At 60.7% G+C, this 56,819-nt stretch carries 55 protein-coding genes (1 of these 55 running past the window's edge); 29 read left to right on the top strand and 26 right to left on the bottom strand.

The features are described from left to right. Nucleotides 1-153 carry the 3' end of a hypothetical protein gene (locus HX814_RS02650; RefSeq protein WP_023659022.1) on the top strand. It extends 327 nt beyond the left edge of the window, so the window shows 153 of its 480 coding nt (coding positions 328-480); its start codon lies off the left edge, out of view; its stop codon occupies nt 151-153. A gap of 86 nt (nt 154-239) precedes the next feature. Here HX814_RS02650 and HX814_RS02645 read toward each other — a convergent pair whose 3' ends face one another. Then, nucleotides 240-881: a hypothetical protein gene (locus HX814_RS02645; RefSeq protein WP_256344133.1), complete on the bottom strand. Its 642-nt coding sequence runs from the start codon at nt 879-881 to the stop codon at nt 240-242. 612 nt (nt 882-1,493) lie between these two features. Between HX814_RS02645 and HX814_RS02640 the strand changes: the two genes are divergently transcribed. The 5 genes from HX814_RS02640 (at nt 1,494) to HX814_RS02620 (ending at nt 7,279) form a co-directional block, all read left to right on the top strand. Then, nucleotides 1,494-3,209, top strand: a complete 1,716-nt coding sequence (locus tag HX814_RS02640) for an ABC transporter ATP-binding protein (protein ID WP_177009657.1) — start codon at nt 1,494-1,496, stop codon at nt 3,207-3,209. Between the two features lie 133 nt (nt 3,210-3,342). Then, nucleotides 3,343-4,505, top strand: a protein-coding gene (locus tag HX814_RS02635; RefSeq protein WP_170041412.1) for an IS3 family transposase whose coding sequence is annotated in 2 segments (ribosomal slippage) — nt 3,343-3,595 and nt 3,595-4,505 — 1,164 coding nt in all. Because the reading frame shifts where the segments join, the coding sequence is not laid out codon by codon here. 262 nt (nt 4,506-4,767) lie between these two features. Beyond that, complete coding sequence (locus HX814_RS02630; protein ID WP_177009656.1) at nt 4,768-6,105, top strand: MFS transporter; 1,338 nt, start codon at nt 4,768-4,770, stop codon at nt 6,103-6,105. Between the two features lie 37 nt (nt 6,106-6,142). Further along, nucleotides 6,143-6,802 (top strand): aspartate/glutamate racemase family protein, encoded by a 660-nt coding sequence (locus HX814_RS02625; protein ID WP_177009655.1) that lies wholly within the window; start codon nt 6,143-6,145, stop codon nt 6,800-6,802. Between the two features lie 24 nt (nt 6,803-6,826). Further along, the gene (locus HX814_RS02620) at nt 6,827-7,279 is read left to right on the top strand and encodes a thiol-disulfide oxidoreductase DCC family protein (protein ID WP_177009654.1); all 453 of its coding nucleotides are present in this window, start codon (nt 6,827-6,829) and stop codon (nt 7,277-7,279) included. Between the two features lie 53 nt (nt 7,280-7,332). On the opposite strand, the gene HX814_RS02615 is transcribed toward HX814_RS02620, so the two are convergent. Both HX814_RS02615 and HX814_RS02610 read right to left on the bottom strand, forming a co-directional pair. After that, entirely contained in the window at nt 7,333-8,538 is a 1,206-nt protein-coding gene (locus tag HX814_RS02615; protein WP_102605065.1) for an MFS transporter, read from the bottom strand. Between the two features lie 77 nt (nt 8,539-8,615). Then, entirely contained in the window at nt 8,616-10,115 is a 1,500-nt protein-coding gene (locus HX814_RS02610; RefSeq protein WP_177009653.1) for a PLP-dependent aminotransferase family protein, read from the bottom strand. 77 nt (nt 10,116-10,192) lie between these two features. On the opposite strand from HX814_RS02610, the gene HX814_RS02605 reads away from it, so the two are divergent. Both HX814_RS02605 and HX814_RS02600 read left to right on the top strand, forming a co-directional pair. Next, on the top strand, nt 10,193-11,866 hold the full coding sequence (locus HX814_RS02605; RefSeq protein ID WP_177009652.1) for a M24 family metallopeptidase: 1,674 nt from the start codon (nt 10,193-10,195) through the stop codon (nt 11,864-11,866). 85 nt (nt 11,867-11,951) lie between these two features. Beyond that, nucleotides 11,952-12,170, top strand: a complete 219-nt coding sequence (locus tag HX814_RS02600; protein WP_003214516.1) for a DUF4287 domain-containing protein — start codon at nt 11,952-11,954, stop codon at nt 12,168-12,170. Between the two features lie 28 nt (nt 12,171-12,198). Here HX814_RS02600 and HX814_RS02595 read toward each other — a convergent pair whose 3' ends face one another. The 3 genes from HX814_RS02595 to HX814_RS02585 all read right to left on the bottom strand — a co-directional run bounded on the left by HX814_RS02595 (nt 12,199) and on the right by HX814_RS02585 (nt 14,626). Continuing rightward, the gene (locus HX814_RS02595) at nt 12,199-12,702 is read right to left on the bottom strand and encodes a DUF2867 domain-containing protein (protein ID WP_102368493.1); all 504 of its coding nucleotides are present in this window, start codon (nt 12,700-12,702) and stop codon (nt 12,199-12,201) included. Nucleotides 12,703-12,722: 20 nt separating this feature from the next. Beyond that, nucleotides 12,723-13,100, bottom strand: coding sequence for a glyoxalase/bleomycin resistance/extradiol dioxygenase family protein (locus HX814_RS02590; protein WP_008438853.1), 378 nt, complete (start codon nt 13,098-13,100; stop codon nt 12,723-12,725). Nucleotides 13,101-13,393: 293 nt separating this feature from the next. Next, nucleotides 13,394-14,626, bottom strand: a complete 1,233-nt coding sequence (locus HX814_RS02585; protein WP_177009651.1) for an MFS transporter — start codon at nt 14,624-14,626, stop codon at nt 13,394-13,396. A gap of 65 nt (nt 14,627-14,691) precedes the next feature. On the opposite strand from HX814_RS02585, the gene HX814_RS02580 reads away from it, so the two are divergent. Beyond that, nucleotides 14,692-15,681, top strand: a complete 990-nt coding sequence (locus tag HX814_RS02580) for an AraC family transcriptional regulator (protein WP_177009667.1) — start codon at nt 14,692-14,694, stop codon at nt 15,679-15,681. Nucleotides 15,682-15,685: 4 nt separating this feature from the next. Here HX814_RS02580 and HX814_RS02575 read toward each other — a convergent pair whose 3' ends face one another. Next, nucleotides 15,686-16,549 carry a LysR family transcriptional regulator gene (locus tag HX814_RS02575; RefSeq protein ID WP_177009650.1) on the bottom strand — a complete coding sequence of 288 codons (864 nt, stop codon included), beginning with the start codon at nt 16,547-16,549 and terminating at the stop codon, nt 15,686-15,688. 107 nt (nt 16,550-16,656) lie between these two features. Here HX814_RS02575 and HX814_RS02570 point away from each other — a divergent pair, with 107 nt between their 5' ends. The 7 genes from HX814_RS02570 (at nt 16,657) to HX814_RS02540 (ending at nt 21,729) form a co-directional block, all read left to right on the top strand. Further along, entirely contained in the window at nt 16,657-17,049 is a 393-nt protein-coding gene (locus tag HX814_RS02570) for a tautomerase family protein (RefSeq protein WP_003214522.1), read from the top strand. Nucleotides 17,050-17,324: 275 nt separating this feature from the next. Further along, nucleotides 17,325-17,774: a MarR family winged helix-turn-helix transcriptional regulator gene (locus HX814_RS02565; RefSeq protein ID WP_003214523.1), complete on the top strand. Its 450-nt coding sequence runs from the start codon at nt 17,325-17,327 to the stop codon at nt 17,772-17,774. Nucleotides 17,775-17,802: 28 nt separating this feature from the next. After that, complete coding sequence (locus HX814_RS02560; RefSeq protein WP_177009649.1) at nt 17,803-18,366, top strand: isochorismatase family protein; 564 nt, start codon at nt 17,803-17,805, stop codon at nt 18,364-18,366. Nucleotides 18,367-18,368: 2 nt separating this feature from the next. After that, nucleotides 18,369-18,698 carry a hypothetical protein gene (locus HX814_RS02555; protein ID WP_008438861.1) on the top strand — a complete coding sequence of 110 codons (330 nt, stop codon included), beginning with the start codon at nt 18,369-18,371 and terminating at the stop codon, nt 18,696-18,698. A gap of 5 nt (nt 18,699-18,703) precedes the next feature. Continuing rightward, on the top strand, nt 18,704-19,918 hold the full coding sequence (locus HX814_RS02550; protein ID WP_177009648.1) for an MFS transporter: 1,215 nt from the start codon (nt 18,704-18,706) through the stop codon (nt 19,916-19,918). 1,255 nt (nt 19,919-21,173) lie between these two features. Next, the gene (locus HX814_RS02545; RefSeq protein ID WP_003207940.1) at nt 21,174-21,545 is read left to right on the top strand and encodes a hypothetical protein; all 372 of its coding nucleotides are present in this window, start codon (nt 21,174-21,176) and stop codon (nt 21,543-21,545) included. Between the two features lie 4 nt (nt 21,546-21,549). After that, entirely contained in the window at nt 21,550-21,729 is a 180-nt protein-coding gene (locus tag HX814_RS02540) for a DUF1289 domain-containing protein (RefSeq protein ID WP_003207939.1), read from the top strand. Nucleotides 21,730-21,748: 19 nt separating this feature from the next. Here HX814_RS02540 and HX814_RS02535 read toward each other — a convergent pair whose 3' ends face one another. Both HX814_RS02535 and HX814_RS02530 read right to left on the bottom strand, forming a co-directional pair. Next, nucleotides 21,749-22,612 (bottom strand): DNA/RNA non-specific endonuclease, encoded by an 864-nt coding sequence (locus HX814_RS02535; RefSeq protein WP_008433300.1) that lies wholly within the window; start codon nt 22,610-22,612, stop codon nt 21,749-21,751. A 92-nt stretch (nt 22,613-22,704) separates the two neighbouring features. After that, nucleotides 22,705-23,337: a TetR/AcrR family transcriptional regulator gene (locus HX814_RS02530; protein ID WP_023659027.1), complete on the bottom strand. Its 633-nt coding sequence runs from the start codon at nt 23,335-23,337 to the stop codon at nt 22,705-22,707. Nucleotides 23,338-23,408: 71 nt separating this feature from the next. On the opposite strand from HX814_RS02530, the gene HX814_RS02525 reads away from it, so the two are divergent. After that, nucleotides 23,409-24,263, top strand: coding sequence for an aldo/keto reductase family oxidoreductase (locus tag HX814_RS02525; RefSeq protein ID WP_008433296.1), 855 nt, complete (start codon nt 23,409-23,411; stop codon nt 24,261-24,263). Nucleotides 24,264-24,266: 3 nt separating this feature from the next. Here HX814_RS02525 and HX814_RS02520 read toward each other — a convergent pair whose 3' ends face one another. Both HX814_RS02520 and HX814_RS02515 read right to left on the bottom strand, forming a co-directional pair. Continuing rightward, nucleotides 24,267-24,962, bottom strand: coding sequence for a tRNA (adenine(22)-N(1))-methyltransferase TrmK (locus HX814_RS02520; RefSeq protein WP_177009666.1), 696 nt, complete (start codon nt 24,960-24,962; stop codon nt 24,267-24,269). Nucleotides 24,963-25,040: 78 nt separating this feature from the next. Next, the gene (locus HX814_RS02515; RefSeq protein WP_177009647.1) at nt 25,041-25,949 is read right to left on the bottom strand and encodes a bifunctional oligoribonuclease/PAP phosphatase NrnA; all 909 of its coding nucleotides are present in this window, start codon (nt 25,947-25,949) and stop codon (nt 25,041-25,043) included. Between the two features lie 101 nt (nt 25,950-26,050). Between HX814_RS02515 and HX814_RS02510 the strand changes: the two genes are divergently transcribed. From HX814_RS02510 to HX814_RS02485, 6 genes are all read left to right on the top strand, one after another. Next, entirely contained in the window at nt 26,051-26,557 is a 507-nt protein-coding gene (locus HX814_RS02510) for a GNAT family N-acetyltransferase (RefSeq protein ID WP_177009646.1), read from the top strand. 86 nt (nt 26,558-26,643) lie between these two features. Continuing rightward, entirely contained in the window at nt 26,644-27,534 is an 891-nt protein-coding gene (locus HX814_RS02505) for a bestrophin family protein (protein ID WP_008433288.1), read from the top strand. A 128-nt stretch (nt 27,535-27,662) separates the two neighbouring features. Further along, nucleotides 27,663-29,165: a glycine betaine/L-proline transporter ProP gene (proP, locus tag HX814_RS02500; protein ID WP_003207926.1), complete on the top strand. Its 1,503-nt coding sequence runs from the start codon at nt 27,663-27,665 to the stop codon at nt 29,163-29,165. Between the two features lie 123 nt (nt 29,166-29,288). Beyond that, a complete protein-coding gene (locus HX814_RS02495; protein WP_063031866.1) occupies nt 29,289-29,717 on the top strand; it encodes a DUF2231 domain-containing protein in 429 nt (142 codons plus the stop codon). After that, complete coding sequence (locus tag HX814_RS02490) at nt 29,714-31,006, top strand: sorbosone dehydrogenase family protein (protein ID WP_177009645.1); 1,293 nt, start codon at nt 29,714-29,716, stop codon at nt 31,004-31,006. The genes HX814_RS02495 and HX814_RS02490 overlap by 4 nt, the downstream gene beginning before the upstream one ends. An 82-nt stretch (nt 31,007-31,088) precedes the next feature. After that, nucleotides 31,089-31,385, top strand: a complete 297-nt coding sequence (locus HX814_RS02485) for a DUF3144 domain-containing protein (protein ID WP_003207921.1) — start codon at nt 31,089-31,091, stop codon at nt 31,383-31,385. 44 nt (nt 31,386-31,429) lie between these two features. Here HX814_RS02485 and HX814_RS02480 read toward each other — a convergent pair whose 3' ends face one another. From HX814_RS02480 to HX814_RS02460, 5 genes are all read right to left on the bottom strand, one after another. After that, entirely contained in the window at nt 31,430-33,253 is a 1,824-nt protein-coding gene (locus tag HX814_RS02480; RefSeq protein ID WP_177009644.1) for an ABC transporter ATP-binding protein, read from the bottom strand. A gap of 11 nt (nt 33,254-33,264) precedes the next feature. Continuing rightward, a complete protein-coding gene (argH, locus tag HX814_RS02475; RefSeq protein ID WP_023659030.1) occupies nt 33,265-34,770 on the bottom strand; it encodes an argininosuccinate lyase in 1,506 nt (501 codons plus the stop codon). Between the two features lie 5 nt (nt 34,771-34,775). Next, entirely contained in the window at nt 34,776-36,356 is a 1,581-nt protein-coding gene (locus tag HX814_RS02470; RefSeq protein WP_003207917.1) for an ABC transporter substrate-binding protein, read from the bottom strand. A 62-nt stretch (nt 36,357-36,418) separates the two neighbouring features. Next, complete coding sequence (locus HX814_RS02465; protein WP_008433279.1) at nt 36,419-37,282, bottom strand: ABC transporter permease; 864 nt, start codon at nt 37,280-37,282, stop codon at nt 36,419-36,421. A 7-nt stretch (nt 37,283-37,289) separates the two neighbouring features. Then, nucleotides 37,290-38,210: an ABC transporter permease gene (locus HX814_RS02460; RefSeq protein WP_003207915.1), complete on the bottom strand. Its 921-nt coding sequence runs from the start codon at nt 38,208-38,210 to the stop codon at nt 37,290-37,292. Nucleotides 38,211-38,406: 196 nt separating this feature from the next. On the opposite strand from HX814_RS02460, the gene HX814_RS02455 reads away from it, so the two are divergent. Next, the gene (locus HX814_RS02455) at nt 38,407-39,330 is read left to right on the top strand and encodes a LysR substrate-binding domain-containing protein (protein WP_087692926.1); all 924 of its coding nucleotides are present in this window, start codon (nt 38,407-38,409) and stop codon (nt 39,328-39,330) included. Between the two features lie 7 nt (nt 39,331-39,337). Here the strand turns inward: HX814_RS02455 and HX814_RS02450 are convergent, their stop codons facing one another. From HX814_RS02450 to HX814_RS02435, 4 genes are all read right to left on the bottom strand, one after another. Continuing rightward, a complete protein-coding gene (locus HX814_RS02450; RefSeq protein WP_102368482.1) occupies nt 39,338-40,330 on the bottom strand; it encodes an MBL fold metallo-hydrolase in 993 nt (330 codons plus the stop codon). A 116-nt stretch (nt 40,331-40,446) separates the two neighbouring features. Further along, entirely contained in the window at nt 40,447-41,352 is a 906-nt protein-coding gene (locus HX814_RS02445; protein ID WP_003207910.1) for a LysR family transcriptional regulator, read from the bottom strand. 22 nt (nt 41,353-41,374) lie between these two features. Further along, entirely contained in the window at nt 41,375-41,755 is a 381-nt protein-coding gene (locus tag HX814_RS02440) for a type 1 fimbrial protein (protein WP_003207908.1), read from the bottom strand. 112 nt (nt 41,756-41,867) lie between these two features. Further along, a complete protein-coding gene (locus HX814_RS02435; RefSeq protein ID WP_177009643.1) occupies nt 41,868-43,091 on the bottom strand; it encodes an MFS transporter in 1,224 nt (407 codons plus the stop codon). Nucleotides 43,092-43,215: 124 nt separating this feature from the next. On the opposite strand from HX814_RS02435, the gene HX814_RS02430 reads away from it, so the two are divergent. Next, nucleotides 43,216-43,920 (top strand): TetR/AcrR family transcriptional regulator, encoded by a 705-nt coding sequence (locus tag HX814_RS02430; RefSeq protein WP_087692927.1) that lies wholly within the window; start codon nt 43,216-43,218, stop codon nt 43,918-43,920. Here the strand turns inward: HX814_RS02430 and HX814_RS02425 are convergent. After that, nucleotides 43,823-44,746: a LysR family transcriptional regulator gene (locus HX814_RS02425; protein WP_087692928.1), complete on the bottom strand. Its 924-nt coding sequence runs from the start codon at nt 44,744-44,746 to the stop codon at nt 43,823-43,825. The two genes, HX814_RS02430 and HX814_RS02425, sit on opposite strands and share 98 nt — an antisense overlap. A 50-nt stretch (nt 44,747-44,796) precedes the next feature. After that, the gene (locus HX814_RS02420; protein WP_008433274.1) at nt 44,797-45,693 is read right to left on the bottom strand and encodes a LysR family transcriptional regulator; all 897 of its coding nucleotides are present in this window, start codon (nt 45,691-45,693) and stop codon (nt 44,797-44,799) included. 117 nt (nt 45,694-45,810) lie between these two features. Here HX814_RS02420 and HX814_RS02415 point away from each other — a divergent pair, with 117 nt between their 5' ends. The 3 genes from HX814_RS02415 (at nt 45,811) to HX814_RS02405 (ending at nt 49,116) form a co-directional block, all read left to right on the top strand. Continuing rightward, nucleotides 45,811-46,476 (top strand): RraA family protein, encoded by a 666-nt coding sequence (locus HX814_RS02415; RefSeq protein ID WP_134326042.1) that lies wholly within the window; start codon nt 45,811-45,813, stop codon nt 46,474-46,476. Between the two features lie 11 nt (nt 46,477-46,487). Beyond that, on the top strand, nt 46,488-47,696 hold the full coding sequence (locus HX814_RS02410) for a pyridoxal phosphate-dependent aminotransferase (protein WP_177009642.1): 1,209 nt from the start codon (nt 46,488-46,490) through the stop codon (nt 47,694-47,696). Between the two features lie 91 nt (nt 47,697-47,787). After that, a complete protein-coding gene (locus tag HX814_RS02405) occupies nt 47,788-49,116 on the top strand; it encodes a cation:dicarboxylate symporter family transporter (protein ID WP_177009641.1) in 1,329 nt (442 codons plus the stop codon). Between the two features lie 71 nt (nt 49,117-49,187). Here the strand turns inward: HX814_RS02405 and yghU are convergent, their stop codons facing one another. The 4 genes from yghU to HX814_RS02385 form a co-directional block, all read right to left on the bottom strand. After that, nucleotides 49,188-50,030 carry a glutathione-dependent disulfide-bond oxidoreductase gene (gene yghU, locus HX814_RS02400; protein ID WP_177009640.1) on the bottom strand — a complete coding sequence of 281 codons (843 nt, stop codon included), beginning with the start codon at nt 50,028-50,030 and terminating at the stop codon, nt 49,188-49,190. A 133-nt stretch (nt 50,031-50,163) separates the two neighbouring features. Continuing rightward, nucleotides 50,164-51,591, bottom strand: a complete 1,428-nt coding sequence (locus tag HX814_RS02395; RefSeq protein ID WP_003207893.1) for an efflux transporter outer membrane subunit — start codon at nt 51,589-51,591, stop codon at nt 50,164-50,166. Next, nucleotides 51,584-52,765: an efflux RND transporter periplasmic adaptor subunit gene (locus tag HX814_RS02390; RefSeq protein ID WP_003207891.1), complete on the bottom strand. Its 1,182-nt coding sequence runs from the start codon at nt 52,763-52,765 to the stop codon at nt 51,584-51,586. The genes HX814_RS02395 and HX814_RS02390 overlap by 8 nt, the downstream gene beginning before the upstream one ends. 1 nt (nt 52,766) lies before the next feature. Further along, a complete protein-coding gene (locus HX814_RS02385; RefSeq protein WP_003207890.1) occupies nt 52,767-55,955 on the bottom strand; it encodes an efflux RND transporter permease subunit in 3,189 nt (1,062 codons plus the stop codon). Between the two features lie 309 nt (nt 55,956-56,264). On the opposite strand from HX814_RS02385, the gene HX814_RS02380 reads away from it, so the two are divergent. Beyond that, entirely contained in the window at nt 56,265-56,651 is a 387-nt protein-coding gene (locus tag HX814_RS02380; RefSeq protein WP_003207888.1) for a MarR family winged helix-turn-helix transcriptional regulator, read from the top strand. Nucleotides 56,652-56,819: the final 168 nt, after the last annotated feature.

Below are 56,819 nucleotides of genomic sequence, written 5' to 3'. Positions count from 1 at the left end.
CACTATGTCTTTACGTTTCAGGACTCTACCTTGGAATGCATCGTAATCGAGGGGGCGTTCTGGCATCCCAAAGTGCAAGTCTTTACCTCGGAGCAGGAGGCAAAGGATGGCTGGCGCACACTGGTGAATGACGTGGGTGCATTAACCCAATAGTCAGGAGCGGATGGCTGCGTTGGGTCGGAAGCGGTCGGTCATGAGCGGCCGCTTCTGGCCGATTCTGTTGAAAAAGTCGTACTCGCTTAGCCAAGGTGACCGCCTGCATCAATGAATAGCTTGCGGAGTTTTTTTCGAGCCGCCTCTGAAAGACGCTGTGAATAGCGTTGAAACTCTTCTTCGGCTGTATCGGGCTTGCCGTTCATGGCCAATACAAACGCGTATGCAAGAGGATGTTGTATGTAGTTGTAGAAACCCAGGCCACCCGTCGACAAATGCTGCTTGACCCGCTCGAAAGCACCAGGCAAGTCGGCTATCGAACGAGCCTCGTCCCAAAACGATTCAGCTTTTGGAATGGCAGCCCGGAGGATATTGGGTGCGCTGGTTGCTATGGCATCAGGTCCGTAGCTGCATGAGATATCAAACGCTCGATCGCGCACATCGAAAGTCAGATCAGGTCGTGCTGATTTTGACGTCCTGTGCCATTTGATTTCATTGCCGGAAAGATGGGGAACGAAGTCCAGTGACAGAGCCCATGACGGCGCTAGCGCGCCGCCTTTCCACTGCTCAAGGCGAAAGAGTTGGCGAATGGGAGCATCGACGCTACGAAGCCAGGACAGCGGGCCCTGAACTTCGAATCCTAACGGCTGTAAAAGTGACTCTATGGTTGGCGAAACAATTTCGTGGATTTGATCTATTCGCACTATCTCGAACGTTTTTCCCTGCATCGGCGGCCCCATGCTCAAAAGTAATCCCAGCTCGACAACTTCGGTCGTTGGTTCGACCTCAGATAATAGATGCAGAAATAGGGGTCAGACCACCATTATTGAAAACGTGGTCTGACCCCTATTCTTCTCTTGTGTCTGCGCCGTTTGGGTCTTGCAGCTGGCGATTAACGCGAGCTGCGAAAGCGTGGTGACGTGCCTGACGGGAGAACGGTGAAGGGCTGGTATCAACTGCGCAGTAGAAAATAGAGAACTGCGTCATGAAGTATTTTCTTGGCAAATAGTGGCCCGTGCCGGGAAAGTCACGACGTGACAACGCCATGCGGCAAGTTGATTGGAAAATCCTGAGAGTTCCTGAATTCACGCCCCATGAGGCACAACATGTGAAAATTTATAGAGTAGTCTCATAGAATATTTTTCTCTTTGGGTATGCATAAATAATAGCGAGGCTGGTATTGGAGGCTAGTGTGAACTGGGGTAGCCTGCGCCCAAATTTTTAAATAGGGGTCAGACCACCATTATTGAAAGCGGGGGCTGCCCCTACTCTTCTCTCTCGTGGTACCCAATAACGTTTTGCTTGAACACAATTAACGAGAGCAACTGAGGAGGCGGGTCATGCTTGAGGATTTTAAACACGCACTTTACCGTCATAAGAGGCTGTTCTGGCTAGTGATGGTTATTGTCATCCTATCCAAAGTGGCAACCATAATGCCGGCGATTATCATCGGGCGCGTAGTAGATACCTTTACCCAGCACACCTTGGATTCAGAGACGGCCTTGTATCTGTTGGGGTTTATCTGCGTCGGCGTTATTAACGTTATTCTTATCCCTATTCAGGGGTACTACTTGACCCGTTTTATTCAAAAAGGGCTCAGCGATGTTTCGATTCGATGGGTTCGCGAGATATTCACCAAGCACTTCGACCTGTTCTCATCGATCAATATCGGCAAGATGCTCAAATCGATTGAACGCGGCATACAAGCCAGCGAGCGAATTCTTAACTACGCGCTGATCACTATTTTGCCGCTTTGCATCGAGTTCATCGTGATTTCGGCGTGGCTGGTATGGATTGCGAATATTGTGTTCCTGGCGCTTGTGCTTGCACTTTCCGGCGTCTACCTGGCATTGACCCACTACTTGATCACGTGGCGCCGCGCTCATATCGATGCGGTCAATGACGCCGAAGATGAACAGGCGGGAGTATTTGCAAACACGATTCAGGCGGGTAAACAGATAAGGCTGGAGCGGGCCCAGGAATCGGGGCTGAAACCCCTGTTCGATACGTTTTACCAGTACGCGGATGCCGCCACAAAAGTCGGATATTCCGCTGCGGTACTAGGGGCGTCAAGGGCACTTTTCTTAACCCTGACCAGCAGCACAGTGATCGGGTACGGCATCTTTGTAAGACAGGCTTCGGCGTCCGAACTGACGGTCGGCGACTTTGTCGTCTTGTTTACCTTATCCACGATGTTTTTCAACACGGTGTTCAGCATCGGAGAGGTCTATCGTTTCGCCGATCAATTCTCTTCGGACTACGCCAAGTTTCGATCGATTCTGCGCGAGCAAAGCTTCAAGGGTAAGGCCGAGAGCTTGCCCTTGGATTCTGACAGCTTGATTTACCCCGCCTCCACTGCACTGATCGCCGAGGGAGTTTCATTAGTCATTCAACAGGCCATCGAAGTGCGCCCCGGTGAGCATCTTGCCGTCGTTGGGGCAAGTGGCTCCGGAAAATCAACCTTTGTGGAACTGCTCGTGGGCGTGAAGCAGCGTCCCGGGCTCACCGTCCGGATAGGACAGACCGCGCTAGAGTCAATCGCTGAAGAGGAACATTTTCGGCTCATTCGGTATTGCCCCCAAACTCCGAAGTTTTTATCAGGCAACCTGGCAGACGCTGTTTTTTTTCATGGCTCGTTCAACTCGACATTTAGCAGCGTCGCGGCGCAGCTTAATATCCAGCATCTGTTTGACGAATTGCCTGTTCGAACGATAAATCAAGACGCGACCAGTATTTCCGGTGGCGAAGCAAAAAAGCTTTCGCTTCTACGCGTGCTGCTAAGACCTGGGAATTTCAACATATTCGATGAGCCGACCTCATCCGTTGATCCCCAGGGCGCCTCGTTAATCTGGGATGCACTCTTCACCTGCTTTGCCGATAAAAGTCTGATCTGTGTAACCCACGATTTCACTGTGCTCAATCACTTTGATCGAGTCATCGTCTTCGACACGGGCAGAATCGTTGCAGATGGCAAGTGGCAAGACCTGGTGGCTCTGGAGTCGGTCTCCAACGTCATACGCAAAGTTCAGGAGGAAGAGCCGGTTTCAGGGCATTAAGTTACTGAAACGGCTTTGTACGCTAAGGATGAAATAGGGGTCAGACCCCTATTCCTCTCAGGTCGCGTATGTAGTGGTCTAATGAAATCGGACACCCATTTAGGCGAGAATGCTCGCCAGAACGAGGTGTCAGATGACCAAACAACGCCGTACCTTTTCCCCTGAATTCAAACGCGAGGCTGCCGACCTCGTTCTCAAGCAGGATTACAGCTTCATTGAGGCCAGCCGCTCGCTTGGTGTCGGGGAGTCGGCTTTGCGCCGATGGGTCGACCAGGTGCAGCAAGAACGCACGGGCGTCACCCCGCAGAGCAAAGCGCTGACCCCGGAGCAGCAGAAAATCCAAGAGCTGGAAGCCCGAATTACTCGCCTTGAGCGGGAAAAATCGATCTTAAAAAAGGCCACCGCGCTCTTGATGTCGGAAGATCTCGAGCGTTCGCGCTGATTGACCAGTTGAGCATCCACGAGCCGGTTGATTGGCTGTGCAAGGTGTTTGAAGTGACCCGCTCGTGCTACTACGCTCGGCGTCTCAGGCGCCGCACACCAGATGTAGAACGCCTTCGATTGCGCAGTCGGGTGAGCGAGTTGTTCACCCAAGGCCGCAGTGCTCCCGGTAGCCGTAGCATCATGGCCATGATGCAGGACGACGGCGAGCAGATCGGGCGATTCAAGGTACGCAGCCTGATGCGCGAGCTGGAGTTGGTCAGCAAACAACCGGGATCGCATGCTTACAAAAAGGCGACGGTCGAGCGGCCCGACATCCCTAATATTTTGAACCGAGAGTTTGATGTGCCCGCTCCTGACCACGTCTGGTGTGGCGATATCACTTACATCTGGGCTCAAGGGAAATGGCAGTATCTGGCGGTTGTGCTAGATCTTTTTGCCCGCCGTGTTGTGGGTTGGGCGTTGTCGGGAAAGCCGGATGCCGACTTGGTCATCAAGGCCTTGGACATGGCTTACGAGCAGCGAGGGAAGCCTCAGGGTTTGCTGTTCCACTCCGACCAGGGCTCGCAATATGGAAGCCGGAGTTTTCGCCAGCGCCTTTGGCGATATCGCATGCGTCAGAGCATGAGCCGGCGAGGAAATTGTTGGGATAATGCGCCGATGGAGCGGGTGTTCAGGAGCCTGAAAACCGAGTGGATACCGACCATGGGCTACGCGACGGTCCAACAAGCTCAGCGGGATATCAGCCATTTTTTGATGCACCGGTACAACTGGATTCGACCGCACCAATTTAATGGTGGGCTGCCACCGGCTCAGGCCGAGAAAAAACTTAACGTCGTGTCCGGGATTAGTTGACCACTACAGTAGGTCTCAATACGGGACGGAAAAGGGGGCATTTATTTTTGATCTAATAAATGCCCCCTTTTCCGTTGTGGTCCTTGCGTAGAAATCACCCACCCCTTCCCTGGATAGCTCCCCGCCTTACCTGGCCCAAATCCTGCCTGCATCACTCCCACCCAGTCGCTACTGACTACGCGGACGACTCTTTTGAGCCCCGCCGCCCAATCCCCGCCCCCGATAATCAAGCATCCCCTTACCACCGCCGAGGCCTTCCCCCATGACGAGCCCATCCACCGAACAGGTCAGCCCCCAAACCCTGCGCAGAGTGATCATCGCCGCCGGCATCGGTAATTTCGTGGAGTGGTTCGACTTCGCCGTCTACGGTTTTCTCGCCACCACCATCGCCCAGCAATTCTTCCCCAGCGGTGACGCCAGCGCGGCGTTGCTGAAGACCTTTGCGGTGTTCGCGGTGGCCTTCGCCTTCCGGCCCCTGGGCGGGATTTTCTTTGGCATGCTCGGCGACCGGATCGGGCGCAAACGCACGCTGGCCATGACGATTTTGCTGATGGCCGGCGCCACCACGCTGATCGGCCTGCTGCCCACCTACGCCGCCATCGGCGTGGCGGCGCCGATTCTGTTGTCGTTGATTCGCTGCGCCCAGGGCTTTTCCGCCGGGGGCGAATACGCCGGGGCCTGTGCCTATCTGATGGAGCATGCGCCCAGTGACAAGCGCGCCTGGTATGGCAGTTTTGTGCCGGTGTCGACGTTTTCTGCGTTCGCTGCGGCGGCCGTGGTGGCGTACGCCCTGGAGGCTTCGCTGTCCGCCGAGGCAATGGGCAGTTGGGGCTGGCGCTTGCCGTTCCTGATCGCGGCGCCGCTGGGGCTGGTGGGGCTTTACCTGCGCTGGAAGCTGGATGAGACGCCGGCCTTCCAGGCGGTGAAGCAGGAGCACGCGGTAGCGCACTCTCCCCTCAGGGAAACCTTGCGCAACCATGGTGCGGCGATCTGTTGCCTGGGCGCTTTTGTGTCGCTCACGGCGTTGTCGTTCTATATGTTCACCACCTACTTCGCGACGTATCTGCAGGTGGCGGGTGGCTTGAGTCGGGCGGTGGCGTTGCTGGTGTCGCTGATTGCGCTGATTTTCGCGGCGGCGATCTGCCCGCTGGCGGGGTTGTATTCGGATCGGGTGGGGCGTCGGGTCACGGTGATGACGGCGTGTGTGTTGTTGATTGTGGTGGTGTACCCGTCGTTCCTGATGGCCAGTTCCGGGTCGTTCGCGGCATCGGTGGTAGGGGTGATGTTGCTGGCGGTGGGCGCGGTGCTGTGTGGGGTGGTGACGGCGGCGTTGTTGTCGGAGACCTTTCCGACACGTACGCGGTATACGGCTTCGGCGATTACCTACAACATGGCGTACACGATCTTTGGCGGTACGGCGCCGTTGGTGGCGACGTGGTTGATCAGTACCACGGGCAGCAACCTGTCGCCGGCGTTTTATCTGATTGCGGTGGCGGTGCTGGCATTGGCGGGCGGGTTGGCGTTGCCGGAGACGTCACGGATCTCGCTGCATGAGGTGGGCGTGGAGGAAAAAGGCGCAGCGCCGGTGTTGTCGCGTTAAAGTCGGCGGGTGTTCAAAAGTGCCGGAGACCTGAGCGATGCGTATTACCTGCCTGCATACCGCCGAGAGCAACATTGCCGTGTTTGACGCTGCCGCAGCAGCGCTGGGGATCGGGTCACGGGTGTTGCACCATGCAGTCCGGGCCGATCTTCTGGCAGCGGTCGAACGCGCGGGTAAGCTGACCGCAGGCATAGCCGAGGAAACGCAGCTGGCGCTGGTTGCCCTGGCTCAGCACTGCGATGCAGTGGTGCTCACCTGTTCGACCCTGGGCCCGGTGGTTGAACTTGCCGGTACTCACACCCCGGTGCCGATTTTGCGGGCAGATGAAGCGCTGGCATTCGCGGCGGTTCAAGCTGGCGGGAAGGTGGTGGTGTTGTGCGCTGTCGAAACCACACTCGAGCCGACTGCTCGCTTGTTTTACCAGATGGCCCAGCACACCGGGGCGTCGGTGGAGGTGCAACTGGTTCCGGGGGCATGGGCGATGTTCAAGGCGGGCGACCTGCACGGCTATCTCGCGACCATCGCCAAGGCTGCGGACCGTGCCTATATGGACGGCGCGTCTATCGTGGCACTGGGGCAAGCGTCCATGAGCGAAGCCTCTTCGCTTGTAACGACGGGCCCTGCTCCACTCACCAGTGCATCGACGGGGCTGCGGGCAGCGCTGAGTCGTGCCGAACGCGGGTATGATCCAGGCTAACCCGGCCCGACTGGACCCACGCTGATGCCCGCCTCCCACACCCGGCCTACTCCCGCACCACTCCTCAAGCCCGGCGAAACCGTGGTGCTGTTCGACGGTGTGTGCAAGCTGTGCAACGGCTGGGCGAGGTTCCTGATTCGCCACGACCACGACCGACGTGTGCGGTTGGCGGCCGTTCAGTCGCCCGAAGGTCAGGCGCTATTGGCCTGGGCCGGGTTGCCGCTGGATCAGTTCGACACCCTCGCAGTGATCCGCGACCGGCATTACTGGGAGCGTTCGGAGGCGGTGTTCGAAATCATTGCGCAACTGCCTGCCCGCTGGCGCCCGTTGCTGGTGCTGCGCGCCATCCCGCGCTTCCTTCGGGATTGGGCTTATGATCGCATCGCGCGTAATCGCTATCGGCTCTTCGGGAAATACGACACCTGCCTGTTGCCGGATCCGGATCATGCGCGGCGTTTTTTGAAGGGGCCGCCATGAACACCTGAGTTTGGCTTACTCACCTGGGCAGGCGTGGAGGATAGGTAAAGCACTCACTCCCCGCGTCCAGTGTCGTAGCGTTTGGAATAGGAAGCCCCCATCAGATAGAAGCACCCACCCGCCACGATAAACGCCGCGAGCATATAGAACATGAAATGCGCCGACTGCGTTGCCAGGGCAAACCCGCACAGCACCGGCCCCAGCGCACCGCCGAGGCTGGACAGGTTTTGCGCGCCGTAATACATGCCGCGCAAGTGCTCCGGTGCAATGCGGTCGATAAACATGTACTCGGCCGGGAAGACGATGATTTCGCCCACGGTGAATATCGCCACGGCCAACGCCCAATGCAGCACGGTGGTGGACAGCGCAAAACCGACGACGCCCAGCAGAAACAGGCTGAAGCCCGCCGTCAGCCATTGATTCAGATGCTCGTTGGTAATGCGCTTGCCCACGATGTACTGCAGGCAGATCACCACGGTCGCATTGACCGCCACCACCGAGCTGATGACCCGGTAGGTAAATTCCGGCGTGCTCGTGGTCACCAGGTATTGCGAGATGTAGCCGGTGAACTGGCCGAACGCCACGGCGCTCAACGCGCCGCCCACCGTGAAGCAGACCAGGCGATAGTCCTTGAGCAGAATGCGCCCCACCGCGACGAACGACACCGGGGCATTGGCCGGGTCGGCGGAGCTGAGGCTCCTGTCGCCCCACACCATATAGGTCAGGAAGAAGCCCATGCCCAGGATCGCCGACACCAGGAACGGCAGTTTCATATCCATGTGCGCGAGCCCGGCGCCAATGAACGGCCCCACTGCGTAACCAATGTTGATCAGGGTGTAGCGCACCGAAAACACTTTGCCGCGTTCGGCTTCCGGCAGCAGTTTGCCAAACGCGGCCTTGACCACGATATCGATCACTGAATAGGCGAAGTTGAACGACACCAGAAACAGGAAAAACAGCCACAGGTGCGACGTGACGCACATGCCGATGAAGCCGACGGTGAAAAACCCCGTGAAGCTGAGGATCAATCGGTAGCTGGAGATTTTGTCAGTCAGGTAGCCGCCGTAAAGGCTCAGCAACGAACCGACGAGCATTGCACCGCCCACCACCAGACCGATTTCGCTGATGCCCAACGTGAAGTTGGATGACAGATAAATCACCATATACGGCAGGGTAATGGCGCGCCCCAGGGTCAGGAACAACGCAGACGACAGCAGCAGATTGACCGAAAACGGGTAGTGTCTGAAGGCAGCGAGCATCAGCGTCGGTTCCTGTTATTGGCAGTATCAAAGGCTAAGTAACATATCCTTACACATCCACCTTTGAGCCGGCTTAATTATTTAGCCGCGCCCCCAATCGCCCGTGAAGCCTCAGCCAAACGCTGCGTAGCGACGCGGATTTCCTCCGAATTGAGCGAGGCGAAGCCCAGGCGCAAGGCATTTTCAGGATGATCAAACGGTGAAAACAGGCGACCGCTGCGCACCACCAGGTCCAGCTCCAGTGCTTTTTCGGCCAGTCGGTCGACGTCGATTGAGTCGGCGAACTTTACCCACAGCGCCAGCCCGCCTTCGGGTTCCTGCACAGAGATCTGCTCGCCAAAAGCTTCCAGCAAACAACTGAGCAGGGTCTCCCGACGCCGACGGTATTCCCTGGAAACCCGCCGCAGGTGCTTCTTCAATTCGCCATCGTTGATCAGGTCCGCGAGCATCCGCTGCATCACGGCATCGCCCTGGCCCAGGCTCACCGCCGCCGTACGTTCGAGCACTTCGATGAGGTTCGACGGGGCAACGATATAGCTGCAACGGAAGGTGCTGCCCAGGGACTTGGACAGCGAGCCGATGTAGATCACATGACGCTGGGCGCTGTCACTGGCCAGGGGCAAATAGGGCCGTCCGGCAAAGTGGTATTCGTGGTCGTAGTCTTCCTCGATGATGCAGAAGTCATGCAGCCGGGCCAGTTCCAGGAGCTGCTGGCGACGTCCGGCACGCAGGCTGACGGTGGTAGGAAACTGGTGATGGGGGGTGACGTACATCATCCGTACGTCATGCAGGCGGCACAGCTCGGCGAGCTGGTCGACCCGGCAACCTTCGTCGTCCAGGTCCACGGTGACCAGTTGCGCACCCAACTGGCGGAAAATCTCCCAGGCCGGTGGGTAACTCAGGCGTTCGACCACCACCACATCACCGGGTTTGAGCAACGCGCTGGCGGTCAGGTACAGCGACATCTGCACGCCTTGAGTCAGGCAAATCTGCGGCGCGCCGACCGTCAGGCCGCGATTGTGGCGCAACATTTCGGCCAGGGCGTTGCGCAGGTACTGGCCGCTGCCTTCGCTGCCATGGCGCACGGTGTTGGTGGTAAAGCTGTTGCGCAAGGCATTGCGGTAATAGCGGTGCAGCACGGCTTGCGGCAGCAAGCGATGGTCACAGGCACCATTGTCAAAAAACAGCGCGCCGGGCCGGTGTTGCAGGGCTGTCACCTGTTCGCCTGGGGTGAAATAGGCCGCCGCAGGCGCCTCCCGCAATGCCGGGGCAAACGACTTCGGGGCGCGGGTGGCCGGCACCGCGCCTGTCGCCAGCTGCGAACTGACGAAGGTGCCGCGACGTTGAATGCTGACCAGCCAGCCCTTGGTCGCCGCCTCCTCGTAGGCAAGGATCACCGTCTTGCGGTTGACGTCCAGCAGTTGCGCCATCTCCCGCGTGCCGGGCAACAGCGCTCCGGGGCGCAGGCGGCCCTCGACAATCGCGCTCACCAGGCCCTCGACGATCTTTCTGTAGGACGCCTGCGGCTGCTCCCCATCGAGTTTGAGCAGCGGGCGCCATTTGCGAAGCTGGACCATATGAATTATCCAAAACTGGAGGTTCTCCTGGTCCTAGTCTACCGCAACAATCGAGCCTCAATTGCCCCGAGGTGTTTATGCAAAACCGCCATGTCGTTGAATTGTTGCCCTCGGGCAAATCCTTCGAAGCTGCCGATCAATTGCTGCTCGACGCCATGCTGGCCAGCGGTCTCGCCGTACCCTTTTCCTGCCGGCGCGGCGCCTGCGGGTCGTGCAAGGTCAAGGTGGTGTCGGGCCAGCACCGGGAAAAGCTGCGCACACCCGACACCCCTGCCCCTTCTTATCCGCTCGCGGCTGACGAGATGTTGCTGTGCCAGAGCCATGCCTGCAGCGACATGCGCCTGGAAATCCCCGGCTGGTCACTGGACACGCCCGCGCTGGAAGCCAGCGCACAGGTGATCAGCAAACGCGCGTTGAGCGCCGACATCGTCGAGCTGGTGTTGCTGACTGCCCAGCCACTCGAAGTCCGGGCCGGCCAGTACCTCAGGTTTCGCCTCGACGATGGCGACAGCCGCTGTTTCTCCGTGGCCAATCTGCCCGCGCAGGACCAAGGCCGGTTGGTGTTTCATATTCGCCAGGTCAGCGGCGGCCTGTTTTCCGAACGCATCCTGCCGACCTTGCAAGTGGGTGATGCGGTGAAACTCGAAGGCCCCGTGGGCGCCTGCACCTGGCAACACGACGATGAACGCCCTGTTGTGCTGTTCGCTACCGGGACCGGTTATGCCGGTATCAAGCCCTTGTTGCTGACGGCCCTGGCCCGCCAGGCCGAAGTCACCCTGTATTGGGGTAACTCGGCACCGGCGGACTTCTACGACGTCGAGTTTCTCGAACGGGCCAGCCAGGCCCATCCACGCTTTCTCTGGCATCGGGTTTTGTCGGCAGACGCACGCGTACAGCAGGTCGCGCTGACACAGCCCCATGACTGGGCCGAGAGCCAAATCTACGCCTGCGGCAATAGCACGATGATCAACCAGGCCCGCGAAGCCTGCCTGGCGGCGGGTGCGCAGGCGCATCGTTTTGTCGCCGAAGCCTTCGTCCCCAGCGGTGCATTGACGCCAGCGGAGTCGCTCAACACGCGGCACCCGGTGCTGGAAAAAGTCGGCCCGCGCTACTCGCTGGACGGCATGCTCGCCGCCCGCGAGCAAACGGTCAGGGCCCTGGCCGCCATCGCCGATCAATTGAAAGTCGGCATGACCACGGCGCAAGCCCTCGCAATGGCCAGTGAGACATTGCAGGCCATGGGCGCGTCTCACACCTGGCATCCCACCTATATCCGCTTTGGCGAAGACACCGTCCGCACACCCCGCCAAGGCATCGACCTGCTGCGCAAGCTGCGGCCCACCGATATCGCCGTGGTGGACCTTGGCCCGGTGTGGGATGGCTATGAAGGCGACTATGGCGACACCTTCGTATTCGGCGAGCACCCATTGCATGACGCTTGCACGAAGGCCCTGCATGAAGTGTTCGACGAGACCCGCGATGCCTGGCACCGCGGGCTGACCGGGCGCGAGCTGTACGACTTCGCTGAGGGTAGCGCCCTCTCCAAGGGCTGGCGCCTTGAGCGCAACCTGGCCGGACACCGCATCGCCGACTTCCCCCATGCCCTGTTCGGGCAGGACAAGCTGGCTGAAGTCGAGATCGTACCGAGCGAGATGGTCTGGGTGCTGGAGATACAGATCTGCCATCCCACACAACCGGTCGGGGCGTTCTTCGAGGATATTCTGATTGGCGAGGCCAACGGGGGCGTGTAGGGACGGGCCGTACGGTGGATCCGGTGAGTCCAGAGCGGTAACGTTATCCGGGCATTATCACCTCAGCAAAAAGGGAGTTTGCATCATGACCGACGACACAAAAACAAAAGGGCCAGCGTCGTACTTCCCCTCCATCGAAAAAAACTATGGGCAACCCATTAGCCACTGGCTGGATCTGCTCAAGGCCGCCAGTTCCAGGAAGCATATGGAGCTTGTGGCCTTGCTCAAGACTGAACACGGCATGGGCCATGGTCACGCCAATGCGTTGGTTGCGTACTTCTTGGCGGCTGAAAAAGGCAATTGATCCACCTCCCGGCGGGCGGTGAACGTGCCTACCCGCCGGGCGTTGCGGCTGTCTCTTGCAGCGTTCGTTCAAGTCGTCGTAGGTGAGCATTCACAATGAGTTTGTGCGCTGGCCCCACTGGCAGCATGTAGAGGCGCCCATAGGTGTTATGGGTGACAACCGACGAGGTGATCGTGAGTACACGGTCAGCGATTGAAAGGCAGATCATCACATCCAGGTGCCGGTCACGCTCGGTCAGCACCAGCATGTCGGGCGCGCTGCGTTCCACCAGGAAGAAGTCCAGCCGGTCGCCGACCTGCACAGCCTCGCGCAAGGTGCCGGAGAACCCACCGATGCGCTTCACACCAAACAACGAGGAAATGGCATCCCTGATTCGGAAAGCCACCTGCATCAACGGCCCCGGTTCGCCGGTCATGATGTTCCAGGCATCCAGCGCGGTGATTTCAGTAGGCAGCGGGGCTGACCGGGTGTCGTAGTAATCAAGCTCTGACGGTGCACGCAGCGTGTGAACAACATCGGTAGTCGTCAACATTATCTTCCCTGATTGCTCGGTTAGAGCGGCTGACCTACATCAATACGATTCCCGTCCGGGTCTTCGAACACAAACGCCCGCAACCCGTAATCCTGATCCTTGAGGCGCTTGATGATCCTCGCCCCATGCTGCACGCAAGCGGCGTGCAGCCTGTCGACATCGTCCACCATCAGGTGGGCAATCGTGAACGCGGCGGCTGGGTGGTTGGGTTGCAAGGTCAAATGCAGCTCGCCCTGGTCGCGCTGCAGAATCATGAAGCCGATCGGGTTTCCATTTTCGAAGGCTTTCGTAAACCCCAGGACCCTGGTGTAAAAATCATGGGCCCTGCCCATGTCCTTTACGGGAAGCGTTACTGCAATTCGTCCGAAACGGACGCCATGATCAACGACTGCGCTCATCGCAGAACCTCAACGTGCAAGCACCATGACACCTGCCAGGCGGTGCTGGTGAGTGTGAAGCGCCTTGCCAAACCTGAAGGAGCAGGACGGTGCCTGCGAGGCAGAGGTTATTTTGCGCAGCTACTGAAGTAAAGAGAGATACGAGGGTCGCTGCAGGTCAATGATCAGCAGGCGGTCGTTCAGCTACGATTGCTCGGAGTCGGAACTGAGCCCAAAACCAGCAGGATTGAACAAGCGGACTGAAGGGGGCGAAGCGCATGCGTTTATTCTCGCCCCCTGCCTCTAACACGGCTTCAGAGATGAAACGCCGGCCCCGCCTCTGCACCTTGTGGAGGCGCTTCAACCTTCACCTTCAGCGCAATCAACAGTGCCGCCAACAGCATCAAGATACCTGCCGCGACAAAGACCCCGCCGATACCACTGAAACTGAACATCGCGCCGCCTGCCGCCGCACCGGCGGCAATCGCCGACTGCACTGAAGCCACCACCATGCCCCCGGCGCTTTCGGCCTGGTCAGGCACTGCCCGCGCCACCCAGTTCGACCAGGCCACCGGCACCCCGCCAAACGCCAGGCCCCAGAGCATCAATAACCACACCTGCCCGGTCACGGTTGCCGGCAACAGCGCCAGAGCGAGCGCTGCAACACCCACCAGCGCGGGCATCAGCACCAATGTTCCACGCGGCAGACGCACCAGCAGCCAGCCGGCCAGCAGCGTGCCGGCAAAGTTCGCAACACCGAATCCCAGCAACATCAACGCCAGCCCCTCGGCATCGACGCCAGTGGTGCTTTCCAGGAATGGCCGGATATAGGTGAACAGCGCAAAGTGCCCGGTGTGCACCAGCACGCACCCCAACATGCCCACGGCAATGCCCGGACGCAGCAGCACTTCCAGCACCGTCCTCAAGCGGGCGGTCCTGCGGGGTGCGAGCGGCGGCAGGGTGAACAGCTGGAACACCAGGGTCACGCCGCCCACTGCGGCGGCGGCGAGAAACGCGCTGCGCCAGCCGTACAGCCCACCCAAAAAGCTGCCCAGCGGCACCGCCACGACAGTGCCCACCGCGATGCCGCTGAAGATGATCGACAAGGCACGCGGCAGCAGGGCCGCCGGTACAAGCCGCATCGCCACCGCCGCCGCCATGCTCCAGAAGCCACCCAGGGCGATGCCCAACAGGATACGCATCAGCAGCAACACCGTGAGGCTCGACGAGACCGCCACCAGCAGGTTGGAGCAGATCATCAGTGCGCTGAAGCACAACAGCACCACGCGCCGGTCGATCCCGCGGGTCAGGCCCGGTACCAGCAAACCGGCGAACAACGCCACCACCGCCGTGACTGTCACCGCCTGCCCTGCCAAGGCTTCCGAGACGCCGAGTTCGGCCGCCATCGGCGTCAACAAACTGGCCGGCAGGTACTCCGCCGTGAGTAATCCGAACACGCCCATCGCCAACGAAAACACCGCCATCCAGGCCGGTGTCGCGGGCGCTACATCTGCACCGGTTACGGCGTCACACACACAACTGCTCATCACTGGTCACCCTCCAAAAGTTATCGCGACCGCCAGTCTAGGTACGCAGGACAGGATGATCTATGATGCAAAATCTTGAATCCTTTACCGAAACCCCGAAAATGATGCCTCCAGAACCGTTCGACGTGTCCTCTGACCTCATCAACGAGCTGTTGCGCGGCATGCGCCTGCGGGGCGTCGAGTACCGCCGTATCCAGGCCGGGCCGGCGTTTGGCCTGGGCTTTGCGGCCAAACCCGGGCATGCGTACTTCCACCTTGTCGCCGCCGGCGGCGTCACCCTGCGTACCGAGGACGGCACGCAGTACGAACTGACGCCGGGCAACGCCGTGTTCATCTCCCACGGGGGCGCCCATCAGTTGCTCTCCAGCCCGGAGGTGCCGGTGCAGGACATCCACAGCTTCAACGCCGCAGCCCTCGGCGATGCGGTGTGTGCCGTGGATGCCCGCACCGATGCAGGCGTGGCTCAAAGCACCCTGCTCTTCAGCGGCTGCATGGAGTTTGAACTGGGGAGTTTGCACGGCCTTGGCCGCCTGATGCCGGACCTGATGCTGATCGACGCCAAGGGCCAACGTTATCCGGGGCTGATGCCGATCCTGGCGGCCATGGAGCGTGAAGTCAGCAGCGCCCGCATCGGCTTCGCCGGCATTCTGGCACGCCTGGCGGACGTGGTGGCGGCCATGGTTGTTCGGGGCTGGGTCGAATGTGCCTGCGGGAATGCGTCCGGCCTGGTGGCCGCGCTACGCGACCCGCGCCTGGCCAAGGCCCTGCTGGCGTTGCATCAACAGCCTGGGCGCGACTGGACGGTGGAAGAGCTGGCGGCGCAGTGTCATACCTCGCGCTCGGTGTTCGCCCAACACTTTCAAACCACGATCGGCACGCCACCGTTGCGCTACGCCACCGAACTGCGGATGCGCCTGGCCAGCCAGTGGCTGACGCTGGAGCGGCTGCCCATTGAAACCGTGGCGCAGCGCCTTGGCTATAACTCCCAGGCCGCGTTCAGCCGGGCATTCAAGCGCGTTACCGGGCAGCCGCCGGGGGCCAGCCGGCGATCTTGAGCCGCTAGGAAAAGTGCGTGATCAACATTTCTCGCACTGCACTGACCAGCGAAGCCTCGCCCGGACGCGGCGGTAACAGGCTGAACTCGACATCGGGCAGCGCCGGAAGCGTTTGAATCGACCGGCATGCCTCGGCCCCGGCAGGCACGGCCGAGCTGTTCAGGCACGCCACGCCCAGCCCCGCCAGCAGTGCCGATTGCAGGCCCGCCACCCCGGACGCGGAATGCGCAATGACATACGGCACCCCGCGCGCATCCAACAGGTCGATGGTGAACCGCTGCAAGCTGCAATCCTGGGGAAGTACCACCAACGGCAGCGGCGCCACGAGTTGGTGCTGTGCGTCGAACCCACTGAGTGCCACCCACCGCAGGGCCTCTCGTCGTACGGGAATGCCTTCGGGAAGGCTGCGACCATCGAGGATGCGCATCGACAGGCCAATGTCGAATTCGCCGCTGTTGGCGCCCTTTTCGATTTGCAGGCTCTTGCGCACCGAAACATGCAACCGAAGCTGCGGATATCGCGTGCGCAAACCCTTCAACATGCCCGCGATGGCGCTCGGCAAAAAATAGTCGGTGATGGCCAGGCGCAGTTCGCCGCTCAAGGTCACGCCGCGCATGTCCTCAAGCACGCAGTCACTCAGCGCGAGCAATTCACGCGCATGTGCCAGCAGGCGCTCTCCGGCAGGTGTGGGGCTCACGCCTTTTTTGCCGCGCTCCAGCAGCGTCACGCCGGTGAAGGTTTCCAGCTTGCGAAGTTGCTCACTGAGCGCGGACTGGGAACGGCACAGCTTGGGCGCGGCCGCCGAAAGGCTGCCGGATTCCAGGATGGTGACGAAGGAGCGCAGTTGCTCAAGGTCAAAGGGGCGCATGTCTAACCTGCGTTTTTTCCGATAGATATCATTATATCTTCCCGTTTTTCAGATCCGAATAATTTTCTTAATCTGGCACCTCACCCTACCCTTACGAGGAATTCGCCATGCCAGGCATCACCCTGAAAATCTCCGGAGAACGCAATCCCGAACTGGTCCGCCAGCTCGTCCCGCAGCTCACTGCACTGACCTGTGAAGTGCTCGAGAAACGCCCGGAGCAGACCTTGCTGATTCTCGATTTTGTGCCGCACGACCAGTGGTTCATTCATAACCGCTCGCTGGCCGAACACGGGCGCAACGCATTCCGCCTGGAAGTCACCGTGACCGATGAGACCAACACCAAGGCGCAAAAGGCGCGTTTTCATCGTGAGGCCTACACGCTGTTGGCGGAGTTGATCGGCAACCTGCACCCGCACTCCAATGTGCACATCATCGACTGCCGGGCCAGTGCCTACGGCTATGAAGGGGTGACTCAGGAGTACCGCTATCAACACACTTGATAGGCCGGGAAAAAGCCGCGCATGCATGTCGATCAGGTCAATGCGCGGCTCATCAAGTCCGTGAACAGTTGCAGAACCCGTTCATCATCCACGTCCAACAATCGGTCACCCACATAGCATTCGGTCTTGCACCATCCCGGTCCATGAACGACAGCACGCCCAGCCGCGACACCAGGTAACGCCCCGGCAAAAGGACCGTCGACGCGGGCTTTTATGACAAAAATTTCATACAGCTAAACTGTACAGTTTTTCTGCACGCATGCTAACGTCCGGGCATGAACAAACCTTCCATCACCTCCGAAACCCAATCCGCCGCCCTGGCTGCCGAGCTGCGCATCTCCCTGGGCAAGCTGATACGCCGGCTGCGGGAACAAACCCATCCGAACGATTTCACTTCCGCCCAGAAGTCGGTGCTGCTGCGCCTGGACCGAGACGGGCCCAGCACCGTCTCGGCCCTGGCCCGGGCGGAGAGCGTGCGGCCGCAGTCCATGCGCATCACCGTGGCCGGGCTGGAAACGATGAAAGCGATCAGGGGCAAACCCGACCCCAGCGATGGGCGCCAAACCCTGATCGAGCTGACTCCCGGCTTTCGTAAGCACCTGATCGCCAGCCGGGCAGCCAAGGACGATTGGCTGCTGCGGGCGCTGCAGGAGCAACTGTCTGCCGAAGAACAAGCTGAACTCGCGGCAGCGGTAAAGCTGCTGGAGCGCCTCGCCGACTTTTGAGCCACTTCTATCCGTTCGAGGACCTCCCATGGCCGTCACCTTGCTGGATCCCAACACCGCGCTGATCATCGTGGACTTGCAAAAAGGCATCGCCGAATACCCGTTCATCCACCCCATCGGCGCCGTGGTGGAACGCTCCCGTGCACTGCTCGACGCGTTCCGCGAGCGCGGCATGCCGGTGGTGCTGGTCAACGTCACAGGCTTCGCCCCCGGGCGTACCGAGCGGCCACGGCGCAGCGATGTATTTCCACCGGGATGGGCCGACCTGCTGCCCGAACTCGATCAGCAACCCGGCGACATTGGGGTGACCAAACGCACCTGGGGTGCCTTCGCCAGCACTGATCTTGAGGCGCAACTCAAAGCACTCGGCGTGACTCAACTAGTGATCACCGGCGTTGCTACCGGAACCGGCGTGGAGTCCACCGCGCGCCAGGCCTACGAGGCCGGCTTCAACGTGACCCTGGCCGTCGATGCCATGACCGACGCGAACGCCGAGGCCCATCACTACAGCCTGAACCAGATATTCCCGAAGCTGGGGGAAACCGGCACGGCGCAAGACATCATCGGCTTGCTTGAAACAAGGGGTGCGTGACGATGCAATGGCATGAGCTGGTGTCTTATTTCTTCGGCGGCGTATTGCTCGCCAACGCGCTGCCCCATTGCCTCAGTGGCTTGATGGGCCAGTCCTTCCAGACGCCGTTTGCCAAGCCGCGCGGCCAGGGGCGGTCCTCCTCGACGCTGAATGTGCTCTGGGGTTTTCTCAACCTGGTGATCGGCTACGTGCTGGTCTGCCGGGTTGGGGACTTCGACCTCAAAAACACCGCTGATGTGCTCGCCCTCGGGCTCGGGGCCTTGGCCCTGAGTGTTTTCCTGGCGCAGCATTTCGGGCGCTTCAACGGTGGTCATTCCTCAGGGCCGGTGTGAGTTCGATGGGCATTTTCCGCTCGCTGCGCAGCGTCAACTACCGCATTTGGGCCGCCGGCGCCCTGGTGTCGAATATCGGCACCTGGATGCAACGCACGGCCCAGGACTGGCTGGTGCTGACCCAGCTCACGCCGCATAACGCGTCGGCCGTCGGCATCGTCATGGCGTTGCAGTTCGGGCCGCAATTGCTGTTGCTGCCCTGGACCGGCTTCGCCGCCGATCACTACGACAAGCGCAAGCTGCTGATGGTCACCCAGGGCGTGATGGGCGTGCTGGCGCTGATGCTGGGGGTGTTTACCCTGACCGGCATCGTGCAGCTGTGGCACGTGTATGTGTTCGCGTTTTTGTCCGGCTGCGCCTCGGCCTTCGATGCACCGGTGCGGCAGATATTCGTGGCGGAGCTGGTGGGCGAAGCGGACCTGTCCAATGCCATCGCGCTCAATTCCACCTCGTTCAACATGGCGCGCATGATTGGCCCGGCGGTGGCCGGCGTGACCATCGCATCGGTGGGCACCGGCTGGGCGTTCCTGCTCAATGGCGCGAGCTTTTTCGCGGTGCTGGCCTCGCTGTTTCTGCTGCGGGTTTCCGGCCTGCACACCAGCCTGCGGGCGCTGCGCACCAAGGGCAGCCTGACTGAAGGCCTGCGCTATGTGTGGGCGCGGCCGGACCTGATGGCGATCCTGATCATGCTGTTCTTGATCGGCACCTTCGGCATGAATTTTCCGATCTTCATCTCGACCATGGCCGTCACCGTGTTCCACGCCGATGCCCGCGGCTATGGCCTGCTGACGTCGACCCTGGCCATCGGCACCGTTGCCGGGGCGCTGCTCGCAGCCGGTCGCGAGCGGCCACACTTCAAGGCGTTGTTGATCGGCGCGCTGGTGTTCGGGGTGGGCTGCACGCTGGCGGCGATTGCCCCGAACTATGGGTTGTTCGCCGGGGCGCTGGTGATCATCGGCGTGGGCGCGCTGACCTTCAGCAACACCACCAACAGCCTGATGCAACTCACCACCGAACCTTCCATGCGCGGGCGGGTAATCGCCCTGCGGGTGGGCGTGGCCCTGGGCGGCACACCGATTGGCGCACCGATTGTGGGCTGGGTGGCCGACCATCTTGGGCCGCGCTGGGCGTTGGCGGTCGGCGCGGCCTCGGGCATCCTGGCGGCCGGCGTGGCGGTGTACACCATGACGCGCAAGCTGGATCGGCCTAAAAATATGTGATGGGCAACACAGCTCCCACAGTTGATCTTCGCAGGCTCGCACAGTTGATCGTTCCCACGCTCTGCGTGGGAATACATCCTGTGACGCTCCGCGTCACCATTGCGCAGGACTTGAACCTTGCATCGTCAGCTGGACGCAGAGCGTCCGAGGCGGCATTCCCACGCAGAGCGTGGGAACGATCATCTCGATCCGACAAAATCCTGCGTAGGAGCTGTCGAGCTTCAGCGAGGCTGCGAAGAGGCCCTGTCAGGCAATAAAGATGTCGCCTGCCAGTCCGCCATCGCAGCCTCGCTAAAGCTCGACAGCTCCTACAGTTGATCTTCGCAGGCTCGCACAGTTGATCGTTCCCACGCTCTGCGTGGGAATACATCCTGTGACGCTCCGCGTCACCATTGCGCAGGACTTGAACCTTGCATCGTCAGCTGGACGCAGAGCGTCCGAGGCGGCGTTCCCACGCAGAGCGTGGGAACGATCAATATCTGAAGGGCAACACGAATCCAGTGTGGGAGCTGTCGAGCTTCAGCGAGGCTGCGAAGAGGCCCTTTCAGGCAATAAAGATGTCGCCTGCCAGTCCGCCATCGCAGCCTCGCCAAAGCTCGACAGCTCCCACAGTTGATCTTCGCAGGCTCGCACAGTTGATCGTTCCCACGCTTTGCGTGGGAATACATCCTGTGACGCTCCGCGTCACCATTGCGCAGGACTTGAACCTTGCATCGTCAGCTGGACGCAGAGCGTCCGAGGCGGCGTTCCCACGCAGAGCGTGGGAACGATCAATATCTGAAGGGCAACACGAATCCAGTGTGAGAGCTGTCGAGCTTCAGCGAGGCTGCGAAGAGGTCCTGTCAGGCAATAAAGATGTCGCCTGCCAGTCCGCCATCGCAGCCTCGCTAAAGCTCGACAGCTCCCTCAGTTGATCTTCGCAGGCTCGCACAGTTGATCGTTCCCACGCTCTGCGTGGGAATACATCCTGTGACGCTCCGCGTCACCATTGCGCAGGACTTGAACCTTGCATCGTCAGCTGGACGCAGAGCGTCCGATGCGGCATTCCCATGCAGAGCGTGGGAACGATCAATATCTGAAGGGCAACACGAATCCAGTGTGGGAGCTGTCGAGCTTTAGCGAGGCTGCGAAGAGGCCCTGTCAGGCAATAAAGATGTCGCCTGCCAGTCCGCCATCGCAGCCTCGCTAAAGCTCGACAGCTCCCACAGTAGATCTCTCGCGTATCATCACCCTCCTCGCTCCTCAAGGAATCCCCATGTCTTCAAGCAAACGCGACAGCGCGCGCATCGAACGTCGCCTGGTCGCGACCCTGACCGAAGCCTGTGAGATCGCGAAAGCCGAAATCACCGGCTTCGACTGGCTGACCCACGAAGTCGACTACCAGGCCTTTGCCCAAAGCCTGCTGGTCATCTGGGTATTCGATACCAGGGCGAACCGGGAACTGGCCCTTTCTACCGGACTGGACCTGCGCATGCGCGAACTGACGGCCACCGCGCTGGAGGATGCCGGGGTGGATCGCCCTTCTTCGCACCGCTACGTGCGCTTCGACTCCGAGGAAGAATGCCACCTGCAGCATGGCGGCAATTGGCGCCTGCGCCTGCTCAAACTGTATGCGGTAAAGGGGTAAAGCCTTGGCTAAAGATATCGAGAACCCGTGCGTCTCAACCTGCCAGCTCAGTGGTGAGCTGTGCGTGAGTTGTGGACGCACCAAGGACGATATTCGCAAATGGAAAAAGATGAAGCGGCCAGAGAAGATGGCCGCTGTGCAGCGCGCAACGTTGCGCTTGAAGACGTTGAAAAAGGGCAAGTGACGCACCCGGTTTCAGGCCGTCAAGTACGCCCGACTGACCCCGTCACCGGCAAATTCCCGAGCAACTTGAGCCCGGTGGTTTTCACAAACGTCGCGTAGTCCATCGGCTTCTCGATACGGGTTTCAGCGTTGGGCAGTACATACGCCCAGGCGCGCTTGGACGACACGTCGTAAACCAGCTTGAACAGGCGAGTCGGCACCCAGACCTTGTTGTCGCCAATGGTGCTGTAGCCCGGGTCAAACAATGGGCCGGTGAACACGAACACGTTGCCGTCGGCGCGCTTGGCAAACTTGCGCACGTCCGCCTCGACCTTGCTCCAGATCTTGCGGTTGTTGGTCGGGTCTTGCGGGACCATGTTCGACAGCGCAAAGGACTGGGCCATGGCGTTGGTGCTCGGCGCATCCGCCGCCGGGGATTGATGGCCACGGTCCACCGCCGGGTGTTGGCCACGGTAGTCGCTCAACTCGGCGCGCGCGCCTTTGGGAATACGCGGGTCGGGGTAGAACTGGTTGGTGCGTTCTTCGCCTTTGGCATCCTTCAACTGGCCGGCATTCAGGCGTTCGACCACCACCAGCGGGGTCTTGCTGGTTTGCGAGTACAGCACCGCGAAATTATCGGAACACAGCGCCAGGGGTTTCATGGTGGCCGGCACTGTGGCCGTGTTGATCGGTTGTGCGGCCGGGAACAGGTCGGCGCAACTGTCGAACGATGGCTTTTTCTGTTGGCTTGAATACAGATCCAGGGCCGCGCCCTGGCTGATGGAGCCCGAGCGGGAGGTATGGGATTGAGGTGGTGTGATGAGGTCCAGCAGGCCACGGGCTTGCGCCCCGGTGGAGAGCAAAACAAGGGCCGACAGCCCAACTGCAATTTTGCGTAGGTGCATGGGTTAAATCTTCAAAGTTCGATTGCGGGGCTTATGGACCCATGGATGTGACTTTAGTGCGAAGCAGCGCTGCAAAATACCCTGAACACGGTTTACGTAAGTGACTGATAGGTTTGAAGATAAGCTCGCAGCATGCGGGTCACCTGCTGTTCCAGGCCGGCTTCAAAGGCCGCAGATGCATTGCCTTCAAGCAACGCCCGAACCGGTCCCACCACCGCGCTGAGCGAGATGGCGGCGGTAAGGGATGGGTCTTCAAACCGGGCATCCGACGCCGTCGCCAACATCGCTGCAATCGCGGCCACCACCCGCTTGTTGATCCGCGCCACAAGCTCCGCACCGCCCCGCTCACCTGCGATGGCATACAGGGCTTTGGACGCCGTCGGGTCCATCAGCTTCACGGCGAGAAAAGCCGTGACAAACCCCGATGCCATTTCCGCCACCGTGGTGCCCTGGTGTTGATCGCACGCCTGCTCGACGGTCTCGGCCACCTGCACCAGATGCTTCTCCAATACCGCAGCAAGCAGTGCATCGCGGTTCGGATAGTACTGATAGAGACTGCCCACCGACATGCCCGCCCGCTCGGCCACGCGGGTCGTGGTGCAGCGGACCAGGCCCTGAGCGGTCAAAACCTGAAGGGTTGCCGTGTGCAGCGCTTCCACCGTCGCCGCCGACCGGGCCTGGACCGCTGATTTTCTTGGCTTTAACGACGCTTTGAGAGGGCTCATGGAATGCGAATTCTAAACCTGAAGGATCCTTCATATTATAGGCTTCCTCCCGTCAAGCAAGAGCTCCGACCATGACCACCAGCACATTCAATCTCGGCGATCGCACCGTCAACCGCATCGGCTACGGCGCCATGCAACTGGCCGGCCCAGGCGTGTTTGGCCCGCCCAAGGACCGTGATGCAGCGCTGGCCGTACTGCGCGAGGCCGTCGCTTGCGGCGTGAACCATATCGACACCAGCGACTTCTACGGGCCGCATGTCACCAATCAGATTATTCGTGAGGCACTGCACCCGTATAAAGACGATCTTACGATCGTCACCAAGGTAGGCGCCCGCCGTGGCGACGATGGCGCCTGGTTCAACGCTTCGTCGAAGGCCGAGCTGACCCAGGCCGTGCACGACAACCTGCGCAACCTGGGCCTGGACGTGCTGGACGTGGTGAATGTGCGGGCCATGCACGGCGTGATGGGCACTGCCGAAGGCTCGATCGAGGAACCCCTGAGTGCCATTGCCGAGCTGCAACAACAGGGCCTGATACGCCATATCGGCATCAGCAACGTTACCCCGACGCAGGTCGCCGAGGCGCGAAAAATCGTGCGCTTCGTGTGCGTCCAGAACCTGTACAACATCGCCCACCAACACGATAACGCGATGCTCGACGAATTGGCCCGGGACGGCATTGCCTATGTGCCATTCTTCCCGCTGGGCGGGTTCTCGCCAGTGCAGTCAGCGGTGTTGTCGAACGTCGCACAGCGCCTCGGCGTCACCCCGATGCAACTGGCCCTGGCATGGCTGCTGCGCCGTTCCCCCAATATCCTGCTGATCCCGGGAACGTCCTCGGTCACCCATCTACGGGAAAACATCGCGGTGGGCGAGCTGGATCTTTCGGATGAGGTACTCGCAGAGCTGAACACCCTCGCAGGCTGACCCTCACGCCAGCAGTTCTGCGATCCACCGCGCCTGCTGGGCGACCTCTTGCACCTTGTCCTCGGGCACCGCTTGCCGCGCCTGGGCGAAGTCGCTCAGGGTCTGCTGTTTGTGGCGCAGGATGCGCTGCCACTTGAGCAGGAATTCCGGGCTGCGGGCCTGCATTTGCAGCGGGCCGAAGTACAGTTCTTCGGCGGTGTAGGTCACAGGCCCGGCGCGCTCGGCAACGATGATTTCGTAGAAGAAGCGATTTTCCCGCAGCAGCTCTTCGCACACGATGCGGTAGCCGTTCTCCATCAACCACTGGCGCAACGGTTGCTCGCCGCCGTTGGGCTGCAGCACCAGGCGCTCCCGGCCGTTGAGGCGCGCCTTGTCGCTGTCGAGGATGTCGCGGATGGTCTCGCCGCCCATGCCGCAGATGCTGATCGCGGTGATCCCGTCTCCCGGCTCGATCGCCGCCAGGCCACTGGCCAGGCGTACGGTGATGTGTTGCTCCAGCTCGTTCTCGCGCACCGTGCGCTCGGCTGCGCGAAACGGCGTCAGGGCCACCTCGCCCGCCACCGCCGCCACGATGGCGCCGCGGCGCATCAATGCCACCGGCAGGTAGCCGTGGTCGGAGCCGATATCCGCCAGGCGCGCCCCGGCGGGGACGTGCGTCGCCACGCGCTCAAGGCGCATGGACAATGTGTGTTCGTTCAACTGCCGTTCCTTTTCGGTAATACCCTGGCCATTGTATTGCGGGTTCATCAAAGAGGAACGTCACTTTGGTGAGCGCCGTCAATCAGTGGCCGCCAGCCTTACCAGTTCCTTGCGCAACAGCGAACGATCCAGCACCGCCATCCCGGCCTGCCAGTCGATGGAAAGCAACTGGCTCAGTTTTTCCTGGCTGACCTTGGGCTCAGCCAGGAAATAGCTTCTGCACTCGCGGATACTGATGAGATTCACCAGCCAGTCCTCCCCCTGCGCCGCCAGCCAATCAGCGATGGTCGAGCGATGCTTTCGGATCAGCGCACCGGCATCCCACACCGTCATCTGCGCAAAAACCTGCGGCAGGTTGCTGTCGGCTTTCAGCCACTTCAGGTCACCCGCCAACGCGCCTGCAAGGTCTGACTCGATAGTGGCCTGGCACTCGGAGAAATACCGCTCAGGCCAGTCTGCCGCGAGTTTCGCCAGCAGCGCGAGGGTTTCATAAGCCCGAACATCCGCCGCGGATGTCAACTGCCCGGTAAAATTCAGGGTATTGTCCAGGATTGCCGTGGCCAGCAGCGCGGCACTGTGCTCACTGATCAGCGGCAACAAACCGGCCGCTTCCCAACGCAGGAAAACCTGCGTCGCTGCCGCGCCGATCAAACGGATGTCTGCGGCACTTCCCAGCCTCTGCGCCCAATAGGTTTCAAACCCCGGGTGATGGTCAATCACCTCCACCACCTGATCGAGCACGACCACCGGGTCGAAGTGGTGGAAGTCCGAGATATCCACCATCACAAACTCATCGCCGGGCCCAGGTCGGTAGTCATCCAATGATGATAGCCAGCCGAGCACGGTCCTGGAGATGCTGGCATTCAGTGGAGCACTGCTGACGGCACGCGCCTCGATTCCCTGACGATTCAACAACTCGGCATACGCAATGCAGCAGGCGTATGCATCGATGTCCAGATACGCCGAGCCGGAGGTGACTACCCTCATCGGAAAAACTCCATGATTTCATATTTTTGGCAGGCAAATTTCACACGCCTTTATGACGAAAACATGACTAAATGCACAGAACAACCCTGGAGATTCGAGCAATGACGTCATTTCGCGTTCGCGAGCTGAGCAGTACGGACACTGAAGCATTGCTGGCCTTCGAAGCCCGTAACCGTGACTGGTTCGAGTCGCATATCGAGGCGCGCGACCCATCGTTTTACTCGGTGCAGGGCGTCGCCGAGCATATTGACGGTTATCTATCAGGCCTGGCCACCGGCACATGGCACCCGTTCGTGATCGAAGACGCCAACGGCGAAATCGTCGGTCGCGCCAACCTGAAAAGCATCGACTCGCCAAAGGGCTCTGCCGAAGTCGGCTACCGCGTGGGTGAGCGCTCGTGCGGGCAAGGGCTGGCAACCCTGGCGCTGAACCATCTGATCCACGAGGCACAGGCGCGCTGGGCACTGACCCAACTGGTGGCGTACGTGTACCCCGAGAATGTGGGCTCACAAAAAGTCCTGACCCGCTGCGGTTTCGTGCCCGACCAGCCCGCACCGGACGGCAAGCCCCAGGGCGAAAACCGTTTTGTCCTGACATTCCAGGCCTGAAGACCCGGCCCGCCGGCGAACCTTTACCCGGTAAACACCGTCCGAGCTAGGGCATTGATGCTTACCGCTCGCCGCGAGGTTTCCGTTTGAAAGCTGCCATCATCAAAAAATACCGCCTGATCATCAAGACCATGGGCTATGTAGGCTGGGCGCTGTTCTGGCTGCTGCTCTGGGATATCGCCGTCACCGTGGACTTCATGCTGTTCCTCAACAGCAAGATCAACCTGCCGCTGATGCCGCTCACCCTGCTCGGCTCGGCGCTGGTGGTGCTGATCAGTTTCCGCAACAGCAGCGCCTACAACCGCTGGTGGGAGGCACGCACGTTGTGGGGGGCGATGGTCAACAATTCCCGCAGCTTCGCCCGGCAAGTGCTGACGCTGCTGGACGACCCGGACAATGAGGTCAACCCGATAAAGGCGACCTTGCTGCGCCGTCACGTGGCGTATGTGAACTGCCTGGCGGCGCACTTGCGGGGCCAGCCTTGCCCGGAAGAAATCCGCGCCTTCCTGCCGGCCAACGAGTTCGCCCGCAGCACCAGTACCAATAACTTTTCCAACGACATCATCAACGGCTCCGCAGCCCTGCTGGCCCAGGAATACAAGGCCGGGCGCCTGGACAGCATTCGCCTGGCGCGGTTGGAGTCGACCCTGGTGGATTTGTCCAACAGCCAGGGCGGCATGGAGCGCATCGCCAATACGCCGCTGCCCTACCCTTACGTGTATTTCCCGCGGCTGTTCATCTCGCTGTTCTGCCTGATCGTGCCGGTGGGCCTGGTGGAATCCCTGGGCTGGTTCACCCCGCTGGCGTCCACGGTGGTGGGCTTCATGCTGCTGGCCATCGAACGCATCGGCACCGATTTGCAAAGCCCGTTCCGCGACAGCGAGCACCAGATCCAGATGGAAGCCCTTTGCGAAACCATCGAGAAAAACCTGCAGTCGATGCAGCGTGATTCCCTGGGGGGCGAGCGGATCAGTTAATCCTTGCCGGGCCGTTAACAAAAAAATCCAGCCAGTGGTGAATTATTCAGTGTCCGCATGTATCTGACCCATTAAGCGCATGCCACCAAAACAGTGGCATCGAAATGGACCTGCGGCTGAGTATTCCCATGAAATCACGCAAGAAAACCGTCAATCCCATTGGATTGGATGACATCACCATCGTCGACGACGCCAAGATGCGCAAGGCGATCACCGCCGCTGCGCTGGGCAATGCCATGGAATGGTTCGACTTCGGGGTGTATGGCTTTGTCGCCTATGTGCTGGGCAAGGTGTTCTTCCCCGAAGCGTCTCCCAGCGTACAGATGATCGCGGCCCTGGCGACCTTCTCGGTGCCGTTCCTGATTCGCCCGCTGGGCGGCCTGTTCTTTGGCCGGTTGGGGGACAAATACGGCCGGCAAAAGGTCCTGGCGGCGACCATCGTGATCATGTCCCTGAGCACCTTCGCCATCGGGCTGATCCCCTCCTATGACTCGATCGGCATCTGGGCGCCGATCCTGTTGCTGCTGGCCAAGATGGCCCAGGGCTTCTCGGTGGGCGGTGAGTACACCGGTGCCTCGATCTTCGTCGCCGAATACGCCCCGGACCGCAAGCGCGGCTTCCTCGGCAGTTGGCTGGACTTCGGCTCCATCGCCGGCTTCGTGCTCGGCGCGGGCGTGGTGGTGTTGATTTCGGCGGTAATCGGCGAAGACGCCTTCCAGTCCTGGGGCTGGCGCCTGCCGTTCTTCCTCGCCCTGCCGCTGGGCATGATCGGGCTCTACTTGCGTCATGCCCTGGAAGAAACACCGGCCTTTCAACAGCACGTGGAGCAACTCGAACAAGGTGACCGCGAAGGCCTGGCGGGCGGCCCGAAAGTCTCGTTCAAGGAAGTCGCCACCAAGCACTGGCGCAGCCTGATGACCTGTGTCGGCGTGGTGGTGGTGACCAACGTCACGTACTACATGCTGCTCACCTACATGCCGAGCTACCTGTCGCACAACCTGCACTACAGCGAAAACCACGGCGTGTTGATCATCATCGCGATCATGGTCGGCATGTTGTTCGTGCAGCCGATGATTGGCTTCGTCAGCGACAAGATCGGGCGCAAACCCTTCATTCTGTTCGGCAGCATCGCGCTGTTCTTTCTCGCCATTCCGGCGTTCATGCTGATCAACAGCGGCAAGCTCGGGCTGATTTTCTCGGGGCTGCTGATCATTGCGGTGGTGCTCAACTTCTTTATCGGCGTGATGGCGTCCACCCTGCCGGCGATGTTCCCTACCCACATCCGCTACAGCGCGCTCGCCAGCGCCTTCAACATCTCGATCCTGATTGCCGGCCTCACGCCAACCGCCATGGCCTGGCTGGTGGAGACCACCAACAACCTGTACATGCCGGCCTATTACCTGATGGTATTCGCCGTACTGGGGCTTTTCACCGCCCTGACCATGAAGGAAACCGCCAACAAACCCCTGCGCGGCGCGGCACCGGCGGCGTCGGATATCGAGGAAGCCAAGGAGCTGCTGCAGGAGCACGAAGACAATATCGAGCAGAAGATCGAAGATATCGACGCGCAAATCGCCGAGCTGGAAGCCAAGCGTGAAAACCTGGTGCAGCAACATCCACGCATCAACTGACGCAACATATTTGGAAACGAATAGCGGGTGAACTAACGCGCAAGCAGCACGCTCCTTCCTTAAGCGCAGTCAGCGCGGCCCTGATGAGCCTCATCAGGGCCGCTCAACGATAAGGAGCCGCCCGTGACCGTCACCACCACCCTCACCTACCGCTGCACGCCTGGCCCGCTTCATGCGACCTTGCTGGCCGGTACCGTCCCGCTGTTTCTCGGCGCCCTGCTGAGCGACATTGCCTACTACCAGACCTACCAGATCCAATGGAGCAACTTCGCCGCCTGGCTGATCGCCGGCGCTCTGCTGTTCTGCGGGCTGGCGGGGTTGTTTGCACTGGTCAACCTGCTGCGTGCCGACCGCAAGGCCGGGCGCCCCACGGTGTACTTCCTGCTGTTGCTGGTGACCTGGGCGCTGGGCCTGGTGAATGCCTTTGAGCATGCGAAGGATGCCTGGGCCGTGATGCCTTCGGGCCTGGTGTTGTCTGCCGTCGTGACCCTGCTGGCCTGCGTGACCACGTGGGTCGGGCTGACCAACCTGCGCTCGGGAGGTGCCCAATGAAGCCTTCCAGCACGCTGACCGTTTTAAGCATGGCGATGTTGTTGAGCGCCTGCGGTGGCGAAGCCGACAGCACTCAGGCTCGCGGCCCCGACCCCAAGCTGCCGGAACCCCAGCGCGGCCTGTTGCCCAGCATGAAGATCGCCGAACCGGTGGCCTGGGCCGAGCAGAAACCTACGGTGCCCGAGGGTTTCAGCATCACGGCCATCGCCACCGACCTGCGGATCCCGCGCCAGACCCTGGTGCTGCCCAACGGCGACATTCTCGTCGCCGAAGGCCGGGGCGGCAACGCAGCGAAACTCAAGCCCAAGGATGTGATCGCCAGCGTGATCAAGGCCGAGGGCAACACCAAGGTCAAGGGCGGCAATCGCCTGACCCTGCTGCGCGATGCCGACGGTGACGGCACCTACGAGTTGAAAACCGTGTTCGCCGAAAACCTCAACGCGCCCTACGGCCTGGCCTTTGCCGACGGCAAGCTGTACGTGGCGAACCAGGATGCGCTGGTGCGCTTCGACTACGAAGACGGCCAGACCAAGGCCGGTGGCCCGCCCACCACCGTCACCGAGCTGCCCGCCGCGATCAATCACCACTGGACCAAATCCCTGGCGATCAGCCCCGACGGCCGCTCGCTGTATGTGGGCATCGGGTCCAACAGCAACATCACCGAACGCGGCATGGAGGTTGAGATCGACCGGGCGATGGTCTGGCAGATCGACGCCGCCACCGGTGCCCACAAGCCTTATGCAACCGGTTTGCGCAACCCGACGGCATTGACCATTCAACCGGGCTCCGGGCAGGTGTGGGCGGTGGTCAACGAGCGGGATGAACTGGGGCCGGACCTGGTGCCGGATTACCTGACCTCGGTGCGCGAAGGCGAGTTCTACGGCTGGCCCTACAGCTATTGGGGCCAGAACGTCGACACCCGCGCCCAACCGCAGAACCCGGCCAAGGTCGCCGCCGCGATCAAGCCGGATTACAGCCTGGGTTCCCACGTTGCCGCGCTGGGCGTCGATTTTTCCATCCCGGCCATGGGCGAGAAATATGCCGACGGCGTCTTCGTCGGCGAGCACGGCAGCTGGAACCGGGACAATCCGGTGGGCTACAAGGTGATCTTCGTGCCGTTCAGCAATGGCCGGCCTGCCGGTGAGCCGCTGGACTTCGCCACGGGTTTCCGCGGGGACGATGGCAAGACTCGCGGCCGGCCGGTGGGGGTCACGGTTGATCCGAAGGGTGCGCTGATCATTGCCGATGACCTGGCCAACACGGTGTGGAGGGTGACGCGCAACAAATAAAGCCTGAAGCGGCCGATGTGGTTGCCTTCCTGTGGAGCGCGGCGGTACCTTCGCCGCACTCACGAACAGGAAGGTAACCGCAATGCCAGATACCACCGACAACGGCTTCTATGATCGCGCGGACGCGCACATCGAGCTGTCCAACGAGCAGTTCAGGGCGTTCGCCGACCTGGGCAAAGTCAGCGCCTCGATGATGTTCGGCACCACACGCTTCAATGCCTGGGTCAGCGCACGCAGCTTTAAATCCGGCGAAGAAATGGCCCAGGCCCGTGAGGCGATGCTGAAGTATTTCTGTGATCAGTACCGGATGATGCTTGAGGATAATCTTGATGATCACATCAACAATTTCAGCAAGTACATGCTCGTTAAGGGCAGTTGAACCCGCCCGCACAGGGCGGTGTGTCGACCTGTGATACCCGGCGCTCAAATTGCAACGAAGTGGCCCGCGGCGACCTCGCGGTAACTGATCGGCGGAGCCTTGTAGCCCACCTCGTAAATCCTGCTGGGCACGCTCTCCTCCATCAGGCTGAACGGCTTTCTGGGCACGTTCAGGTCCGCCGAGGGCACCGCGCTCAGCAACCTTTGGGTGTAAGGGTGCTGAGGCTGCTCGAACACTGACTGGCGTGGCCCGATCTCAACGATGCGTCCGTGGTACATCACCCCGACCCGGTGGCTGACCCGCTCGACCACCGCCAGGTCATGGGAAATAAACAGGAATGAAATGCCCATCTCGCGCTGCAGGTCCTGCAGGAGATTAATCACCTGGGCTTGAATGGACACGTCCAGCGCCGAGACGGCTTCATCGGCGATGATCAGCTTCGGAGACAGAGTCAGCGCCCGCGCGATGCAGATCCGCTGTCGCTGCCCACCCGAGAACTCGTGCGGATAGCGTTGTGCATGCTCCGCCGACAGCCCCACCTTCTCCAGCAATATTCGCACCTGCTTTCGTGCTTGCGCGCCATGTGCAATGCCATGAACATGCAGCGGCTCCAGCAGGCTGTTCTCGATCGTGAGACGCGGGTTCAGGGATGCATAGGGATCCTGGAAGACCATCTGGATATCGCGGCGCAGCGAGTTCATATCGCTCTTGTTCAACGTCGTAAGGTTCTTGCCACCGAAAACGATATTCCCGCCCTGTATCGGCATCAGCCCGGCAATCGCACGAGCGCTGGTGGATTTCCCGCACCCGGACTCGCCCACCAGGGCCAGCGTTTCACCTGAGTAGATATCAAAGTCGATGCCTTCGACGGCATGCACACGGCGCCGGACCTTCCCGAGGAGACCACCTTTGAGGTCGTACCGAATGGACAACGACTCGACTCTGAGCACCGGCGGACTCTGGTAGTCCGGGGCCACGCCAGGCGCAGGTTCTGCACCCGCTGCGACGTCATCATCGATCAAGGCAAATTTTGCGGGAAGTTGAGTGCCACGCATTGAGCCGATTTTTGGAACAGCCGCCAGCAATGCCCGGGTGTAGGGCTGCCTGGGCTCCTGCAGCACTGCCCTTGCCGGACCTTGCTCAACGGTCTCGCCTTTCTTCATCACCATCACATGGTCTGCGACTTCCGCCACCACGCCCATATCGTGGGTGATAAAGATCACACCCATGGCCAGGCTATCTTGCAGCTCCTTGATAATCCGCAGGATCTGCGCCTGCACCGTCACATCCAACGCTGTGGTCGGCTCGTCGGCGATCAGCAGTGTGGGCTCGCAGACCAGCGACATCGCAATCATGATCCGTTGGCGCATGCCGCCGGAAAGCTCATGGGGAAACCGGTTCATGACCTGCTTCGCATCCGGAATACGCACCAGGTCCAGCATGCGTAATGCCTGGGCTTCGGCTTGCGCACGGCTGCACCGCTGATGCAGCAAGATGCCTTCGATGAGTTGCGCGCTGATCTTGAAGACCGGATTCAGCGAAGTCATGGGCTCCTGAAAGATCATCGACATGGACGAGCCCCGCAGTGTGCACATGACAGACTCGGGCGCCGCCACCAGGTCGACAATCTGGTTATTCCTGGTTTGCAGCTCCATCGAGCCCGAAAGCACCCGTCCGCCGGCGCGCTTGATCAGGCCCATCATCGCCATTGAGGTGACGGATTTGCCGGAGCCGGACTCACCCACGATCGCCAGCGTCTGACCGCGCATCACCTCGAAGGACACATCGCGCACCACCGGCGTCTCGCGCCCTCTGGTGCCGAAGCCGACACTCAGGTTTTTCACCCGGGCTACCAAATTCTCGTTCATGAGGCGCTCCTTTAATCGACGATCGCCGAGATGGCCGCGTCAAGGTCGGCACGGGATTGATCGACCTTGCGCCGGCTCTGCGCAACCCACTCGCGGTCCTGCTCCAGCTCGTTCTGGGCGATCGACAATAATCGCCGGACCTCGTCCGGGCCGACGCCGCCCGCGGAAGTGCGGGTCTCGACAAAACGGCGCGGGTTCAAAGCATCGCGGACCTGGGCATCCGAGTAGCCCAGGGTTGAGCCGACAGTTTCCACGCTGGCTTGATCCAGTGCGGCGCCGGTCACCCCGGCAGGAGCCACGCCCTCGTACAGACAGTTACGCACCAGGCGGGCCACGATGTGGTGGACCTGGCGGAAAGAGATGCCCCGGTCCCGAACGATCACATCGGCGAGGTTGCTGGCGGTGCACCAACTCCCGGAGAGCAGGGCTGTCATCCGGTCCTCATGCACCACCAGGGTTTCAATGATGCCGGTAAACAGGTCCAGCATGCCTTCGGTGGTGGCCAGCGCATCATGGATCAACGGCAGGTCGCGCATCGCCTGGTCGCCGGTACCTTCGGACCGGAAAGTGGCCAGGGCCGTGCTGAGCCAGGTCACCGATCCACCTGCAGCTTTCTTGATGGTTTCCAAGCCGCTGGGGTTTTTCTTCTGCGGGAAAATACTGCTGGTGCCGCAATAGCCGTCGTGGCTTTCCACCGTTCCAAATTCGACGCTCGACCAGATATGCAGGTCGGTTGCCAGGTCGTTCAGGTCGGCCATGACAAAGGACAATGCGCCAATCGTCTCTGCTGCGTACCATGCTTCGCGGCCCAGCTTGGAGTTTTCTACCAGGCTGTCGAACCCCAACAGGTGCGTGGTGCGCCCACGGTCCAGCGGCCAGGACGTGCCGGCCAGGCCGACGGCACCAAGGGGGTTGCGATTGACCCGGGTGTAAGCGTGCATCAAGCGGCTGAAGCTGTCGTGCAGCCTCGACGTAAAACTCAAAAGGTAGTGGCCGAACACCCAGGGCTGGGCATGCTGCATATGGGTGTAGCCGGGCATGATGGTGCCCGAATGCGTGGAGGCCTTCTGAATCAACGCCACCTGGAACTCATTGATACGGTCCAGCACCGCCAGGATGCGCTTGCGGTCGTACAGGCGGCGTACCGTTGCCCCTTGGTCTATCCGGCTGCGGCCGGTGTGCATCTGCCCGGCCGAGTCTTCGCCGATCCGGGAGAAAAGGTACGATTCAACCTGAAGCAGGAAGCTGCCTTTCTTTACATCAAACGGGAAGTCGGCGGGAACCATGTCCCGAATCAACCGCAGCTCCGCGAGGATGGCTTGCCCGACCGACACAGAAAGAATCTGCTGTTCAACCAGCATCACGGTGTGCGCCAGGTCCACTTCGACAAACTCGTGAAACTGACGTTTCTCGGTCTCAAGTGCCGGAATATCATGGTACTTGACCATGCGTTCAGCGGGAGGAGCACTCAGGCGAGCGTCGGTTAACAGTGTTTCGTTGGCATGTAAATTCGACATTTAAATCACCGCTCAATAAGTTCTACATTCGTCAAATCGATGGTCCCTTCATAATCGACATCCAGGCCATTCAACGCTTTACGCACACCAATTATTTGCTCCTGGTCAAACAGCGGCAGATTGTCCGGGTCTTGTTCCCATAGAATCTGCTGAATCTGGCCGTAATAGGACATGCGTGTTTTTTCATCCAGTTCACGCGAGGCCAACTGAAGTAATTTGTCTACCTGAGGGTTGCTGTAACCCGTGAGATTCTGCGGGTCGCCGCTGGACAACTTTCGACGCAAACGAATATCCGCGTCAGATATGCCCGTTCCCAGTAACCACATGTTTGCGTCATTACTACCTTTGCCCGTGCCCTTGCCCGGCTCGGGGCGATACAAGTTCTTTTGATACGTTGCCCATTCCCATACCTTAAACTCGGTCTTCAGCCCCACGGCGTTAAGATAGCCTTGGACAACTTCCGAGACCTGGCGATCTTTGGTATAGCGTCCCGCCGGGGTCCATATAACTACGGTGCCTGGATAACCGCCTGGATATACCTCGTTAATTATTTTTCTTGCCGCATCAGGGTCGTACTTCACCGGAGGGAATTCACGTCGGGCTTGCGTACCCTCCGGAAATGGGCCAGTGGGTACTTTTCCATATCCCAACAACACTTTGTCGACCAATGCCTGGCGATCAATCGCCATACTCACCGCCCTCCGTATGCGCGGGTCATCAAAGGGCGGTTTGGTCAGGTTCATTTCAAAGAACACCTGGAATGTGCTGGGTACCCGCAGCAAGGTGGATTTATTCAGTTCCTTTAATTCAATAGCCGCCTCGGGCGATAAATTTGCCGCGATATCCGCATTGTTCGTTCGCAGCTCTATGACTCGGGAAGAATCTTCCCTGACCGGACGGAACACGATGGTTTCCGGTTTTGCCGTTGTTCCATAAAAAGCGTTGTTCTTATGAATAACGGCCTGGTCGTTGGGTATCCAACTATCAAATACGTAGGGCCCGGTACCGACGGGATGGTGCCCATAAGCCCGTCCATATTTAACGACAGCGGCCGGACTGCTGATTGACGAAGATTCTTTTGCCAGTAACTCCAACATTGTGGGTGACGGATTTTTTGTGGTGATGCGTAACTCATTCGGCGCTAGCGCATCCACCGAAGCTATATCCGCATAGTAGGACCGGTGCGGAGAACCGAGCTTGGGGTTCATGATTCGGTCCAGGTTAAACTTCACCGCTGCAGCATCAAACGCCGTGCCGTCATGAAAGGTAATTCCCGGTTTCAGGATAAAAATCCATTGCCGTCCATCCTCGGACCTTGACCATGACTGCGCCAAATCAGCTACAAACGTGTTATGCCCGTGACCGTCCCATGCGACCAACCGATTAAACAGGTGATTAATCACGTTATAGGAAGGCACACTGCGCGAAATCGCTGGGTCCAGGGTATCGATATCAGCGCCTTGAACGAATGTCAGCTTCTTCAGGTCTTTGGCGTTGGCAACAAACGATAGGCCCGCCGACAGTCCAAGGATGCCGACAACAGCGAAACTCCGTATCAATACTTCCAGGCAATTCAGACGCCGCATAATCTTTCTCGCTTGATAATTCTGGTGGACACACAGGGCGTGTTTAACCGCGCCGAACTCATTTATGCGTTACGTGATTTCGGGTCGATATAGTCTCGCAACGCATCCCCCACAATGTTGAAACTCAATATGGTCAAAACCAGTGCAAATCCGGGCGCAATCAATACGTAGGGATGGGTGGTCAATAACGGCCGCGACTCGGCAATCATCGAGCCCCACTCCGGGGTGGGCGGCGGCGGGCCAAGCCCCAGAAAGCTGAGCCCGGAACCAATGAGGATTGCTTCAGCCAGCGAGACGGTGGCCTGGATAATGACCAGCGAACCGATATTCGGCAGGATATGTATCAGCAGCAGCCGCAGATCGCTGACGCCAATCGACTTGGAGGCCAATACAAACTCGCGGTTTCTCAATGCCATGACCGGCCCGGCAAAGAAACGCACGTAAATCGGGATCGTTGAAATGGCGATGGCCAGTGTCAGGCTTACTATGCTGTTGCCCGCCACCGTGATGACCAGAATGGCAACCAGTGTCCGGGGAAATGCAATCATCGAGTCCATGACCCGCATCACCACCCCGGCGATGGCGCCGTTGTAATAGCCACACGCCGCACCTAAAGCGATGCCAATGACCATCGCAATGCTGACACTTGAAACTGCGACGGTGAGCGTAATTCGTGCCCCCCACACGACTCGACCCAACAAGTCACGGCCCAATTGGTCCGTGCCGAGCCAGGAACTTGCACCGGGCTCGACAAGGGACGTTGATAAGTTGATCTTGGTGACCGAATCCCAATCAAACAACAAAGGGGCAGCTATCGCCGCAGCAACCATCACCAGGATCACGATCAATGAAGCAAACGCGAACCAGCGCTTATTGGAAATAAGGAAACTGACAAAGCCCAACCGATATTTTTTCGGAAGTTTCATATCGGCCTCAGTTGTAAGTGACGCGAGGGTCGAGGACGCCATAAACCAAATCCACCATTAAGTTGATAATTACCACCACCGCGGCAAACACAAGAACTGTGCCTTGGACGACATAAATATCCCGAGCCATGATTGCATCAATCAAGAGCCGCCCCATTCCCGGCCAGGCAAATACTGTCTCGACAATAACCGCGCCACCCAGTAACCGGCCGAAGTCCATACCGAATACTGTCACCAATGGAATGGCCGCATTGGAAAGTGCATGCTTGAGTACTACCTTGTAACTCGGTACACCTTTCGCATAGGCAGTACGAATATAATCTTCCCTCAGCACATCCATCATGGTGGATCGGGCCAGCCGTGAAAAAGTTGCAACATACGGCAAACCAAGTGTCAAGGCCGGTAATATCAGGTGTTGCAGCCCGCCTCTGCCGGTCGGCGGCAACCATCCGAGGTTGGCTGAAAAGATCAGCATCAATATCAGTCCCAGAAAGAAGCCAGGCATTGATATGCCCAGAACTGCAACGGTGGTCAGCGAACTATCAAGGAAGCCTCTGGGCTTCAAAGCGGCCGCAATACCGAGGGGAACGCCAATGATGACGGCAAGCAACATTCCGGCAGCGGTCAGTTCAATCGTGGCGGGAAGAGTTCTGGCTATACCTTCGAGCACGGGCGTGAATGTCTGGAATGACTCGCCAAAATCACCCACGACAACTTTCCTGACATAAATAAGGTATTGATTGATTAGCGGCTTATCCAATCCGTAGTTTTGCCTTATTTGCGCAACATCTTCCGCTGTTGCATCCGGACCTGCTGCCAGCTGCGCAGGATCTCCCGGAATAAAGTGCATGACCAGGAAGACCACAATGGAGACTCCCAGCAGCATCGGAAGCAGAAGTAACAACCTGCGGACGGTATAATTCAGCACGCGCTATCCTCTTTTTTATTTTTACTTAAGCGGCACCCGATATTAATAACGGGAACTGCTTTTCTTTGGTAAAACCACGCAACTAAATCATCGCGCCGTTACATGCTTATAGCAAACCGGTAACAGGTTGGACGCACATAACAAAATGTTATACGCTCGCAAAAATGCGCCCTCCAACATTCGATCGAGAGCCACAATGAAACTCAATCCTCGCCAATTGGAAGCTTTCAGGGCGGTCATGCTCACCGGAAGCATGACTATCGCCGCCGAGGCACTTCAGGTCAGTCAACCGGCCATCAGCCGGCTCATCCGCGACCTCGAAATTGTCCTTTCCCTTCGACTGTTTCGCCGTGAAGGCAATCGCCTCATTCCCGGGGCGGAAGCACAGGTGTTGTACGCGGAGGTGGACAAGTTTTATCAAGGCATAGAACGCATCGAGCGGGTTGCAGAGGACCTTGTGACGCTGCGCACCGGCACATTGAGGATCAGTTCAATGAGCACGCTGGGGCTCAGTGTGGTGGCTGAGGGGGTATGCCGATTCGCGCGAAAGCACCCCGAGGTCAGAACCTCGTTGGATGTGCGCAACTCGGTGGGCATCCTGGAACTGACGTCTGCCAACCAGATCGATATTGGTTTTGTGCAGATTCCTTCAGGGGAATATCCCGGGATCCAGGTGATCAACCTGCCACCCATCAGCGCGGTGTGCGTGATGCCGGCCAACGATATGTTGGCCACCAAAGACGTGGTGACCCTGGAGGATTTGCACGGGCGACGCCTGATTACCCTGAACGCCAACAATCCTTTGCAGCGACGCATCACATCAGCCATGGAGGCTCGGGGTGTTGCAGGCGTCTCCAGCGTTGAAACCACCGCCGCGCACTCCGCCTGCGGAATGGTGTCCGGGGGGCTCGGCATCACCGTGTGTGATCCATTCACCGCCTCCTACTCGAAATACCCGGGCCTTACGTTCAGACCGCTGGACCAGGACATACCCTTCGAGGTTTCGATGGTATTTCCGGGTCACCAGCAGCGCTCCAAGCTCGCCTCGGATTTCATGCAGGTCATGGAAGGTATCTTCAGGTCGGAGTTTATTTCCATGATTCCCCGTGAAGCGTACTAATCGCGAGTCACTTCAGTTCGGTTGAGTAATTCAGCGGCACCCATTGCCACGCGGCGCCCTGACCACGCAAATGCCCCAGGCCGGGAAACGAGAGGTGCGCCGCGCCGACCAGCGCGCCCTCTTTCGCAGCCAGGCTGAACACGGTCTCGCGGGCCGTGGTGGCGGCTTTCTTGTCCGTATCAAACTCGATAGTCACCGACGGGTCGGCAAACTGCACGGCACCGGCGTGGATCAGATCACCGGCGACAATCATCTTCTGGCCTTTGCTCTCAACCAGGTAGCTGGTGTGCCCCAGGGTATGGCCATAGCTGGACAGCGCCTTGAACCCCGGCAGGATCTCCCCGCTGCCCTGGAAAGGCTGGAACTTTCCAAGCGCGATATACGGGTTCAAGGAAGCCATTGCACCCTTCGCGAACTCGGGTACGAAGCTGTTGGCGTCGGCCGAGGCAGGCTCCAGCCTCGCCGGCGAGAGCCAGTAATCGGCGTCACGCTTGTCGGCGTGTACCGTGGCGTTCGGAAACACCATCACCCCTTCGGCAACCAGCCCACCCACGTGGTCCGGGTGCATGTGCGTGAGAAGGATGTCATCGACCTGCTCCGGCTTGTAGCCGGCTGCCTGCAGGTTGGCCGCGAGCTTGCCCAGGGTCGGCCCGAAGAGCGCACCAGCGCCGGTATCGATCAGGATGAGCCGAGTGCCGGTATTGACGAGATACGCGTTCGTCGAGGTCTCGGTGGGCACCCCGAGGAACGCCTTGCGCAGTGCGGTAGTGGTCTTGACAGCCGGCTCATTCAGCAATTTGTCGAACGGTGCATCGATGGTGCCGTCACTCAGCGCGGTGACCTCGAAATCTCCAAGCATCGTGCGATAGTAACCAGGGGCCTGGGTTTTGACTTGGGGCGCGGCGGCAACTGCCACCGCCGGTGCCGCGATGGCTCCCAGTGCCAGAGCAGCAGCAAGGGCCGTGTAATTCAACACGCGGGTAAATGTCAGCTTGGTCATGGTGCAGCTCTCCAGTTGGAATCGGCGGCATCCTATTCAAGCGTTTTTTATAGTTGAAATCGAAACTCCGCATGCCAGGTATGTGTGGCGTAGATACCTGCCAGGGCCTGATGTCGTCAGGAAAGCACGCAGAGCTTGAGTTGTTCGCGCAACCAGAGATGTGCCAGGTCCTTGTCGAACCGTGGATGCCAGGCAGAGAACAAACTGAAGTCGCGCACCTCGAGGGGCAGAGCAAGGGCCGCCAGCGAGCGCTCATAACGGCTCAGGAAACGGGACGGAAGCACACTTACACAGTCGCTGTTCTGCAGCAGCAATGGAACGATGCTGTAGTAAGGCACCGACACCGCGACACGGCGCGCACGCCCCTTCTGCGCGAGCACATCATCAATAAAACCGTGAAAGCTGTTCACGGCACCCGACACCACCACATGCTCCAGGCCCAGGTATTCCTCCAGCGTTGGTGGCGCGGATCCGCGAGGGTGATCGGCGCGCTGGGCCATCTTGAATTCTTCCTGCAGCAGCAACTCGTGCGACAGGTTCCCGATACGGCTGTGTGATACCAGCGCGACGTCAATCTCGCCGCTTTCCAACTGATCGCCAAGCAACACCTGGTCGATCGCACGTATCGAAACCCGGATGCCCCCAGGACTCGCAGCCTGCACAAGCTGCACCAGCCGGGGCGCGACGATCGCAGCGGCGTTATCGTTCGCGCCAATCACAAAGGTCCGGTCCGACTTGGCAGGATCAAAGCATGGAAGGTCACCGACCACCGTCCCCAGTACCTGCAACGCCTGGCGCAACGGCTGACGCAAATGTTCGGCACGTGCTGTCAGCACCATGCCTTTTCCGGACTGAGCAGGCATCAATAAAGGGTCGCCGAACAGGTCACGCAACCGCGACAACTGCGCGGATAACGCCGACTGCGTCAGGTTGAGCTTCGCCGCCGCCCGCGTGACGTTCCTCTCCTCAAGCAAGACGCTGAGGGAAGTCAGGAGCGCGAGGTTGTGTCCAGTCAGGTTCATCGGGTTGATCCACTGCCATCTCTCAAGGTGACGTTAATGTAATCAGATACTGCCCCGACGTCACAGGCCTCCCTTGGCCATCCACCAACGCATATTGCTGCTGGTAATAGCGGTCTCCCCGGCCACTGTCGGCGACCAGCTTCACGTTCACGGCGCTGTGGTCGAGGGCCGTGACCGAGCCCACCGGTTGCACACTGCGCACGCTGATGGCGCTGCCGCGTGCGGACGTAGGGCAATTGTTGAGTTTCATCCCGTTGGCCACGGCGAGCGGTGTGCAAGACGCTTCGACGATGCTGCCGTGAAACGAGATGACTCCCTGCCCCACCGGGCTCGCGGCCATGCAGGCACCGGACAGGCTGAACAACAGGCCAACATGGATTGCAGACATTCTCTTGATGCGCATGCCGATACTCCCGGGGGTGATAAAGCCTATGCCCCGGGATATCGGCCGAGCAGCAGGTTATTTTAAGATTTGTCTGATGTTAGAAGCGGTTTTTCCAAAGACTTTGGAAATATCAGTGCCCGCCGACCACAGGTTTACCGTGGGCCCGGTGCCCCGGCTTGAAGCCATGGAGTCGCGCGCACCACACAATCGCGAAGCCCACCGCCAGCAACACCAACATTGCCCATGGGAAAGACGCCACGCCCCAGGTATCCAGCAACACGCCGCCCACCACGCCGCTTCCGGCAATCGCGCTGTTCCAGGCCACCACATTCAGCGACAGCGCCACGTCCGCACCATCCCCGGCTGCGTCCGCCAACGCGGTTTGCAACAGCGTTGCAGCGCCACCAAAACTCAAGCCCCAGACCGCCACGCCGAGGTAAATAACGCCCGGCACTTGCGCGAGAAAACCGAACGCCAGGCACGTCGCCGCAAAGCCCGCCAGGCTGACCAGCACCGTCTTGCGCAACGCCACATCCACCAACCGGGCAGTCACCCAAATCCCGAGCAGCGCCGCTATACCAAACACCAACAACACCAGATCCACACGGTCCACCAAGCCCGCCGGAGCCACGAACGGCGCGATGTAGGTATAGAGAATGTTATGGGCGAGCATCCATGAGATCACCACCGCCAGCACTGGCCGCACACCCGGCGTGGTCAGCACCTTGCGCAACGGCATGCGCTGATGGGCCGACTGGCCGGGGTAATCCGGCACTTTCACCAGCACCCAGACAATCAGCACCAGGGTCAGTGCCGACATGATCCCGAACGTGGTGCGCCAGCCCACCAGCCCACCCAGCCAGGTGCCCAGCGGTACGCCGAGTGACAGGGCAATCGGCGTTCCTACCATGGCCAGCGCCAACGCCTTGCCCTGCTGATGTGGCTCAACCATGCGCCGCGCATAGCCGGCCAACAAACTCCAGGCCAGCCCCGCCGCCATCCCGGCGAGGAACCGCGCCAACAGCGTCAGCCCGTAGTGGGAGGACAGCGCCGTGATGGAGTTGAACAGCAGAAAACCGACGATGGTCAGCAGCAGCACATTGCGTCGCCGCCAGCCGCGAGTCGCGATGGTCAGCGGGATCACCGCCAGCACCGAGCCCAGCGCATACGCGGTGACCATCTGCCCGGCCATGGACGCTGAAACTCCCAGCCCATCGCTGATCAGCGGCAACAGGCCCGCCGGCAGGGTTTCAGTGACGATGCAGATGAAACCGGTCATGGCCAGGGCGAGCAAGGCGCCGATGGGCAAGCGGTCGGGAACGGCGTCTGCCGATAAAGTGGTTGAGGGGGTCACAGGGAAACTCCTTGAGCGAGAGGACTTAAATACCGATCGATATAAATGTTGGGCGCCCCACGCAGCGTTGTCAACGACTTATGTATCGACTAGTATTTTTCTCATCACCCGAGAGGATTTCCACATGGCACAGATGGGCCGCCCCCGCACCTTCGACCGCGATCAGGCCGTGGAACAGGCCATGCACCTGTTCTGGCAGCACGGTTACGACGCGACGTCCCTGAGCCAGTTGAAAGCCGGATTGGGCGGCGGCATCTCCGCGCCGAGTTTCTACGCGGCGTTCGGCTCCAAGGACGCGCTGTTCCAGGAGTGCGTGCAGCGTTATCTGGCGACGTTCGCCCAGGTCACCGAATGCCTCTGGGATGACAGCCTGCCACCGCGCCAGGCCATCGAGACGGCGTTGCGCCAATCGGCACGCATGCAGTGTGAAGAGGGGCATCCCAAAGGCTGCATGGTAGCCCTGGGCGTGATGAGCGCGCCCTCCCCCGAGAACGCACAAGTCACCCATGGGCTGACCCATTCGCGAGAGCGCACACGGGCGGGCATCGTGCATTGTGTCGAGCGCGGCATCCGCGCAGGCCAGTTACCGGCCGAGACCAACGCCCGTGCCATGGCCACGGTCTACGACAGTTTTCTGCAAGGCGTGTCGATCCTGGCCCGGGATGGCGTCGACGCTGATGCCATCGATACTGCCATTGGCCAACTGATGCTGACCTGGGACTTATCCGCCGCTACAGCGCCGCCCATTCGGCGCGATGCTCCAGCAGAAAATCCACAAACGCCCGCACCCGATGGGGCACATAGCGGCCATGGGGATACAGCAAGGTAAACGGCCGTGAGCGCCCGCCGTAAGGCTGCAAGACCTCCACCAGGCTGCCGTTGGCCAATTCCTCCTCGACGATGAACTTGTAGGTCTGGAATAACCCCGCGCCGTGCTTGGCCAGGGTTACGCCACCCAGCACGTCGTCAGAGCAGCTGTAGCCTGCTTCCCCGGCAAACTCCCGCTCCTTGCCATCCACCTGGAACAGCCAGGAAATGCGCCGCCCGTTGCTCGGCAATTCGTACTGGATGCACTCATGGTTCGGCAAATCCTCCAGGGCCTGGGGCGTGCCGGCACGCTTCAGGTACGCCGGCGTCGCGACCACCACCAGCCTGGCGTCTTCCAGCAACCGCGCAATCAGCGTCGAGTCCGGCTGGGCCCGCACGCGAATGGCCAGGTCATAACCTTCGGCGACGAAATCGATGTTGCGGTTGCTGATGTGGATATCCACGCTGACTTGCGGGTACAGCGCACGGAATTTCGGCAGCAGCGGCAGGATCCGATGATGGCCGTAGGTGGTCGGGATGCTGATGCGCAACAGCCCGGACGGCACCGATTGCGCGCCCATCATTTCCTGCTGGGCTTCCACCAGTTGCGTCAGCGCCTGGCGGCATTGCTCGAAAAATGTCCGGCCGCCATCGGTCAGGCGGATGCTGCGGGTGGTGCGCACAAACAGCCGGGAGCCCAGGCGCTCTTCCAACCGCGAGATGCTGCGGCTCACCGCCGCCGGGGTCACGCCTGCCACCTGGGCGGCGGCGGTAAAGCTGCTGGCCTCGGCGGCCAGGCAGAACAGCTCGATGCTGCCCAGCTGCAAATCTTCGAAATGGCGTTTCATGATGGATTACACCGGTAGGTCTTTAAGGACTCGCTCACTGCTTCGAAAAACTAAAACAACAACCGCGAAAAATCACAACACTGCACCGCCAACTGCGCCACATTCTGGTTCAAGCCAAACTGCCGATCCCCGCGATGCAACGCCACATACCCGACCCTCGGTAGCGCCGGTTCCGTCACCAGCGCGCGCAGCTCCCCGCGCTCGATCAAATGCGACAAACACCCCTTGGGCAAATAACTCACCCCCACCCCCGACAGCGCCAGCCCGACCTGCACCAACAGGTTATGACTGGTCAACTTGCGCGGCATCTGCACAGCATGCGCTGCCAACCAGCGCTCATAAATCAGCCCCGTCCCCGAGTGCGACCCCTGGGTCAACACCGTATACCCGGCCAATGCCTCAAGCCCCACCGGATCAGCCTCGCTGACCAACCCCGGTGCGCACATCCAGGCGTTTTCCACACTGCCCAGCGGCGTACTCAGGAAGCGCGAATCACTGTAGGCATCAGGCACGATCACCAGGTCCAGCTCATCACTCTCCAGCTTGCGAAACAGCTCACTGCTCAACTCCACCGACGGTTCGATCTGCACCTTGGGATAGGCCTCGCGCAACGCCTCCACCAGCGCCGGCAACCAGGTGAAAGCCGTCAATTCCGTCACCCCCAGGCGAAACCTGCGCACCAGCACTTCACGGGTGCTGACCCGCTCCAGCATGTAGTCGCGACGCTCCAGCAGGTCCTTGGCGTAGTCGAGCAACTCGGCGCCCTTTTCCGTCAACCGCGCATTGCGTTTGCTGCGGTCGAAAATCTCCACATCGAAGGTTTCTTCCAACTCCTGGATGCGCTTGGAAATCGCCGACTGCGACATGTTCAGCTTGTTCGCCGCCGCCTCGAAACTGCCCAGCTCGGCAATCCAGTACAACGCGTCGATTTGCTTGAACGTGATCATCGGCTATCTCCCATGAGAAAAAGCGATCCTATCAGATAATAAAATATCGCTAAAACTGTATGTTCATCACTCCTAAGATCTAGCCACAGACCCATAAGATCAATCGGAGTTACAGCCATGTCCTTGCCCGGTTCCCGCATCCTCCCCAACCCGCCGCTGGCTTCTGCCGAAGTGCTCGAAGCCTTCACTCACGTGGTCACCCCGCACATCAGCGACAACCTCGGCCGGCACATCGGTGCCCGTGGGCTGAACCGCTACAACCGCACCGGCAAGCTGGTGGGCACCGCGCTCACGGTGAAAACCCGCCCCGGCGACAACCTGCTGATCTACAAGGCCTTGAGCATGCTGGAGCCCGGCCACGTGCTGGTGGTGGACGCCCAGGGCGACACCAACAACGCGGTGATCGGCGAACTGGTCAAGCTCTACGCCCAGCAACGCGGCTGCGTGGGGTTTGTGATTGACGGGGCGATTCGCGATGTCGCGAGCTTCGAGGACACCCCTTGCTACGCCCGCAGCGTGGTGCATTGCGGCCCCTACAAGACCGGCCCGGGCGAGGTGAATGTGCCGGTGTCCATCGGCGGCATGCTGATCAACCCGGGGGATGTGCTGGTGGGTGACGAAGACGGCCTGGTCGCCTTCTCCCAGGCCGACGCCGCCGAAGTGCTGCGCAAGGCCGCGCAACACGCGGCCCATGAAGAGCAAGTCAAAGCCGAAATCGCCAGCGGTGCAGTGCGCCAGAGCTGGATCGACAAGGTGTTGCAACAGGCCGGACTGGCAGGCTGAGGAGAGTCATCATGAGCACTGCCTTTCTGTCCGACCGGGTGCTGGGCATCGCGCCCTCCCCGAGCATCGTCGCCAATGCACTGGTCAGCGAACTGCGCGCCCAGGGCCGGGACATCGTCAACTTCACCGTGGGCGAGCCGGACTTCGATACACCCGCGCATATCCTCGAAGCAGCCAGCGCCGCGATGCACGGTGGCGACACCCACTACACCGCCACCAGCGGCACCCTCGCCCTGCGCCAGGCGATCTGCCTCAAGCTCAAGCGCGACAACCAGCTGGACTATGGGCTGGACGAAGTGATCGCCGGGTGCGGTGGCAAGCACATCATTTATCACGCCCTGGCGGCGACCCTGAATCGCGGCGACGAAGTCATCGTGCACACGCCGTATTGGGTGTCGTACCCGGACATCGCACGGCTGAATGACGCGACGCCGGTGATCATTCCCGGCGACGAGTCACTGGGGTTCAAACTGTCGCCCCAGGCCCTGGAACAAGCGATCACCCCGCGCAGCAAATGGGTGATCCTCAACAGCCCGAACAACCCCAGCGGCGCGGTGTACAACGAGGCCGAACTGCTGGCCCTGGCCGCGGTGCTGCGGCGCCATCCCCATGTGCTGATCATGGCGGACGAGATCTACGAGCACTTCGTCTACGACGATGCCCGCCACGTTTCCCTGACCCGACTCGCACCGGACCTGAAGCCGCGCACGCTGATCGTCAACGGCGCCTCCAAGGGCTACGCCATGACCGGCTGGCGCCTGGGTTTCGGTGCCGGTCCGGCCTGGTTGATCGCGGCCATTGCCAAGCTGCTTTCGCAAACCACCACCTGCCCCAGTTCCCTCAGCCAGGCTGCCGCAGTGGCCGCCTTCGCCGGCGACCAGGCGCCCATCGCCGGGATGCGCGAGGTGTACCAGCAACGCCGCGAACGCATGCTGGGCCTGCTCGAAGACATTCCCGGCGTGAGCTTCACGCCACCGGATGGCGCGTTCTACGTGTTCGCCAACGTCGCCGGGCTGATGGGCAAGACCACCGCCCACGGCGAGCGGATCGACAGTGACACCCAACTGGCCGAGCACCTGCTGCGGGAACACGGCCTGGCCACCGTAAGCGGCGCGGCGTACGGCATGTCGCCGTATATCCGCCTGTCTTTCGCCAGCTCGCTTGACGTGATTGAAGAAGGTTGCCGTCGCCTGAATGAAGCGTGCCATCGATTGCGCTGACGGATTCCCGCCCCATCCGGCGGCCAGGGATGGCCGCTCATTGACTGCCTAGAACAACACTCATAATCATTGATATAAATGAGGCATTCCCATGCACAAGCCCCGCATCGCGCTGGTCTGGCAAATCCTGATCGGCCTGCTCGCCGGCATCGCCATCGGCGCCCTGCTGCACCGTTTTCCCGAATCCCGGCCGTGGCTGGTGGACAACCTGCTGCAGCCGGCGGGCGATATCTTTATCAAGCTGATGAAGATGATCGTCGTGCCCATCGTGTTTGCCTGCATGGTGGTGGGCATTGCCGGGCACGGTGACGGTAAATCCCTGGGACGCATCGGGGCCAAGTCCCTGGGCTATTTCTTCTGCATCACCACCCTGGCGATCATCGTCGGGCTGGTGATGGGCAACCTGCTCAAGCCGGGCGCCGGCACCGAACTGGCCAGCCTGCAAGCGAGTGCCGTGACCTTGCCCACCAGCAGCGCCGGCGGCGGCCACAGCCTGGGGCAGATCATTGTCGGGATCATTCCGGACAACGTGATCAACGCCATGGCCCAGGGCAGCCTGCTGTCGGTGCTGTTCTTCGCGGTGATGTTTGGCCTCGGGGTTTCGCGCTTGCCGGCCGAGCGCAAGGACCCGGTGATTGCCCTGCTGCGCGGGGTGTCGGAGGCGATGTTCAAGGTCACGTCGATGATCATGGCCTATTCGCCCATCGGCGTGTTCGGGATGATCGCAGTGACCGTGGCCAACTTCGGTTTCAGCTCGCTGTTGCCGTTGGCCAAGCTGATCCTGGTCAGCTACGTGTCGATTGCTTTCTTCGTGCTGGTGGTGCTCAACCTGGTGGCGCGGCTGTGGGGGATCAACCTGTTTGCGTTGATGCGACATATCAAGGATGAACTGATCCTGGCGTTCTCCACCGCCAGTTCGGCGGCGGTGATGCCGCAACTGATGAAGAAACTCGAAACCTACGGCGTGCCGCCTTCACTGGTGAGCTTTGTGGTGCCGGTGGGGTATTCGTTCAACCTGGACGGTGCGTCGCTGTTCCTGGGGATCGGCACGCTGTTTGTGGCGCAGCTGTATGGCATCGACCTGAGCCTTGGCGACCAGGCCCTGCTGGTGGTGACCATGGTGCTGACATCCAAGGGCGCGGCCGGGGTGCCGGGGTTCATGTTCGTGATTCTGTCGGCGACCCTGGCGAGTGCGGGCTTGCCGTTGGAGGGCATCGCCTTCATCGCCGGGGTGTATCGCCTGATGGAAATGCCGACCACCGCGTTGAACGTGCTGGGCAATGCCCTGGCACCGCTGGTGATTGCCAAGTGGGAACGCCGTGAAGACACCGCTGAAACCTGTGGCGAGGGGGCTTGTCCCCCGTTGGGCTGCGCAGCAGCCCCAATAAGCTCACCGAATTTTCCTGAAAAAACGCGGTGAATTTTCAGGGCTGCTGCGCAGCCCAACGGGGGACAAGCCCCCTCGCCACAAGGTGTGGGTTGCCAGCTCTATCAACGGTGCAGGTCGAGGTCCGACGCCTCATGCCGCTCGCGCAGTTGCTCTGACGGCTCGCCCGACACACGGTTGACCCGGCGCCCACGCTGCACCGCCGGCCGCGCTTCGATGGCATTGGCCCAGCGCACGACGTGCTTGTAATCCTGCACCGAGAGAAACTCCCCCGCCTCATACAAGCGGCCTTTCACCAGGCCGCCGTACCACGGCCAGATCGCCATGTCGGCGATGGTGTACTCATCCCCGGCAATGTATTCGTGCTCGGCCAATTGCTTGTCCAGTACGTCCAGTTGGCGCTTGGTTTCCATGGCGAAGCGGTCGATGGCGTATTCGATCTTGGTCGGCGCGTAGGCATAGAAATGCCCGAAGCCACCGCCCAGGTACGGCGCGCTGCCCATCTGCCAGAACAACCACGACAGGCATTCGGCACGGGCCGCCGGTTCGGTGGGCAGGAACGCGCCGAACTTCTCGGCCAGGTACTGCAGGATCGCACCCGACTCGAACACCCGAATCGGCTTGGGCCCGCTGCGGTCCAGCAGCGCGGGAATCTTCGAGTTCGGATTGACCCCGACGAAGCCACTGCCGAACTGGTCGCCGTCACCGATCCTGATCAACCACGCATCGTATTCCGCCCCCTGGTGACCCAGGGCCAGAAGCTCTTCCAGCAGGATCGTGACCTTCTGGCCATTGGGCGTTGCCAACGAATACAGCTGCAACGGATGACGGCCTACCGGCAATTCCTTGTCGTGGGTCGCGCCGGCAATGGGCCGGTTGATGCTGGCGAAGGTGCCGCCGTTTTGGGTCTTCCAGGTCCAGACTTTTGGCGGTACGTAATCAGTCATGCCACTACTCCTTGGATTCAATGTTCACAACAACTAACGGCAGGCGCGAGCTTGCTCGCGAAAAACTCGAGGGCGCCGTGTTCTTTCAGGATGCTCGCGTTATCGTTGACGACCTTCGCGAGCAAGCTCGCTCCTACAGGTTCTTTTGGGCCAGTTGGGCCATATTCCAGCCGCCACCCAGTGCCTTGATCAGCCCTACGTTGGCGCTTAACTGTTGAGTCTGCAGATCCAGCACCGTGCGCTGTGCCTGCAACGACGCTACCTGCGCCGTCACCACGTCCAGGTACGCCGCGCCACCCTGGCGATAGCGTGCCAGGGACAAGTCCTCGGCGTACTGCGCGGCTGCCGCCGCATCGCGCTGGTCAACCAGGGCGGTGTCGAGCCCGGAGATGATCGAGAGGTTGTTCTCCACCTGCTCGAACGCGGTCAACACTACACCACGATACTTGGCTGCGGCTTCATCGGTTGCCGCCTTGGCACTGTCCACCCCGGCCTGGCGCGCGCCGCCGTCAAAAATCGTCCCCACCAGCGACGGGCCGATGGCCCAGAAAATGTTGGGCGCGCTCAACAAGTGCGCGAACTCATCACTCTGGAAACCACCCTGGGCACTCAGGGTAAGGGCCGGGAACCAGGCGGCTTTCGCCACCCCTATGCGTGCATTGGCCGAGGCAATCCGGCGCTCGGCAGCGGCGATGTCCGGCCGACGCTGCAACAGCGTAGACGGTACACCGGTGGGCACGCCGGGCAAGGCGATATCCGCGACGCTTGGGGCAATCGCGTAGGTCGATGCGGACTCACCCAGCATCGCCGCTATCGAGTGTTCAAGCACTGCACGCTGCACCAAATTCTGGCTCAGCTGCGACTTGACCGTCGACAGTTGGGTACGCGCCCGCGCCACGTCCAGCCCGGAGACGATACCGCCGCCGTGCAAGCCTTCGGTCAGGCTCAAAGCCTTGGCATAGGCATCGCTGGTTTCCTGCAGCAACTGGTCTTGCCGGTCAATGCCACGCAGGCGGATGTAGCTGTCGGCCAATTGCGCCTGCAAGCTCAGACGCACTGAGGCCAGGTCGGCCTTGGCGGCCTGGGCGTCGCTCGTGCCGGCGGCAACGGTGTCGCGCACACGGCCCCAGAGGTCGACTTCATAGTCCAGTTCGACCCCCACTGTCCCGGAATCGTAAACATTCGGCGGGCTGGCAGAGCGCAGGGGGCGGGTGTCCGACTGGCGAATGCGCTGGGCATTGCTGGAACCGATCAGCTTTGGAAACAGCCCGGATTGCGCCTGGGCCAAAAACGCCTGGGCCTGGGAATAGTGAGCCAGTGCCGCGCTCAAGTCCGGGTTGCTTTGCAGCAACTGCTGCTCCATCGCGTCCAGTTGCGGGTCCTTGTAGATGTGCCACCAACCGTCGCGACTTGCTTGGTCGTTCGGCGTGCCGACGGTCCACGGTCCCTGGGTATGGAACTGCGCGGCAATGGGTACCTCCGGCACGTCCAGCGGTGGCGCAAGATGGCAGGCGCCCAGGCCCAGGGTCGCGACCAATACCAGGCAAGTGCGCTTAGCCATGGGGTTTGGCCTCCACGGGATTGGCGGCCAGTTGCACCGAATCGTCGTCGGCCAGGCCGTCGGGCGGGGTGTCGATCACGCGGTCGGTGGCGACCAGGCCGCTGCCGATTTCCACGCTGTCACCGAAGTCCCGGGCGATGGTCACGGTCTTGAAGTGCACATGATTATTCGCGTCGAGGGTGGCCACGCGCATGCCCTTGTCATCGAACACCAGGGCGCTGGCAGGCAGGCGCAGCACGTCGGTCTGGACCGGCAAGGTGAACTGCACGCTGGTGTAGCCGCCCGGCAACAGGCGGCTGCCGGGGTTCTCCACCAACAGTTGCACCAGGGTGCTGCCGGACGCGGCGTTCACCGCATCGGCAGTGGCGATCACCTTGGCGTTGAAGGTTTCACCGCGATACTCCGGCACGCTCAGACGCGCCACGGTGCCCACCTGGATCTGCGGCGCCGACGACTGCGGCACCTGCACATACACCCGCAGGCGGCTGACGTCAGAGACCGCGAACAGCTCTTTGCCAGTGGCACCACCGGCACTGATCAACGCCCCCACATCGGTGGAGCGTGCAGTGACCACGCCGGCGAACGGCGCAGTCAAACGCTGGAAGCCCTTGGTGGCAACCAACTGGTCGACGTTGGCCCTGGCCGCGACCACTTTGGCCTGCTTGGCAGTCAGGTCGCCGGTGCGCTCATCCACGTCCTGGCGCGACACCGAATCCGACGAAAGCATTGCCTGCCAGCGCTTGGCGGTGGTCTGTGCCAGCGACTCGTCGGCCTGGGCCGAAGCCAGCACCGCCTTGGCTTGCAGCAGTTGCTGATCGAGCTCCGGCGTGTCGATTTCGGCCAGCAGTTGCCCGGCCTTCACGTGGTCGCCGATGTCGACGTTCCAGGTCTTGAGGTAGCCATTGACCCGGGCAAAGATCGACGCCCGGGAGTACGCCTCAAGACGCCCCGGCAGGTTCAGGATCGGACCCTGGGGCTGCACGCTCGGGGTGATCAGGATCACGCTGGGCAACGCCTGGGCGTCGGTCCAGGTTTTCAGGTCATGGGATTCGCTGGCGCGCACGCCGATGCCGAATACCACCACGGCAACCAGGACCACCAGCCCCAGCACCAGCCAGAGCAGACCACGGGATTTACGGCGGGGCGAACCCGGATTGGAAACGGAAGCAGACATGTCAAACCCCTTGAGTGGCGGTGGTCGCAAGCGTGGCGTGCTGACGCCGCCCGTGCACAAGACTGAAAATCAGCGGAACCAGGAACAACGTGGCAATGGTGGCGAAGGCCAGCCCGCCGATGACCGCACGGCCCAGCGGGGCGTTCTGTTCGCCGCCCTCCCCCAGGCTCAGCGCCATCGGCGCCATGCCGATGATCATCGAAATCGCGGTCATCAATACCGGGCGCAGACGGGTAAAGCCGGCTTCAAGCGCCGCCTGCACCGCATCCCCGTGCACGGCCAGGCGTTCGCGGCAGAAGCTCACCACGAGGATGGCGTTGGCGGTGGCCACGCCCATGCACATGATCGCCCCGGTCAGCGCCGGTACCGACAGCGGCGTGTGGGTGATGAACAGCATCCACACGATGCCCGCGAGCGCCGCCGGCAAGGCGGTGATGATCACGAACGGGTCAGCCCACGACTGGAAGTTGACCACGATCAGCAGGTAGATCAGCACCACCGCGCCAAGCAGGCCAAACAGCAAGCCACTGAAGGCCGCGTTCATGGTTTGCACCTGACCCTGCAACAGCACCTTGGAGCCGGTGGGCACTTCGCTGGCGTGGGCGGCGATGATCTTCTGGATGTCGGCGGCAACGGCACCGAGGTCGCGGCCCTGGATTGCGGTCAACACCTCGACCACCGGCTGGATGTCCGACTGGGTCACCACCGAGTTCGCGTGGCTGCGTTCGATGGACGCCAGGCCGCCGAGGGTCTGGTCTTGCGCCGAACCGGGGCTGCCGCTCAACGGCAGGTTATGCAGGGCGGCCAGGGTGTCGAGGCCGTACTGCGGGGTTTGCATCACAATCGGATAAGACACGCCGTTGGCCGGGTTGAGCCAGAACGTCGGCGCCACCTGGCTGGAACCCGCCAGGTTGACCACCAGGCTGTTGGTCACATCGCGCTCGTTCAGGCCCACCAGTTGGGCCTGGGTACGGTCCACATCGATCTTGAACGTGGGCAGTTGCCGCGACTGCTGGATACGCGCATCCACCACACCCGGCACCCGCCGGATTTCCCGCAGCAACGTGCTGGCGTAGGTGAAGTTGGCGGGCAGGTTATTGCCGCTGACTTGCACATCCACCGGCGCCGAAGAACCGAAGTTGAGGATCTGCCCGACGATGTCCGAAGCCGGGAACGAAAACACCGCATTCGGGAATTCACGGGGCAGCCGCTCCCGCAGTTCGCGCATGTATTCGGCGGTGGGACGATGGCCCTCTTTCAGGCTGATCTGGATGTCGCTGTCCTGTGAACCCACGGTGCCGGTGTTGTTGTAGGCCACGTTGATCCCGCTGATGGCCAGGCCGATATTGTCGACGATGGCCGCCAGTTCCCGGGGCTCGATCACGTTATGAATGGTGTTCTCGATCTGCGAGACCAGCCGCGCATTGCTCTCGACCCGCGTGCCGATCGGTGCACGCACATGCAACAGGATCTGCCCGGAGTCGACGTCGGGGAAGAAGTTGCGACCCAGGAATGGCACCAGCGCAAACGACACGGCGACGAACGCCAGCATCGCGATCACCGCGATACGGCGGTGGTGCAAGGCACTCTCCAGTGCCCCGTGGTAAACCCCGCGAAACGCCTCGAACTGGCGCTCGAACCCGCGCTGGAATTTCACCAGCGGGTTGCTCGACGGCACCACCACCGGCGTACCGTCCGCATGATGTTCGTGAGGCTTGAGCAGGTAATTGGCGAGGGTCGGCACCAGGGTTCGCGAGAGGATGAACGAGGCGATCATCGCGAAGATCACCGCTTCGGCCATCGGCACAAACAGGAAGCGCGCCACGCCTTCCAGGAAAAACATCGGCACAAACACGATGCAGATACACAGCAGCGACACGAACGCCGGCGTGACGATCTGCGCCGCGCCGTCGAGGATCGCCGTCTCCACCGGCTTGCCCTGCTCCAGGTGCCAGTTGATGTTTTCGATGGTCACCGTAGCGTCATCCACCAGGATCCCCACGGCCAATGCCAGGCCGCCGAGGGTCATGATGTTGAGGGTTTCGCCGAGCGCCGACAGCGTGGCAATCGACGACAGGATGGCCAATGGGATCGACGTGGCGATGATCACCGTGGAGCGCCAACTGCCGAGGAACAACAGGATCATCAGGCTGGTCAACGCGGCCGCTATGATCCCTTCCCGGGCGACGCCGCTGATGGCCGAGCGCACGAACAGCGACTGGTCGCCGATCAGGTCGATATTCAGGTTGGGCGGCAAGGCGCCTTTGTTGTCGGCCAGTTTGTCCTTGATCCCGGCGATCACCCCGAGGGTCGACGCCGAACCGGTCTTGAGCACCGGCAGCAGCACGGAGCGGTTGCCGTTGACGTGCACGATGTTGGTCTGCGGCGGGTTGCCGTCACGCACCGTGGCCACGTCACGAATCAACACGGTGGTGCCGTCGGCGGTCTTGATCGGCAGGTTTTCCAGGTCGTGGAAGTCCGTCGGCGAGTTGTTCAGTTGCAGGTTGAACTCGTAGCTGCCGATCTTTTGCGTGCCCACCGGGGTGATCAGGTTCTGCGTGGCCAGGGCAGTGGCCACGTCCTGCGCCGAGAGACCACGGGCCTGCATGCGTGCGGAGTCGAGGTCGATCTGCACCTGGCGGGTCTTGCCGCCGAACGGGTATGGCAGTGCGGCACCGGGCACCGTGGTCAGCATCAGGCGCACGGTGTTGAGGCCCAGGTCACCGAGTTTCTGTTCGCTGAGGCCTTTGCCGGACAACGCCAACTGCACGATCGGCACTGTCGAGGCGCTGTAGTTGAGGATCAGCGGCGGCGTGGTGCCCGGCGGCAGTTGACGCAGGATGGCCTGGGACACCGAAGTCATCTGCGCGTTGGCCGTACTGATGTTGACTCCCGGCTGGAAGAACACCTTGACGATTCCGTAGCCGTTCAGCGATTGCGCCTCGATATGGCGGATGTCGTTGACCGTGGTGGTCAGCACCCGCTCGAACGGCGAGGTGATGCGGCCGGCCATCTGGTCGGGCGGCAAGCCGGTGTACTGCCAGATCACGGCAATCACGGGGATGCGAATTTCGGGGAAGATGTCGGTCGGGGTACGCCAGGCCGCGAGCGGGCCCACAATCAGAATGAAAATAGCCAATACCAGGAAGGTATAGGGGCGCCGCAATGCGATGCGCACGAGGTTGAGCATAGATGTGATCCAGACAGGAAGTTGATGACTGAAGGAGGTACCGAACAGCGCTTCCCTCCTGCCCCGCCCGTCTGTGTTCCGGGCCAACTGCACTGACATCCGGTCAAAATAGAGGCATATGCCACGATATAGCGTTTAGTGGCATACGCAACTAATTTGTTGCAGCATGTGTCAATATTCATCTTGCCGGATTAACGTTCGGTTAAACCTTGATCTGTAGCGAGTGATCAGCCTGTGAAATGCGCACCGCCTGTCCTGAATAGCCCGAGCACCTGTTCCAACGGAGCCGTGCGGCGCGCGTCCCGTCGTATGGCGCAGATCTATGACGAGGCGTTTGCGCCGTTTGGTTTGAAGGCCACCCAGTATTCGCTGATGAACCACATCGCCAATGGGGACGCTCCGAAGATGCGCGACCTGGCGCAGTCGTTGGTGATGGATTTGTCGGCCCTGGGGCATACGCTCAAGCCGCTGGTGCGGGATGGGCTGGTGGTGTTGCGGGTGGATGAGTTGGACCGTCGCAGCCGGCGGGTGCTGTTGACCGACGCGGGGCAGCGTAAATACGAAGAGGCGCGGGTGGTGTCCAGGCAGATGGCGGTGCGGTTTGATGAGGTGTTTGGGGCTGAGGCGGCTTGCGAGTTGCGTAAGGCCATGGACTTTATTGCGTCTGATGAGTTTGCTCGGGCGTTATTGGGTTAGGGGGCATATCCGTTATTTGGGTGATGGCTTGTATTGGTTCCGCTCTTACAGCGGCTCACTTTTGAAAAGCCGGAATGCCGGCCCAGTCAAAAGTAAGCAAAACGCTCTTGCCCCACCACTCGGCACCTCGCTTAGGCTCGGTGTTCCCTCACTCCGGCTTTGGACCGT

It is taken from the genome of Pseudomonas sp. C8002 (assembly GCF_013385765.1).
Taxonomy (GTDB): Bacteria; Pseudomonadota; Gammaproteobacteria; order Pseudomonadales; family Pseudomonadaceae; genus Aquipseudomonas.
Note: the sequence above shows the minus strand (reverse complement) of the source record. Positions and strands in the feature narration are given on the sequence as shown.

Bases quoted from the DNA above. Each gene is read 5' to 3' on its own strand.
- HX814_RS02645 (WP_256344133.1), bottom strand. From the start codon at position 881: ATGCAGGGAAAAACGTTCGAGATAGTGCGAATAGATCAAATCCACGAA.
- HX814_RS02640 (WP_177009657.1), top strand. From the start codon at position 1,494: ATGCTTGAGGATTTTAAACACGCACTTTACCGTCATAAGAGGCTGTTC.
- HX814_RS02630 (WP_177009656.1), top strand. From the start codon at position 4,768: ATGACGAGCCCATCCACCGAACAGGTCAGCCCCCAAACCCTGCGCAGA.
- HX814_RS02625 (WP_177009655.1), top strand. From the start codon at position 6,143: ATGCGTATTACCTGCCTGCATACCGCCGAGAGCAACATTGCCGTGTTT.
- HX814_RS02620 (WP_177009654.1), top strand. From the start codon at position 6,827: ATGCCCGCCTCCCACACCCGGCCTACTCCCGCACCACTCCTCAAGCCC.
- HX814_RS02615 (WP_102605065.1), bottom strand. From the start codon at position 8,538: ATGCTCGCTGCCTTCAGACACTACCCGTTTTCGGTCAATCTGCTGCTG.
- HX814_RS02610 (WP_177009653.1), bottom strand. From the start codon at position 10,115: ATGGTCCAGCTTCGCAAATGGCGCCCGCTGCTCAAACTCGATGGGGAG.
- HX814_RS02605 (WP_177009652.1), top strand. From the start codon at position 10,193: ATGCAAAACCGCCATGTCGTTGAATTGTTGCCCTCGGGCAAATCCTTC.
- HX814_RS02600 (WP_003214516.1), top strand. From the start codon at position 11,952: ATGACCGACGACACAAAAACAAAAGGGCCAGCGTCGTACTTCCCCTCC.
- HX814_RS02595 (WP_102368493.1), bottom strand. From the start codon at position 12,702: ATGTTGACGACTACCGATGTTGTTCACACGCTGCGTGCACCGTCAGAG.
- HX814_RS02590 (WP_008438853.1), bottom strand. From the start codon at position 13,100: ATGAGCGCAGTCGTTGATCATGGCGTCCGTTTCGGACGAATTGCAGTA.
- HX814_RS02585 (WP_177009651.1), bottom strand. From the start codon at position 14,626: ATGAGCAGTTGTGTGTGTGACGCCGTAACCGGTGCAGATGTAGCGCCC.
- HX814_RS02580 (WP_177009667.1), top strand. From the start codon at position 14,692: ATGCAAAATCTTGAATCCTTTACCGAAACCCCGAAAATGATGCCTCCA.
- HX814_RS02575 (WP_177009650.1), bottom strand. From the start codon at position 16,549: ATGCGCCCCTTTGACCTTGAGCAACTGCGCTCCTTCGTCACCATCCTG.
- HX814_RS02570 (WP_003214522.1), top strand. From the start codon at position 16,657: ATGCCAGGCATCACCCTGAAAATCTCCGGAGAACGCAATCCCGAACTG.
- HX814_RS02565 (WP_003214523.1), top strand. From the start codon at position 17,325: ATGAACAAACCTTCCATCACCTCCGAAACCCAATCCGCCGCCCTGGCT.
- HX814_RS02560 (WP_177009649.1), top strand. From the start codon at position 17,803: ATGGCCGTCACCTTGCTGGATCCCAACACCGCGCTGATCATCGTGGAC.
- HX814_RS02555 (WP_008438861.1), top strand. From the start codon at position 18,369: ATGCAATGGCATGAGCTGGTGTCTTATTTCTTCGGCGGCGTATTGCTC.
- HX814_RS02550 (WP_177009648.1), top strand. From the start codon at position 18,704: ATGGGCATTTTCCGCTCGCTGCGCAGCGTCAACTACCGCATTTGGGCC.
- HX814_RS02545 (WP_003207940.1), top strand. From the start codon at position 21,174: ATGTCTTCAAGCAAACGCGACAGCGCGCGCATCGAACGTCGCCTGGTC.
- HX814_RS02535 (WP_008433300.1), bottom strand. From the start codon at position 22,612: ATGCACCTACGCAAAATTGCAGTTGGGCTGTCGGCCCTTGTTTTGCTC.
- HX814_RS02530 (WP_023659027.1), bottom strand. From the start codon at position 23,337: ATGAGCCCTCTCAAAGCGTCGTTAAAGCCAAGAAAATCAGCGGTCCAG.
- HX814_RS02525 (WP_008433296.1), top strand. From the start codon at position 23,409: ATGACCACCAGCACATTCAATCTCGGCGATCGCACCGTCAACCGCATC.
- HX814_RS02515 (WP_177009647.1), bottom strand. From the start codon at position 25,949: ATGAGGGTAGTCACCTCCGGCTCGGCGTATCTGGACATCGATGCATAC.
- HX814_RS02510 (WP_177009646.1), top strand. From the start codon at position 26,051: ATGACGTCATTTCGCGTTCGCGAGCTGAGCAGTACGGACACTGAAGCA.
- proP (WP_003207926.1), top strand. From the start codon at position 27,663: ATGAAATCACGCAAGAAAACCGTCAATCCCATTGGATTGGATGACATC.
- HX814_RS02490 (WP_177009645.1), top strand. From the start codon at position 29,714: ATGAAGCCTTCCAGCACGCTGACCGTTTTAAGCATGGCGATGTTGTTG.
- HX814_RS02485 (WP_003207921.1), top strand. From the start codon at position 31,089: ATGCCAGATACCACCGACAACGGCTTCTATGATCGCGCGGACGCGCAC.
- HX814_RS02480 (WP_177009644.1), bottom strand. From the start codon at position 33,253: ATGAACGAGAATTTGGTAGCCCGGGTGAAAAACCTGAGTGTCGGCTTC.
- argH (WP_023659030.1), bottom strand. From the start codon at position 34,770: ATGTCGAATTTACATGCCAACGAAACACTGTTAACCGACGCTCGCCTG.
- HX814_RS02470 (WP_003207917.1), bottom strand. From the start codon at position 36,356: ATGCGGCGTCTGAATTGCCTGGAAGTATTGATACGGAGTTTCGCTGTT.
- HX814_RS02465 (WP_008433279.1), bottom strand. From the start codon at position 37,282: ATGAAACTTCCGAAAAAATATCGGTTGGGCTTTGTCAGTTTCCTTATT.
- HX814_RS02455 (WP_087692926.1), top strand. From the start codon at position 38,407: ATGAAACTCAATCCTCGCCAATTGGAAGCTTTCAGGGCGGTCATGCTC.
- HX814_RS02450 (WP_102368482.1), bottom strand. From the start codon at position 40,330: ATGACCAAGCTGACATTTACCCGCGTGTTGAATTACACGGCCCTTGCT.
- HX814_RS02445 (WP_003207910.1), bottom strand. From the start codon at position 41,352: ATGAACCTGACTGGACACAACCTCGCGCTCCTGACTTCCCTCAGCGTC.
- HX814_RS02440 (WP_003207908.1), bottom strand. From the start codon at position 41,755: ATGCGCATCAAGAGAATGTCTGCAATCCATGTTGGCCTGTTGTTCAGC.
- HX814_RS02430 (WP_087692927.1), top strand. From the start codon at position 43,216: ATGGCACAGATGGGCCGCCCCCGCACCTTCGACCGCGATCAGGCCGTG.
- HX814_RS02425 (WP_087692928.1), bottom strand. From the start codon at position 44,746: ATGAAACGCCATTTCGAAGATTTGCAGCTGGGCAGCATCGAGCTGTTC.
- HX814_RS02420 (WP_008433274.1), bottom strand. From the start codon at position 45,693: ATGATCACGTTCAAGCAAATCGACGCGTTGTACTGGATTGCCGAGCTG.
- HX814_RS02415 (WP_134326042.1), top strand. From the start codon at position 45,811: ATGTCCTTGCCCGGTTCCCGCATCCTCCCCAACCCGCCGCTGGCTTCT.
- HX814_RS02410 (WP_177009642.1), top strand. From the start codon at position 46,488: ATGAGCACTGCCTTTCTGTCCGACCGGGTGCTGGGCATCGCGCCCTCC.
- HX814_RS02405 (WP_177009641.1), top strand. From the start codon at position 47,788: ATGCACAAGCCCCGCATCGCGCTGGTCTGGCAAATCCTGATCGGCCTG.
- yghU (WP_177009640.1), bottom strand. From the start codon at position 50,030: ATGACTGATTACGTACCGCCAAAAGTCTGGACCTGGAAGACCCAAAAC.
- HX814_RS02395 (WP_003207893.1), bottom strand. From the start codon at position 51,591: ATGGCTAAGCGCACTTGCCTGGTATTGGTCGCGACCCTGGGCCTGGGC.
- HX814_RS02390 (WP_003207891.1), bottom strand. From the start codon at position 52,765: ATGTCTGCTTCCGTTTCCAATCCGGGTTCGCCCCGCCGTAAATCCCGT.
- HX814_RS02385 (WP_003207890.1), bottom strand. From the start codon at position 55,955: ATGCTCAACCTCGTGCGCATCGCATTGCGGCGCCCCTATACCTTCCTG.
- HX814_RS02380 (WP_003207888.1), top strand. From the start codon at position 56,265: ATGGCGCAGATCTATGACGAGGCGTTTGCGCCGTTTGGTTTGAAGGCC.